This is a genomic window from Parabacteroides sp. AF17-28 (genome assembly GCF_003479205.1).
Classification (GTDB): domain Bacteria; phylum Bacteroidota; class Bacteroidia; order Bacteroidales; family Tannerellaceae; genus Parabacteroides; species Parabacteroides acidifaciens.
The window spans coordinates 1-57671 of sequence record NZ_QUGV01000029.1; the positions used below are offsets into that span (position 1 = coordinate 1).

Genomic DNA, 57671 nt, shown 5'->3' on the forward strand with positions numbered 1-57671 from the left:
TTACAACACTTACTTCGATTTGCTTGACGGCTATGGCGTCAAGCGCGGGGACAGGGATGTTTTAACACAATCTCATTGAATAATGTGCTTTACGACATACTTAACTAATTTTTGCATACATCCTGCCTTCATTTCTCCGCACTCTTTTATATTTGATTCAAATCTGAAACAATATTTCAAATATGAAAAGCAGTATTCCAAATATGGAAAAACCGGAAGAGAACTACAAGGTGCCCAATCTCGAAAAAGGGATTGCCGTACTGGAGTATCTGTCGCTTCACACGCAAGGCGGCACGCTTCAGGAAATCAAGTCTGATCTCGACATTTCCCAGACTACGGCCTATCGTATTCTGAATACGCTTGTACGCTTGGATTATTTGATATATAATGAGGATACAAAACGATACAAGTTGTCCCGCAAATTACTAACTTTGGGATTCAGATCGCTAAACGAACACAATCTGCTGGAAACTGTTTTACCGCGTCTGCGTGACTTGCGCGACCAGGTGAAAGAGACAGCATGCTTCGGCGTGTTAGGGGATAAGAAAGGCATTTTCATCGAGCAGGCGCAGGGACATCATACGTTCCGCTTCATCCTGTCTCCGGGAAAATCTTTCGATTTGCATTGTTCGGCTCCGGGAAAAGCTATAATGGCTTATTTGCCGAATACTGTCCGGGACCGTTATTTGTCATACATGGAATTTACACGCTACAACGCCCGGACGATTACTACACGCGATGCTTATTTAGAGGAATTGGAGAAAGTCCGGAAATTGGGCTATGCCATGGACAACGAGGAAGAACTGAACGGTGTGATTTGCATCGGTGCTCCTATCTTTAATTTCACGGGTTATCCTTGCGGGGCCATCTGGATTTCAGGCCCGAAGGACCGCTTGTCGAAAGAGGTGGTACGGACATCCGTAGACTGCATAAAGAATGTGGCACAGGCTATCTCTCTTGAATTAGGATACAGTAAAGCAAGAAAAATATAATACATAATAATCTTACCATGAACACACGAAAATACATGCTAAAAAACTCATTGGTGGCTTGTTTTGCCTGCTGTTGCATCTCCATTGCTTCAGCAGGCAACCCACCGTTCTTTCCGACGGACATTGCCGTGAACGGGAAAGGTGAGTTGTTGATGACAGATAAAGGAGTAAAGCGAGTGGATGTCTTTTCGCCTGACGGTACGGCATTACTGCGCTCTTTCCCGATGGATGAAGCGCCTACCGGCATCCTGATGGATGGAGATAAAGCGTATGTGACTACTTTCGGAACGACAGGCCATTTGCAGGTGCTGTTGTTGGAGTCGGGCAGGATAGAGGCTTCCATTCCGACCGGTTCGGGAGCTTGCCATCCGATGTTCGGTCCTGACAGGAAACATATATATGTATGTAACCAGTTCCAGAATACAGTCTCCGAGATCGATCCGGCATCGCGCAAGGTGGTACGCACCGTGAAAGTGCTGCGCGAACCGAAATCGGCTGTGTTCAGCAAGGATGGCAAATATATGTTTGTCACCAACTTCTTGCCGGCCCAGCGGGCTGACCTCGATTACGTGGCCGCCTGCGTCTCGGTTATCGAGATGGACGGCTTCACAAAGGTGAAAGACATTCAGCTGGCCAACGGCAGCAACGCACTTCGGGGCATCTGCATCACTCCCGACGGCAAATATATTTACGTCTCGCACAACCTGGGACGCTTCACGGTTCCGACTTCACAGTTACAGCAGGGCTGGATGAACACCAGCGCTTTCAGCGTGATCGACGTGGACAAGCAGGAATTCTTAGGTGCCGTTGTGGTTGACGAACCGGAACGGGGCGCAGCCGGTATCTGGAGCATCGCCTGTAATGACGAATCAGTCTTTATCTCACATTCCGGTACACATGAAGTCAGCGTGATCGACCATAAAGCCATGCTCGACAAGTTCCTGAACTATCCGAACAAGGCGGTGCTTGATTATGACCTGACATTCCTCTATGGCTTGCGCGAACGTATCCAGTTACAAGGAAACGGTCCCCGCAATATGCTTTTAGTCGACGACAAACTGATCATCCCGACCTATTTTGCCGACGTATTGAACATCATGGATATCCAGACCAACGAGGTAAAGGCGACCGAGCTGAATCCTGGCCGCGAAGAAAGCGATGAAAACAAAGGAGAACGCTACTTCAACGACGCCTCCCACTGCTTCCAGAACTGGCAAAGCTGCAACGGCTGTCATCCGGGTGATGCCCGCACGGACGGCATGAACTGGGACTTGATGAACGACGGTGTCGGCAACTCCAAGAACTGCAAGAGCCTGCTCTTTAGCCATGTGACGCCTCCCAATATGATTTCAGGAATCCGCGCATCGGCGGAAGTGGCTGTTCGTGCAGGATACAACTTTATCCAGTTTTTTGATATTACCGAAGAAGACGCCCTTTGTGTGGATGCTTACCTGAAAGCGCTTCGTCCCGTCGCCAGCCCTTATCTGGTCAACGGCGAACTGTCCGAACTGGCAAAAGAAGGTCAGAAGGTCTTCGAGAAGTTGAAATGCGGCGAATGCCACAGCGGCGTTTACTACACAGACATGAAAATGCACCGTATCGGTGAAGACATAGAGTTCGAGAAAGGATGGGACACCCCGACCTTGCGTGAGGTATGGCGCACGGCTCCTTATCTGTTTAACGGACGGGCTGCCACGATGAAAGAGGTGTTCAGCGTCTATAAACACGGTATCGAGAAGAAAGTATCAGAGAAAGACATCGAAGCACTAACCGAATACGTAAACTCTTTATGAACTACTGCGATAAAATACATTATAACATTTATACAACCGGGGTCGCTGCCTTCAGTGAAATGGTCGACGCTTTGTTGGCGCAATTGCCGCAGGACGAACAGATTCTCCGCCTGGCCTTCTTCGGCATGCCGTCCGACAACGAGCAATATGTCTCGCGCCGTATCATACTGCGCGAGAAGATCCGCAAGTTCTACGGTAATCACGAGCCGGTGCTGAGCTATGTCTCCCAGCCGCCTCTGAATGCCGGATTGATCCTGGAAGTTCACAGCTACAAGACTGGCGAAGGCGATCATGTCACATTCCGTCATTACGGCGGTTTCCCGTATGTCGTATTGGAGAATGCAGACGGACGTTTCCTCTTTGCCGGAGGTTTCCACGGAGACGTGATCAATTTCGGTATCCAGCAGCAGTCGACGGAAGTATTCCATATGATAGGCGAAGTAATGCGCCGGGAAGGTTTCCTGATAAACAGCATCATCCGCCAATGGAACTACATCGAGCAGATTACGCGTTTCGACGGCCCGGACCAACATTACCAGATGTTTAATAACGCCCGTGCCGATTTTTACGGGAAGACAGACTGGAATAATGGCTATCCGGCTGCAACCGGTATCGGGGCTAATCTGGGCGGAATCCTGGTAGATCTGGATGCGGCTGTTTTTGCCCGTCCCGAATGTTATGCCACACCGATCGACAATAAGTTGCAGGTCGCTGCACACGCTTATTCGGACCAGGTCCTGGAAGCTGCCCAGCAGAAGAAGGCGACTCCGAAGTTCGAACGCGCCAAAAGCATGACCTTCGATGGCAGGCGGATCGTTTATATTTCCGGCACGGCTGCTATCCGGGGAGAAGAAAGCTTGGTGGGAGTGGGCCTCGGACGACAGCTCCATATCACAATGGAGAATATCGACCAGTTGATCGGAAATGCTAAGTTGAAGATGTTGCGCGTCTACCTGAAAGAAAAATCTTTCTACGAAGAAGCACGCGAATTGTTGGAAGGCTATCGGTTGGATATACCGATTTCCTATATGTGGGCGGATGTTTGCCGGGATGAGTTACTGATCGAGATAGAAGGGATCGCCATCGAATAGGAGTTTCATAGGCATGGAACAAAAGTTTCATGGGCATGGAACAAAAGTTTCATGGGCATGAAACAAAAGTTTCGTCGGCATGAAACAAAAGTTTCGTCGGCATGAAACTAAAATTACCTAAGGAGGAAAGAACGAATATTACTAACTAAATAAACAAAAGAAAGAAATGAAAAAGAATCTGATGAAATTAACGGCTATGGGAGCACTCTTGCTTTCTATGGCAGCATGTACCGGCAAAACATCTACTGGCGAAGCTACTTGTTGCGCAGCAGCGGGTAAAGGGCAATGCACCGAACAGTGCGGAAGTGATTGTGAGAATGAATGTGGAAACAATGCTAACTGTAAAAATAAGAAAGAAATGAAGTATTCAAAGAAGTACACAAACGCCGACTTTTACAAAGACGGCAAGTTCCAACAGGATGTTGCCACAGAGGCAATGAAAGACATGTTTGCTTTCTACGGTGTTCCTTACACCGAGTTGATGGCTAAAGACATGTGGGTAACAGATTTCGGTCTGGGTGATTTTGAAAACGTAGGTATGGGCGGTATCTTCTGGGTGAACGACGCAGACTATGGTTACTTTGCTCATGCAATCTATCTGCTTCCGGGACAGATGATCCCCGAGCACGCTCATGTGAAAACTAAATTCCCGGCTAAACACGAGTCTTGGATGGTAGAAAAAGGATGGGTGTATAACTTCTCTGAAATAGGAGACGAAACGCCTAACGCTCCGGCTATTCCTGCCACTCACGGCGCTATCAAGAGCAAGAACTTCGTGGTTCAGAATGTCGGTGATGTTCTTCGCCTGAAAAAACTGGAAACATTCCACTTTATGATGGCTGGTCCTGAAGGTGCTATTGTTGATGAATGGGCATGCTATCACGATAACGACGGCTTGTGCTTCACTCATCCGAAAGCTTCGTTATAATATAAGTAATACCACCTTATAATTTATTACATGAACAAATACTATTTATTAGTATCACTCTTTCTGTCCTCTTCTGCCCTGGTATCCGCAGGACCCAAGCAGAAGAAGGCGGAAACGTGGATTGATGCTTCAGTCAAAGCTAAGACGGAATTGCAGGCAAAGCTGAAGAAATCCGGAATGCCGATCATCTCTACCTGGATGAAACATAAGGCGAAAGCCGAACCTTTCGTGGTAGATTTGAAAGGACTGGATAAGCTGGTGCTTGTGACTGCCGGAGGTCCCGACGGTACGGATTACGACCAGGCTGTATGGGCAAACGCCCGTCTGATAAAAGCCGATGGTACAGCCGTATGGTTGGACGAAGTTCCTTATGAATATGGTGTTGCCGGTTGGGCGGCGCCTAAGATGAACACAAATGCTTACGATCATGAGATTTTCATTGCCGGAAAAGAATATAAACACGGCGTCTTCTGTCATGCAAACGGCACATTGGTCTATCCGATCAATGGTGAATATGTCCGTTTTGAAGCTGAAGTCGGTATCGATGATACATCGAGCGGCGGAAGCGTCTTCTTCCAGGCGTTGAACACTGTTCCGGCTTTCGTGGCAGAAGAGTTGAATGCCAAATACCCGAAGGAAATCGGTATGTTAGGCGCTGTATTGGACGGCTTGGATACCTGGCTGATTACTCCGGATGCTTCTGTCGAGAAACAGGCTGCGGAGAATGCAATCGCCCGGTTGAAAGACGGCGCTTATTTTACCAATGTCGCGAAACAGATTGCCGGTGAGAAAGACCTCTATACACAGATACACCAGTATCTTGCATTGGTCGAAAAAGTACAGGAAGTCTATAACCTGCAGAACGAACTGGAATGGTTGAACGTGGAAGCTGTCAAGCTGGCCTTTGGCGATATGAAAAAGCAAAAGGGTTATGACGCTGCCAAATACGAACCGATGCTGAACGAATTGGTACAGCTCGAAAAGAAAGGTTTCAAAGGTATTTATAATGATGACGCGCAGACGATAGCCGATGCTAAGAAAGCGCTGGAATGTAAACGTGCCATCTTGTTGGCCAACCCGTTGCTGGATGCCGATAAGATTGTGGCCGCCCGCTTTAAAGTAGGGGCCAAGGCACATCAGATCATGACTCCTTCATTAGGAACGCAGGCTAATAACTGGAGTAACCAGGAATCGGCCGGTCGTGAAGGTTTCGATGCTGAAATTGTCGAACTCTCCAATCTGCGCGGCGACGTACAGATGCGTCAGGTCTACAAGCCGACGAACGGTTCTTCCATTGCCGACCTGAAGTTGCACTGGGACGGTGACCGTGTGATGTTCACACAGACACAGGACGACAAGCGTTGGAACATCTACGAAGTGAAGTTGGATGGAACCGGCTTCAAGCCATTGGTGGAAAATGACGAACCGGACTTGGAGTTCTATGATGGAACTTACCTGCCTGACGGCCGTGTGATTGCGATCTCCAATATCGGTTACCAGGGTGTTCCTTGTGTGAACGGTTCCGATGCAGTAGGTAATATGGTGCTGTATAATCCGAAGGATAAGAGCATGCGCCGTCTGACGTTCGACCAGGATGCCAACTGGAATCCGGTCATCATGAACAACGGACGCGTGATGTACACCCGTTGGGAATATACCGACCTGACTCACTATTATTCCCGTATTGTCATGCACATGAACCCGGACGGAACGGAGAACAAGGCTCTCTATGGCAGCGGCGCGATGTTCCCGAACAGTACGTTCGACGTGCAGCCTTTGCCCGGTCATGGTTCTGCCTTTGTCGGCATCATCTCCGGCCACCACGGCGTAGCCCGTTCAGGTCGTATGATTATCTTCGATCCGACAAAAGGACGTAAGAGCACACTCGGTATGGTACAGGAAATTCCTCACCGTAACCGTCCGGTCAAAGAAGAAATCAAAGACCAGTTGGTAAACGGCGTATGGCCGCAGTTTATCAAACCGACTCCGCTGAACGACAAATATTTCCTGGTAGCAGCCAAGTTGGACCCGCATGCACTGTGGGGACTTTATCTGGTGGACATTTACGACAACGTGACTTGCTTGATGCAGGCCGAAGGTGAAGGATATATCAGCCCGATCCTGGTGCGCAACACCAAGACTCCTCCGTCTATTCCTGACCGTGTGAAGCTGAATGAAAAGGAAGCAACTTTCTTTATCCAGGATATCTATGAAGGTGAAGGCTTGAGAGGCATTCCTCGCGGTACGGTTAAGTCTCTCCGCCTGCATGCTTACGAATATGCGTATGTGAAAACTCGCTCCGATCATAACTGGCATGGTATTCAGTCCGGTTGGGATATTAAGCGTATGTTGGGTACGGTTCCTGTCGAAGAAGACGGTTCCGTGATCTTCAAAGCTCCGGCCAATACTCCTATTTCTATCCAGCCGTTGGATAAGGATGGCGTTGCTATCCAGTGGATGCGTAGCTGGGTGACAGGCCAGCCGGGTGAAGTGGTTTCCTGTATCGGTTGCCACGAAGACCAGAATCAGATTCCTATTCCGAAGCGTGTGATCGCATCGCAGAAGGCTCCGTCGGTTTTGACTTTGCCGGAAGGCGGTACGCGTTCCTTTACGTTCGACCTGGAAGTTCAGCCGATTCTTGACCGTGCATGTATCGCTTGTCACAATGGCAATGGTAAAGCATTCGACCTGCGTGGTGGCGTGAAAGACGAGTTAGGTTACGGTACGTCTTATCTGAACTTGCATCCTTATGTACATCGCCAAGGTGGTGAAGGCGATATGGTTGTCCTGCAGCCGTACGAATATCATCCGAACACCAGTGAACTGGTCCGCCTGTTGAAGAAAGGTCATCATAACGTGAAACTGACGGATAAGGAATGGAAGACGCTTTATAACTGGATCGACTATAATGCTCCGGACAAGGGCTATTTCAACGCAAACGTCCTGGATATGCTTCCTTACAAGGGATTCGACCAGATCAAACGCCGTAAGGATTTGACCGACAAGTATGCAAATGGTGCCGGTGTGGACTGGAAGAAAGAAATCGCCGACTATGCCGACTATCTGAAGAAACAAGGCCCGATCACTCCGGAAATGCCGGAAAAAGCTGCTCCTGTCAAGGAAAAGCAGGTGAAAGTGAAGGGCTGGCCTTTCGGTGCAGACCGTATCAAGGAAATGCTGGCAAAGGAAACAGAAACCCGTAAAACGGTGGAAATCGCTCCGGGCGTGAAGATCAACTTCGTACGTGTTCCTGCCGGTGAATTTGTGATGGGTAGCTATCGTGGTGAACCGGATACTTATCCGACAGCAAAGGTGAAAATCGATAAAGGCTTCTGGATGGCGGAACTGGAAACAACCAACGAACAGTTCAACGTAGTCTTCCCGGATCACGACAGCCGTTTCGTAGACCAGCAGTGGAAAGACCACGTGAACCAGGGTTATCCGGCTAACAAACCGGAACAGCCGGTTATCCGTGTCAGCTACAACGATGCCATGGAGTATTGCAAGAAACTGAGCGAAAAGACCGGTCTCAACATTACGCTTCCGACAGAAGCGCAGTGGGAGTGGGCTTGCCGCGCCGGTAGCGATCAGGACTTCTGGTATGGCGATATGCACACCGACTTCGGTAAGAAAGACAACTTGGCCGACAAGACAACGCTGTTGCTTGCCGTTTCCGGTATAGACCCGCAGCCGATGGCAAAGACCAATCCGTGGTACAAATACTACACCTTCCTTCCGAAAGAAGAGAGTGTGGATGACGGTAATCTTGTCCAGGTAGGCGGTAAGGCATATGAAGCCAATCCGTTCGGTCTGTATAGCATGCACGGGAACGTAGCCGAATGGACCCGTTCGGATTATGTATCTTATCCGTATAATGAAAAGACGAAAGAGACATCTGAATATAAGGTGGCACGCGGCGGTTCCTATATTGACCGTCCGAAATATGCCGCATCTTATACCCGTAAGGCTTATTACCCGTATCAGCGCGTGTTTAATGTCGGCTTCCGTATGATCATTGAAGATTGATAATTAAGATGTATAAATGACATCTATCAACTAATAGAGCACACAGATGTGGCGGATTGCCACGGATTATTTCATTGCACGATTAATCTGCGTACATTTGCTGCATCTGTGAACTCTAATTATAATGTAAATGAAAACAAGTCTCGAAAGATTTTTCTCCTCTTTTGTAACGACGATTGTCCTGTTACTGATTTATGCCTTTGGCCTGGCCGTTGCCACTTTCATTGAAAAGTATCACGGTACAGCTGCAGCCAAAGCAATGGTTTATTATTCCCCTCTATTCTTCCTTCTCCAATTTCTTTTAGTTGTCAATTTCCTGGCGGCAGTCGTCAAACACCAATACCTGAAACGTGGCAAATGGGGACTGATACTGACCCATTTCGCTTTTATCATCATCCTATTAGGAGCTCTCACCTCTTTCCTTTTCGGTGAGGAAGGCATCCTGCATTTGCGTGAAGGGGAGACAAGCAACCGGATTGCTGTCCGTACTTCCGATAACACAACCTATCATACCCTGCCTTTTTCCGTTGAACTGAAGAAATTCACCTTAACCCGTTATCCCGGTTCCGCCAGCCCTTCGTCTTACGAGAGCGAAGTAATTGTTCATGTGGACGGACAGGATCGTGAAGAACGGATTTATATGAATAATATTTTGGATGTAAAAGGTTACCGCTTCTTCCAGGCTTCCTATGACCAGGACGAACACGGAACCATCCTTTCCGTCAACCGTGATGTGGCCGGACGGAATATAACTTATACCGGTTACTTGATATTATTGGTTGGTTTGATTCTCAGCCTGGTAGGTAAAGATTCCCGTTTTATGCGTCAGAGCCGCCGGTTGAAAGAACTGCGCCGGGCGACGGATGTAGCGGTTGTGTTGCTTGCCTTACTGGCTTTCTCCATGCAGGCGGAAGCAAAAGGTGATGCTTCTCCCATGCTGGATGCCGTACAGAAATACCAGGTGAGCTCTGCCCATGCCGAACTGTTCGGCACTTTGCCGATCCAGTCGGCTAACGGGCGTATGATGCCGGTCAATACGTTCTCTTCCGAAGTGCTTCGTAAACTCCATAAATCGGATAAGATCGGCAAACTGAATTCCGACCAGTTCCTGTTGAGCCTTCTGGCCATGCCGGATATGTGGATGCGGGTTCCTTTTATCGCCCTGTCCAATCCGGAGCTGGCAAACTACTATGATCTGACGGACGGCGAATGTGCTTATATCCAGGTTTTCGACAGTAACGGTAATTATAAGTTACAGGATAAGTTGGAAGAGGCTTATAATAAAATGCCTGCCCAGCGTACCCGTTTCGATAAGGATTTGATGAAACTGGACGAACAGATGAACATCGTCCATCAGTTGATGAACCACCAGATGTTGAACCTCTTCCCGAAGGAGAACGATCCGAATCATAAATGGTATGCGCCGGGGGATGACCTTTCGGCCTTTGCCGGTAAGGACTCCATGTTTGTATCCCGCATCCTCGAATGGTATTTAGGCGAAGTGCAGGAGGCGTTGAAGAGCGGCGACTGGGCGAAAGCCGATGAAGTGATAGGGATGATCAGCACGTATCAGCAGGCAAAGAACAAAACACTCGATATCAGTCCTAAACGGATGGAGGCAGAGTTGAAATACAATAAGATGGATGTCTTCCGCTATTGCAAGATCGGCTATCTGATCCTGGGTGGGCTGTTGCTGGTCCTCTCTTTTGGTATGCTGTTCCGTCAGAGCCGTTGGATGAAGATGACTGCCTGGCTATTAGGTATTGGTGTGTTAGTCGTATTTCATTACCATATGTTCGGTATGGGCATGCGTTGGTATATCGGAGGCTATGCTCCTTGGAGCAATTCATACGAGACGATGGTCTATGTCGGATGGGCGACTGTCCTGGCCGGTCTGTTGTTCGTGCGGCGCAGTACGATCACCTTTGCGTTGGCTACCCTGTTTGGTGGTATCATTCTTTTTGTGTCCAGTTTGAATTGGATGGATCCGGAGATCAATCCGCTTGTTCCTGTTTTGAAATCTCCCTGGTTGATGTTTCATGTTGCGGTTATCGTAGCTGCTTACGGTTTCTTCGGTATCAGTTGCTTGATCGGGTTGACCAATATGGTGATGATGTCTATCCTGGGAAAGAAGAACGGGGAGATGCTGAAGGCACGCATTACGGAACTGAGTATTGTGAACGAGATGGCGCTTTGGGTAGGACTTGCCTTGATGACTGTCGGAACGTTCCTCGGAGCTGTCTGGGCTAACGAATCATGGGGCCGTTACTGGGGATGGGATCCGAAGGAGACTTGGGCGCTGATTACGATGGTTGTTTATGCCGTGGTTGCCCATCTTCACTTGGTAAAACGTTGGAATAACCCCTGGTTGTTCAACTTAACGTCCGTCGTTGCGTTTGCCTCTGTACTGATGACTTTCTTCGGTGTCAATTATTTCCTGAGCGGGATGCATTCATACGGGCAGAATGATAATGTGAATGGAATATTCGCCTATCTATATATGGCATTGGGAGTCGTCGTCGTTCTGGCTTTCCTTTCATATAAGAGATGGAAGAGGGCAGAGTAGATTAGAAGAATAGAATAAACAACGAATAATAAATATTACGAACACTTAAAATTAATTAGTCATGAGAACATTTAATCACGTCGGTATCGTAACGACAGAAAAAGTAGAAGGGGCTATGTTTAACGAAGGCCTGAGCGTATGGTTGACGGACTACAGCAAGAGCCCGAACCGTATCGAGTTCCTGAAATTTGAAGCAGGAAGCTGTCTGCCCGAGTTGGTGCAGAAACAGGGACATATCGCTTACACTGTTCCTTCCTTGGAAGAAGAGCTGAAAGGTAAAAAGGTCATTTTTGGTCCGGCTGTATGTGACGAACATCTTACGATCGCTTTCATCGAAGAAGAAGGCATTGCTATTGAAATCATGGAGATTAAATAATAATATAAATAACTTAAATAGGAGGAAAATACCATGTCAGACATTAAGACAAAATTCATAAATGATCCTGAACAGATAACACCCGAATTGCTGGAAGGCTATGTATTGGCATATCCCGACCAGGTTAAATTGGGAGGTGAAAACATTGTAGTACGTGCCAACCCGAAGAGTGAAGATAAGGTTGCTATCGTTACTTTGGGCGGTTCCGGCCATGAACCTGCATTGAGCGGATTCGTTGGCGAAGGTATGCTGGACTGCTCCGTAGTCGGTGACGTGTTTGCCGCTCCCGGTGCACAGCGTTTGTTTCAGGCTTTGCAACTGATGAAACGCGAAGCCGGTATCTTGCTGGTTGTCCTGAACCATTCGGGCGACGTGATGAGTGCAAACATGGCTTGCCAGTTAGCAGAACGTGTAGGTATCAAGGTTAAACAGGTGCTGACTCACGATGATATCAGTGCCGGTATCGGTGCCAACACAGACGACCGTCGTGGTCTGGCCGGATGCGTGCCTTTGTACAAGATACTGGGTGCTGCCGCCGAAGAAGGCAAATCACTGGACGAGCTGGCTGAAATAGCAGAACGTTATAATAAGAATGTAGCAACTCTGGCTGTCGCTATGCGCTCTTGTACACATCCGCAGAATGGCGGTACGATCACAGACCTGCCTGCCGGTATCATGGAGATTGGTATGGGACAGCATGGTGAAGGCGGCGGCGGACAGAAACCGTTGGTATCAGCCGACGATACGGCAGCCGAAATGGTGGACCTGCTCTGCCAGCAGCTTCAGCCGAAAGCGGGTGACAAGATGATGCTTATCATCAACGGTGTAGGAGCCACTACACACATGGAACTGAACATTATCTTCCGTAAAGCCTACAAGGAACTGGAAGCCCGTGGCTTCCAGGTTGTCGTAAGCCGCATCCAGGAAATCCTGACCGTACAGGAACAGGCCGGTTTCCAGATGATCATGGCTATCCTCGACGAAGACCATATCGACTATCTGAAGAATAAACGTGCTGATGCACCTTACTGGACAACAATCGGTAAATAAACGAGATATGAAACAATTGACTATCGAGAACTTCAAGGCGATGCTGGACACCGCCTTGAAGAACATCAAAGAACGCGAAGACGAATTCTCTAAACTGGACGCCGTTATCGGTGACGGTGACCACGGACAGGCAATCGTAACGGCTATGTCCGCTATTGTTGCTACGGCTCAGAAAGGAACAGAGTTTAAATCCATGTTGAACGATATGGGTTTCGACGTCATGTTGCAGGTGAGCGGCTCTACCAGTACCCTGCTGGGTGCCTTTTTCTTAGGTATGAGTGACCATGCTGCCGGGACGGAACTGGATGCAGCCGGAGTGAAAGCGATGTTTGCCGGTGGCCTTGCCAACGTGCAGAAACAGACAAAAGCTCAGAAAGGTGACAAGACCATGATGGACGCACTGATCCCTGCTGTGGATGCTATTCAGGCATGCCCTTCCGACGACATCAAGGAAATACTGGAAGCCGGAGCAAAAGCCGCTCTTGCCGGTGCTGCTTCGACTGTCGATATGAAAGCTAACTTCGGTCGTGCCCGTAACTACGGTGAACGTTCCATCGGTTATGCCGACAGTGGTGCTACTTCCTGGAGCTGTATGTTTGCTTCATTCGCCCAGGCATTATAACACACTCCTCGTAGGGACGGTTCGCGAACCGCCCCTACGGCAGATTTTATTAATTGTATAACAAATAAAGAAAGGAATAACACTATGCCAGATATGGATGGTTTCAGAGAAGCAAACAACTATGGTTTCGGACAGACTTCTCAATTTGATAATTTTCATGTAAAAGGTGCGTCTAACTTACCCTGGGGAATGAAAGACCGTCTTTCCCGTATCTTCAACCCGAAAACAGGTCGTGCTGTCATGTTGGCATTCGACCATGGATTTATTATGGGGCCGACTTCAGGTTTGGAACGTATCGACCTGAACATCGTTCCCCTCGTACAGTATGCCGACTGTATCATGTGTACACGCGGTATCCTGCAAACTTCGATCCCTGCTAATATCAATAAACCTGTCTGCTTGCGTTCGGATGCCGGTTCTACGATCCTCACGGAACTGAACCGCAATGTCCTGATCGACATCGAAGATGCAATCCGTTGCAATGCTTCCGCCCTGGCAGTCATGTTCTCAGCCGGTGACGGCGATCAGGAAGCGATCACGGCTGCCAACCTGGTTGAAGCCGTGGATATGGGTAACCGCTACGGTATCCCTGTGATGGGCGTTACGGCTGTCGGCAAACAGATGGCACGCGACTCCCGTTATTTCGCACTGGCTTCCCGCGTATGTGCTGAAAACGGAGCTTCTATCGTGAAGACTTACTATTGCGACGGTTTTGAAAAGGTTGCTGCTTCCTGTCCGGTTCCCGTAGTGATTGCCGGCGGTAAGAAACTCCCTGAGAAAGAAGCGCTCGAACTCTGCTATAACGCCGTTAACGATGGGGCTGCCGGTGTCGATATGGGACGTAATGTCTTCCAGAGCGAAAACCCTGCTGCCATGATCCAGGCTGTACATGCTGTTGTACACGAAGGTTTGACGCCGGAACAAGGCTTTGAAATGTTCAAGGATTTGTCAAAATAATAAGCCATGCGTAAATTATTTACATATCTCTGTTCTGCATTGTTGCTGGTGACTGCCACTTCCTGCGAGAAGAAAACAGAGAAATTACTGTTAGGCGGCTCCGGCTGGAATAAGATCGTGATCATCGATAAGAACACCAAGCAGGTGGAATGGGAACATCCTCTTGAAAAAGGATGGGAATGTAATTCCGCTGTTGCCACTCCGGATGGTAACATCCTCTTTGCCTATGCCAGAGGAGCAAAGCTAATCGACCGCAATCACCAGGAGATCTGGAATATTGCAGCTCCAGATACTTGCGAGATGCAGACAGCCCGCGTATTGCCCGACGGCAACTATTTGTTAGGTTGGGTAGGCCATCCGGCTGTTATCATGGAAGTAAGCCCGAAAGGCGATATTCTGTCGCGTACCGAGTACGAAACAGGTATCGAACATCCGCACGCCCAGTTCCGCCAGCTGAACAAGAACGAACGTGGTAACTACCTGATGCCTCTTTTCGCTACTTCACAGGTTCGCGAGATATCTCCGGCTGGTGAAGTCGTGAAGATTACAACGCTTGAAGGAACTCCTTTTACTACGTTAGCTTTGGCTAACGGTAACTATTGGGTTGCCTGTGGCGATGGTCATTCTCTGATGGAAGTGAATCTCGATAACGGCCAGGTAGCCCGTCGTTTCGGCGAGAATGATATCAAAGGTGCCCGTCTCTTCTTTGTTGCCGGTCTGCTTCCCGCAAAGGATGGCGGTCTGTATGTCTGTAACTGGCAGGGCCACGACAAGAATGCCGTAGAAGCCAACAGCCCGCAGGTATTCGAGATCAACGAGAAAGGCGAAATACTTTGGAGCCTGAATGATAATGAAAAGTTCGGTATGATTTCTACGATCAGTGCGATCGAATAATCGCGATACTGTATAATCTTTCTACCCTATAGCCTTTTGCGAGACAGGCTATAGGGTATTTTTTTAATTAGAAGGTTGTATATAAGTTTTATTTATCATCCCATAGATAAAACTTATCCCGGTTCTGAGTAGCGCTTGATTTTTCTATGCTACCTTTGTGCTTAACAAATCTAAATAAACCAATATTTATGCTTAACACTATTCTTAGTAAGAGGACGGCATTACCTGTAGGGCTGCTTGCACTGGCTCTGGTATTGCCTTCGTGTGGTTCTTCCGAATACAAGAAGTATGCGGATAACCAGGCAAAACAGGTTGCTTCCATTCTTCGGGAGAACGGATGCATGGAATGTCACTCGGCTACGGCACCGCTTCCTTTCTATGGCAAACTTCCCCTGATCGGCCCGACGGTAAAGGCTGATATGCGGGAGGGTACACGCTATCTGGATCTGACGGCTATGCTGGATGCGCTCGACAATGGCAAACTCGTTTCCGAATCCGACCTGGCAAAGGTGGAGGATGCCGCTCTTTCCGGCTCCATGCCTCCCGCCAAGTATTCCCATATGCCGATGCATTGGGGTACTACGCTTGACAGCAGTGAAAAGGCTGTACTGCTCTCATGGGCTAAAGATGTACGTAAAAAGAATTACTCGACACCGACTGTCGCCGAAGATTTTGCTAACGAACCAGTACAGCCACTGCCTGTATCGATTCCGACCGATCCGGCAAAGGTGGCGTTGGGCTTCGATCTCTATCACGACACACGCCTTTCGGGTGATAATACGATTTCCTGTGCAACTTGTCACGGATTGGCTACCGCAGGTGTGGACCGTAAACAATATTCCGAAGGTATTGACGGGCAGTTTGGTGGCGTGAATGCTCCGACGGTCTATAACTCAGCTCTGAATATCCTCCAGTTCTGGGACGGACGTGCTGCCGACCTGAAAGAACAGGCTGCCGGTCCTCCTCTGAATCCGGTGGAAATGGGTAGCCTTTCGTTCGACGATATCTCGGCTAAGCTGGCTGAAGATAAAGAGTTGAGCAAACGTTTTCTGGAAGTCTATCCGGAAGGTTTCAACCAGTCGACTATAACCGATGCAATTGCCGAATTTGAAAAGACGTTGCTCACTCCGAGCCGTTTCGACAAATATCTGATGGGTGATAAAACAGCTTTGACTGCCGAAGAAATTGCCGGTTACGAATTGTTCAAGGAAAACAAATGTGCAACTTGCCATACCGGTGCTAATCTTGGCGGACAGTCGTTTGAATACATGGGTATCAAGGACAACTACTTCGATTATCGCGGTACGGGGCTGACCGATGGAGACAACGGACGCTATGCCGTGACTAAGAACGAACAGGATCGTCACCGTTTCAAGACTCCGACATTGCGTAACGTGATGCTTACGCCTCCGTATATGCATGACGGTTCGATTGCCACAGTGGAAGACGCTATCCGCATCATGCACCAGTTCCAGATCGGTAAGAACATTTCTTCTGACGATACCAAGAGTATTGTGGCATTCCTGAATACGCTAACCGGAGAGTATAACGGCGAGTTGTTACAATAAAATCAGGCTTTTTGCGTTATTGCTAAGTAATACAAACAATAACGTGCATGCCCTTCCGTCTGGTACATATCATTCTTCTGCTGGTCGCTCTCACGAGTGTCGGTGAAGCGTGGGGCCAGGAGGAAGGGCTTGCTTCTTATTACCACAAGCGTTTTCATGGACGTAAGGCGGCCGATGGGAGTATCCATGATAACGACGAGCTGGTGGCTGCCCACCGGACCTATCCTTTCGGTACTTACCTCCGTGTCACGAACCTTTCCAATATGAAGCGGGTGATTGTCTGTGTTACTGATCGCGGTCCCTTCCGTAAAGGACGTATTATCGATGTTTCCGACGGCGCCGCCGAACTGTTAGGATTTAAGAAAAAAGGACTTGCCCGTGTCCGTATCGAAGTCGTTCCCGGAAAGATCGATCTTAGTTTCCTCGACTTCCTTTATCCCGAAATACCTTTCTTAAAGGTTGATCATCTTCGTCTGAAGCCTCCTTACAGGATGGAGATTAATAAATAAATCTAATGATTTTCTAATCTCACCTAAGAGTTTTCTAATCAGATATTCAGGCCGGTAAAACTACAGGTCTGTACATTTGCCAAAAAAGAAAAAGCAAATGTGCAAACCTGTTTTATTTATATTATTATTCTTTCGTATATGGACGGTTGCGGCGCAGGATAATACCGTTAAATTGTCTTTGGAAGAAGCGGTCGGGCGTTTTACCACGTGTAATCTTTCGTTGATAGCCGAGCGCTACAACATCGACATGGCCGAGGCCGAAGTCATTCAGGCAAAACTGTTCGATAACCCCGTAATCTCACTCGAACAGAATATCTATAACCGTAATAACGGCAAATATTTTGATGTAGGACGTGAAGGAGAAGCTGTTGTGGAGATCGAGCAGCTGATCTACATTGCCGGTCAGCGTAACAAGCGTGTCCGTCTGGAAAAGATCAATAAGGAAATGGCTGTCTACCAGTTTGAAGAAGTTCTCCGTACACTGCGGGGAGAACTGAAATCTAAGTTTATCGATCTTTATTATACGCAAAAGTCTGTATCGGTCTACGACCGTGAGATTGGTTATCTGTCGACATTGCTCAATGTCTATAAGGAGCAGAGTGCAAAGGGGAACGTCTCCCTGCTGGAGAAGTCGCGTGTACAGGCTCTCCTGCTTTCGTTGCAACAGGAGAGGAATGATCTTTCCAACGAATTGGTCACTTTGCAAGGCGATCTCCGGCTACTGTTAGGATTGAAAAGTAGTGAGCTTCTGGAACCGCTTTTCGATGAATCGGTATTAGAACATATCGACCTGGATAAGCTCCCGTTTGCCGAGTTGAGCGCCCGTCTTTCCGTCCGTCCGGATCAGAAGTTAGCTGAGGCGGGCATACGGGCGTCGGAAGCGGACGTGCGGCTGCAAAAATCACTTGCATTCCCGGAAGTGAGCCTGAAAGGTGCGTATGACAGGGCGGGGAACTTCTGTAATAATTATTTCGCAATCGGGCTAAGTGTATCGGTCCCGATTTTCAATCGCAATCAGGGGAATATTAAATCGGCGCGCCTCTCGGTGTTGCAGAACAATAGCAGGGCGGAGTTAGTCCGCCGGCAAGCGGATAACGAACTGTTTGCCTGCTATACCAAACTGGAAAAGGCTTTACAGTTATACCGTTCGTCAGACTATGAGCTGGAACGGGATTTCAATCGTATCATCGAAGGGGTGAATACAGGTTTCCAGAAGCGTAATATCAGCCTGTTGGAATTTATCGACTACTATCAGGCTTATAAGGAAACCTGTCTGCAGTTGTATAACATAAAGAAGAATGTGTTGCAAGCTGTGGAAGACTTGAATACGGTTGTAGGAGATTGATACGGATAAATAAAATAAACTCAAAAACATATGAATAAGAATAATTTATTAATAATTCTTTTGCTTCCCTTGTTCTCCTCTTGTGGTAAACAGGCGGCGGTACAGAAAGAAGCGGCTGACGGTCTGATGTTGACGGACAGTCTTCAGCAGGTCATCTCGATCGACACCGTCCGGAAAACCGCATTAAACAACGAACTGCTATTGAACGGACGCGTAACTTTTGATGCTGGCCAGGTAGCGCATGTCTATCCCATCTTCGGCGGAACCATTGCACAGGTAAACGTGGAGATTGGCGATTATATCCGCAAAGGCGATGTCCTTGCTGTTATCCGAAGCAGTGAAGTGGCTGATTTCGAAAAGCAACAGAAAGATGCCGAGCACCAGCTCGCATTGGCAAACCGCAACCTCGAGGCGACGCGCGATATGCTTGATAGCGGAACCGCTTCCGAACGCGATCTTCTGCAAGCCGAACAGGAGGCAGCTAATGCAAAGGCAGAGGTGAAAAGGCTTCGGGAAGTTTATGATATCTATCAAATCAATGCGAACTCGACTTATAATATTGTATCTCCCGTTTCCGGTTTTGTGGTGGAAAAGAATATCAGCAAGAATATGTTGATCCGTTCCGATCAGGGAGAAGAGTTATTTACCGTTTCCGGTCTTGACAACGTTTGGGTGATGGCTGATGTGTATGAAGGCGATATCCGGAAGGTAAACGAAGGTGCGGATGTCCGTATTACGACACTTGCTTATGGGAAGGATAAGGAGTTCACCGGGACGATCGATAAGGTTTATAACATATTGGATGATGAGAGCAAAACAATGAAAGTACGTATCAAATTGAATAATAAGGATTATATGCTTAAACCGGGAATGTTTACGAATGTGTATGTGCAATGTCGGGTGGAAGGGGAACTTATGCCCCGTATTCCGGCCCATGCCCTGATATTTGAAGGGGGCAAACAGTATGTCGTATGTGTTGGTCCGGATGGATACCTCCGCATGCAGGAGGTCGATGTCTATAAACAGACTGACAAGTATTGCTACCTGAATACCGGTTTGAAAGAGGGCGACCAGGTAGTGAACAAGAATGCGTTGTTAGTTTACAATGCGCTGAAATAATGATCCTTTAGAAGAGAAGACAAGATGCATACATTCATAGATAAGATTATCACCTTTTCCCTCAGGAACAAGTTTTTTATCTTTTTCCTGACCATGATAGCCATTATTGCCGGAGCTGTCAGTTTCCTGCATACCCCCGTCGATGCCTTTCCTGATGTGACGAATACGAAGGTGACCATCATCACCCAGTGGCCGGGACGAAGTGCAGAAGAGATCGAGAAGTTTATCACGATCCCGATCGAGATAGCCATGAATCCGGTACAGAAGAAGACGGATATCCGGAGTACGACCTTGTTTGGGCTGTCGGTGATCAATGTGATGTTTGATGATGATGTAGATGATTTCTATGCCCGCCAGCAAGTCTATAACCTGCTGAACGATGCCGACCTGCCGGAAGGCGTGACACCCGAGGTACAACCTTTGTACGGACCGACAGGGGAGATTTTTCGCTATACGCTGCGCAGTGACAAACGGACGGTGCGCGAGTTGAAGACGTTCCAGGACTGGGTGATCGAGCGGAAGCTGCGTGCGGTGCCCGGAGTGGCGGACATCGTCAGTTTTGGCGGCGAAGTCAAGACATTCGAAGTGAGCGTGAACCCGAACCAGTTGATTAACTATGGAGTGACGACGCTCGAACTGTATGATGCCATTGCCAAGAGTAATATCAATGTGGGCGGTGATGTGATTACACGCAGTTCGCAGGCGTATGTCGTCCGGGGTATCGGTCTAATCAATGATGTGAAGGAAATTGAGAACATCGTTGTCAAGAACATCAACGGAACGCCTATTTTGGTTAAAAACCTGGCGGATGTGCACGAGTCGTGCCTGCCGCGCCTCGGACAGGTAGGCCGGATGGAAGAGGACGACGTTGTGCAGGGAATCATCGTGATGCGGAAAGGGGAGAATCCCGGCGAAGTGATTGCCGCGCTGAAAGATAAGATTGCCGATATCCAGCAGAATGCGTTGCCGGAAGATGTGCGGATCGTACCGTTCTACGACCGGGAGGATTTAGTGAATCTCGCCGTGCGTACGGTTACGCATAACCTGATAGAAGGCATTTTACTGGTAACTTTCATTGTGTTGATTTTTATGGCGGACTGGCGTACAACGGTAGTGGTGTCTATCATCATACCGTTGGCGCTGCTCTTTGCCTTCATCTGCCTTCGGGTGATGGGAATGAGTGCCAACCTGTTGTCGATGGGGGCGATCGACTTCGGTATCATCATCGATGGGGCTGTCGTGATGGTGGAGGGGCTGTTTGTCGCGCTCGACAAGAAAGCGCGCGAGGTCGGGATGCCGGCCTTCAACGTGATGAGTAAGATGGGTATTATCCGGCATACGGCGAAAGACCGGGCGAAAGCCGTGTTCTTCTCCAAACTGATTATTATTACGGCTTTGGTTCCGATCTTCTCTTTCCAGAAAGTGGAAGGGAAGATGTTCAGTCCACTTGCTTACACGTTAGGGTTTGCCTTGTTAGGAGCGTTGATCTTTACATTGACGCTTGTCCCGGTTCTCTCGTCGATGCTGTTGAAAAAGAATGTGCGCGAGAAACATAACCCGTTTCTTGCCTGGGTGAATCGGGCCGCAACAGGGCTGTTTGACCGCTGTCATGCCCATAAACGGATGACGATAACCGTTACGACTTTAGTTGCAGCCGTAGGGTTATGGTGTTTCACACTTTTGGGGACGGAATTCCTGCCGCAGCTGAACGAAGGTTCTATCTATATCCGTGCGACGCTTCCGCAGAGTATCTCGTTGGATGAGTCTGTGAAATTGGCAAATCAGATGAGGCGTACGTTAGCTTCCTATCCGGAGGTCCGGCAAGTACTTTCGCAGACGGGACGCCCGAATGACGGGACGGATGCGACGGGTTTCTACAATATTGAGTTTCATGTGGACATCTATCCCGAGAAAGAATGGAAAAGCAAGTTGACAAAGGCGGAACTGATCGACCGGATGCAGGACCGGCTGGATGTTTATCCGGGTGTGGATTTCAACTTCTCGCAACCGATCAGCGATAATGTGGAAGAGGCTGCCAGCGGTGTGAAAGGCTCTATTGCGGTGAAGGTCTTCGGTAAAGATTTATATGAATCGGAGAAAAAAGCGGTCGAAGTTTATAAAGTATTACAGACCGTAGACGGCATAGAAGACTTGGGCGTAATCCGCAATATCGGGCAACCGGAACTCCGGATCGAACTGAATGAATCCCGTCTGGCACGCTATGGTGTTGCCAAAGAGGATGTGCAGTCGATCATCGAGATGGCGATAGGAGGCAAAAGTGCTTCATTGCTTTATGAGGATGAGCGGAAGTTCAATATCATGGTGCGTTACGACTCCACGTTCCGCCGTGGCGAAGAAGAGATCGGGAAGATATTGGTTCCGGCACGTGACGGGACGATGGTTCCGATTAAAGAGTTGGCTGATATCCGGACGATTACCGGACCGCTGATTATCTATCGTGACAATCATGCCCGTTTCTGTGCCGTTAAGTTCTCTGTCCGCGGACGTGATATGGGAACGGCTGTTGCCGAGGCGCAGCAGAAAGTACAAAAACAGGTGAACCTTCCTGAAGGCTATACCCTGAAATGGACCGGTGATTTTGAGAATCAGCAGCGTGCGACAAAGCGGTTGGCACAAGTCGTACCCGTCAGTATTGCGATTATCTTTATCATCCTTTTTGTTCTCTTCGGAAATGCCCGCGATGCAGGATTGGTTTTGTTGAATGTGCCCTATGCTGCCGTTGGAGGTATCCTCGCTTTGTTGATAACGCGGTTTAATTTTTCTATCTCGGCCGGTATCGGGTTTATCGCCCTTTTCGGTATCTGTATACAGAACGGGGTGATTATGATTTCGGATATCAAGAGTAACCTGAAAGCCCGTAGCCCGTTGGAGGTGGCGGTGAAACAAAGCGTCCGTTCGCGTGTGCGTTCCGTCCTGATGACTGCGTCGATGGCCGCAATAGGTTTGATGCCGGCAGCTTTGAGCCATGGTATCGGTTCGGAAAGCCAGCGTCCGTTGGCAATCGTTATTATCGGCGGTCTGATCGGCGCGACATTCTTCACTCTTTTCGTCTTTCCGTTGATGGTGGAGGCTTTCTATCGCCGGATGCTTTACGATAAGGATGGGAAATTGTTACAACGCAGGTTGTAACGGGGAGTCAGGAATAATTTAATATATTTGTAGTCTGATACACGATATAAACAATGGCAAAGATATTATTAGTAGAAGATGAAGTGAACATCGCCTCGTTCATCGAACGGGGGTTGCTGGAGTTCGGGCACGAGGTTCATGTAGCCTATGATGGCCAGGCCGGTTGGGAGTTGGTTCAGCAGGAAGATTTCGAATTGTTGATCCTCGATATTATCATGCCGAAAATGAACGGTCTGCAACTCTGTAAGCAATACCGCCAGACGTATGGCTATCAGTCGCCGGTCATTATGCTGACCGCTTTGGGAACGACGGAAGATATCGTCAGTGGTCTGGATGCCGGTGCCGATGATTATCTGGTGAAACCTTTCAGTTTCCAAGAACTGGAGGCGCGCATCAAAGCTCTCCTGCGGCGTACGGGAGCGGAGCCGGCCGTTCCGCTTCTGACCTGTGGCGAACTGACACTCGATCCGTCCAGCCACCGGGCTACGCGCGGCAAGGTTGTGATCGATCTTACTGTTAAGGAATATCGCTTGCTTGAATATCTGATCCAGAATCAGGGAATGGCACAGAGCCGCCTGACGCTCCTGAAGAACGTATGGGATAAGAATTTCGATACGAATACGAATGTGGTAGACGTCTACGTCAACTATCTCCGCAGTAAGATCGATAAGGATTTTGACCACAAAATGATCCGCACCGTGGTGGGAGTGGGCTATATGTTGGAAGCATGAAAACAGGAAATAAGATCGCTCTCTTTTATACGACTATCACCATCGGCATTATTGCAATGGTGACAGTTGTTTTTTATTTTGTGGCAACTAACTACATCAGCCGTCTTTATTATTCCTATCTGACCGAAAAGGCCTATGCTATTGCAGAGAAACATTGGGAGAAAGACGAGGTGAACGAGGAAGACTATGCCCGTATCCAGAAACACTATGAGGAGACGTTGCCGGTCGCTTCGGAAATATTGCTGAATGCGGACAGTCTTGCCGAAACACGAACTGTTTTATCCCGTTATCTGACGGACGATAAGATAAGTGATCTTTATAAAGGCAATGTTGTCCGGTTCCATAAAGACAAGGAATTAGGGGCGGCAGTCTATTATCCCGATAATGAGGGCAATTTTATCGTTGTGGTGATTTCGAGTAACCAGTATGGCGGTGATATACAGCAACGGATCGGGTGGTTGCTGCTGGCTATGTTGGTGGTCAGTGCAGTCTTGGTCTATTTCGTAGGACGTCTGTATGCAACCCGTATGGTGGACCGTATAGATGCGGCTTACCAGAGCGAGAAGTCTTTTATCAGTAATGCCTCCCATGAGCTGAACAATCCGCTTACGGCCATTCAGGGAGAATGTGAAATCAGCCTGCTGAAAGAGCGTACGCCAGCCGAATATCAGGCCGCTTTGGGGCGTATCGCGTCGGAGACAAAGCGAATTATCCAGTTGATGAAAAATCTGCTCTTCCTCTCTCATGGGGATAAGGAAATACTGAAGAATGAGCGCGAGACAGTCCTGTTGGCCGATTTCCTGATGCAGTTCGTCGGCAACCGGATTCGCTTTACAACCGATAACTTTGCTTTTGTCATTCAGGCGAATCCGTATCTGCTGAAGATAGCAATCAATAATATCCTGAATAACGCCTGTAAGTATTCCGGGGAAGCGCCTGTCGAAATGCGTTTGAAAGGCGCTACCTTAACTATTACCGATACGGGCATCGGCATCCCGGAAGAGGAAATCACCCGTGTGTACCAACCTTTCTATCGCGCCTCCAATACACGGGAATTTGCCGGACACGGCATCGGCCTCAGCCTTTCCATGCGTATCCTGCGGACCTACGGGGCGGAGGTGAACATCCTTTCGGAAGTGGGCAAGGGGACAACGGTGGCGATTGAATTTCCGTAAGATTCAGGCAGTAATGCTTGCTTGGTAATAAAGATTGATTATCTTTGCGATATTGTTTAACTAAATGTATTAGCTATGGAAATAAAAGAAAGAGTTGGAATCTTTGTCTTAGACATTTCAAAGTTGATTTTCGGAGGAGTAATCCTTAGTAGTATTGTATCGGAAAATATTAATCCGGCTGTTGTATATGGTTTGGGTTTCTTTTTCTTTATGTTTGGAATCGCAATAGGATTTGTTTTAATTGATAACACTGATAAGAAAGGAGATTGTATATGAATATGATGTGGTTTATGGGAATGTGCTTATTAGGGACAGTTGTTATAGGCGGTTATTTTATTCATTTGGATAATAAGCGTAAAGCCGCTGCAGAAAAAAGAGAGCAGTCTTCAAAGGAAGCTGAATAAGAAATATTATTTATCAATTATAGACTGGGTCCGGTTAAGTACTTCTTAGCCGGACCTCGTTTTTATGGCGGTTTGGCTGTAGCAACAATTAGCCTTCTTTGATTGTTAGATATAAAAACAAATAATATGGCATATAAGATTGCATTCTTTGGAGCTAAACCGTACGATATAGCTTCATTTGATAAGGTTAATGAAAAGTACAATTACGACATCCGTTACTACAAAGGACACCTGAACCCGAATAACGTAGTACTGACACAAGGTGTGGACGCTGTCTGCATCTTTGTAAACGACACCGCCGACGCTACCGTGATCGACGCGATGGTGGACAACGGTGTCAAGCTGCTGGCCCTTCGCTGCGCCGGTTTTAATAATGTGGATTTGAAAGCAGCCAAAGGCAAACTGCCGGTCGTGCGCGTTCCGGCCTATTCGCCCTATGCTGTAGCTGAATATTCGCTTGCCCTTATGTTGTCGCTCAACCGTAAGATTCATCGTGCCTACTGGCGTACGCGTGACGGCAATTTCTCATTGAACGGCTTGATGGGATTCGATATGCACGGCAAGACAATCGGTATTATCGGCACTGGAAAGATTGCCAAAATACTGATCCGGATGCTGAAAGGTTTCGGTATGCGTATTCTGGCTTATGACCTTTATCCGGACCTGAAGTTTGCCGAAGAAGAAGGCTTCTCTTATGTATCGCTGGACGAGCTGTATCGTGAGTCGGACATTATCTCTTTGCATTGTCCGCTGACCGACCAGACGAAATATATGATCAACAAAGACTCCATCGGAAAGATGAAGGACGGCGTAATGATTATCAACACCGGTCGCGGACAGCTGATCAACACCAACGATCTGATCGAAGGCTTGAAGGAAAAGAAGATTGCAGCCGCCGGTTTGGATGTGTACGAGGAGGAGGGAGAGTATTTCTATGAAGACAAGTCCGATAAGATTATCGACGATGATGTACTGGCCCGTCTGCTCTCTTTTAACAATGTAATAGTAACTTCGCACCAGGCTTTTTTTACAAGGGAAGCGCTGCATAATATAGCAGAAACTACCCTTCAAAACATCGATGATTTCCGTCATCACCGTCCGTTAGTAAACGAAGTTATTCTGTAAAAAGACTATGTTTATATCGCTGATTTATTATATTTTTGGGGCCATTGTCCGGTGTGAGCCAGGCAATGGCTTTTATTTTATAATAAAACAGATATGGAAATAGACAGTCATACAGGTTTGGTGTTGGAGGGCGGGGGAATGCGTGCCGTTTTTACCGTCGGCGTGTTGGATTGCTTTATGGAGCATAACCTTTGGTTCCCTTATACAATAGGTGTTTCCGCCGGGGCAAGCAATGGCATCTCTTATGCTTCCCGGCAGCCCGGGCGTTCCCGTTTCAGCAATATCGACCTGCTGGAAAAGTATAACTACATAGGTCTGCGGCATTTCCTGCGTGGGCGGGGGTATATCGATATGAAATATCTGTTTTATATCTATCCGGAGCAATATTACCCGCTCGATTTTGATACTTATTTCAAATCGCCGGACCGTTTCGTGATGGTCACCAGCAATTGCCTCACCGGTAAAGCTGAATATTTCGAGGAAAAGCATGATGCGAAACGCCTTGTCGATATCTGCTGCGCTTCGTGTACGCTCCCGGTGCTTTGTCCGGTGGCGTATGTAGACGGCGTACCGATGGTAGATGGCGGCGTTTGTGATGCAATCCCCATCCAGCGTGCCATCGATGACGGTTTCCGCAAGAATGTGATTATCCTGACACGCAATAAAGGCTACCGGAAAAAAGAAAAGGATTTCTGGTTGCCGGGATTTATCTACCGCCAATATCCGGCTATCCGCGAACAGTTGAAACTGCGCTACCGTCGTTATAACGAAGTGCTGGACTATATTGACGAGCTGGAAGCCAAAGGAGACGCAATCGTTATCCGTCCTGAAAAGAAAATAGAAGTGGGACGCACGACCAGCGACCGGAAGAAGCTGACCGCCCTTTATGAAGAAGGGTATGAGATTGGGCGGTCGATCGTATAGTTAAATATGTTAAAACTGACAATAACCCCCTTTCCGGGGTGTTTTTCTATTTCGTCCGAAAAGTTGATCGATTTTGAATTGACTCTTTTCATGGTTTTAACCTGTTCGACTGACAACAGAGGAGATGAGGTGCGCAGCTCGTTCCGGAAAGCGTGCAATTTGATTGCCGGAAACCGGAAACACCGGCAAAGTGATAAACCTTAACTCCCGGAGAATCGCCTGTAGCAAAACGAAGATGGGCGGCGTCCCAAATATTCAAAGGAAATTCCGGGGCCTTGTCGCCATGACGACCGTCTTCATCGCCGTCGCGACCGTCTTCATTTGAATGGCGACCGTCTTCATAGGGTATGACGACCGTCTTCAGGACGATAAAGTTCCGGATAAATGAAATAAAGGTTGACTTCCCGGCAATAGACTCCTGGGAAAGGGGAAAAAGCCCTTTTTTGACGGCTGAAAATCGGATTGACATTTATTGTGTCTCGGACTTCTTCCGAGGCTGAAAAATGCGTTTTATACAATAAGTCCCCCTCCGGTAAACCATATTTATGGTCCGCCAATCTTCCCGAAGTATAAAAAGAAGCCCTTATAATTCCGGTTATTCAAGGAAAATACTTATATTTGTATATTGACAATCTAAAAAAGAGACAAGTGATGATGAACAACTATGCAAACTACCTTTATATAGCAGTGCGTGCCGCCCTCGATGCTGGCAAAGCTATCATGGATATTTATACTGATCCGGAGTCTGATTTCGGTATCGAGCGAAAAGCCGATAACTCCCCCTTGACAAAGGCGGACAAGAAAGCACATAAGATTATATCGATGGCATTGTCCGTAACCCCGTTTCCCGTATTGAGTGAGGAAGGAAAGGAAATCCCTTTTGCCGAACGTTCGGCGTGGGATGAACTTTGGATTGTGGACCCACTGGATGGAACGAAAGAGTTTATCAAGAAGAATGGTGAATTTACAGTGAATATCGCGCTCGTGAAAGAAGGAGTGCCAGTGTTGGGCGTTATCTATGTCCCGGTACGGAAGGAATTGTATTTTGCCGTCGATTCGCAGGGGGCTTTTAAGCTTACCGGAGTGGATAGCAGTAACCAGCCGTCAATGGATGAGATGCTGGCGAATGCCGTGCGTCTGCCTTTGTCGATGGGGCATCAGGGAGTTGTCGTCGTGGCTTCCCGTTCGCACCAGACGGAAGATACGACCGCTTTTATAGAAAACCTGCGTAAACAGGGGCAGCCGGTTACGCTGATAAGCAGCGGCAGCAGTCTGAAAATCTGTTTAGTAGCAGACGGATCGGCCGATGTATATCCTCGTTTTGCCCCGACAATGGAGTGGGATACGGCAGCCGGACATGCAATTGCACGGGCAGCCGGATGTGAGGTTTTCCATATAGACGGAAAGACACCTTTAAAGTATAATAAGGAAGACCTTCACAATCCTTGGTTCATAGTCAAACCCCTCTGACGAACGTTTGTTCCGTTTGCTGAAACTTTTGGTCTGTAAGTAAGAAATCCCTAAAAATAGGTTATTGTAATGAGATTGGCTTTAATATTCTTATTACATTTGCACCTTATCTAAAAACTTATACTTACAGATTGGGTAGGCATGAACTTTGAAATAATATTTGTATTGCTGGCTTTGGTCGGCATGATAGCGGCGTTGATCTGGGATAAGTTGAGACCCGGGATGGTGTTACTCACGGTTGTAGTGCTGTTCTTGTGTGCCGGTATATTGACGCCGAAGGAAATGCTGGAAGGTTTTAGCAATAAAGGAATGATTACCGTAGGGATGCTTTTTCTGGTAAGCGAGGGTATCCGGCAGAGCGGTGCATTGGGACAGCTTATAAAGAAACTGTTGCCGGAAGGGAAAACGACTGTTTTCAAGGCTCAGTTCCGTATGTTGCCGCCTATCGCTTTTATCTCCGCTTTTCTGAATAATACTCCTGTTGTCGTTATCTTTGCTCCGATCATCAAACGGTGGGCGGAGTCGGTCAAGTTGCCGGCAACGAAATTCCTGATACCTCTTTCTTATGTGACGATCTTAGGCGGTATTTGTACCCTGATCGGGACGTCGACCAACCTGGTTGTGCATGGGATGATCCTGGAGGCAGGCTACGAAGGGTTTACGATGTTCGAACTTGGTAAGGTCGGCATTTTTATCGCTTTGGCCGGTATTATCTATCTGTTTATATTCTCCAATAAACTGTTGCCCGATTCACGGACGGATACCTACGAGGAAGAGGAGGAGGAGGGAACCCCCGGCAATCTGCACCGTGTGGAGGCTGTGTTGGGTTCGCGTTTTCCTGGTATCAATAAGACATTGGGCGAGTTTAACTTTACCCGTCACTATGGGGCGATCGTAAAAGAGGTCAAGAGCGGGGGACAACGGTTCACGCGGGATCTGGATAAAGTAGTCTTGCATGAAGGCGACACCCTGGTGCTTTGGGCGGATGAAACGTTCGTGCCGACATGGGGCGAATCGAGTGTCTTCCTTCTGCTTGCCAACGGAAGCGAGGGGACGGAACCTGTTTCCCGTAAGAAACGCTGGTTGGCACTGGGGCTGCTTATCTTTATGATTGTCGGTGCGACAGTCGGGGAGTTGCCTGTTGTGAGAAAAGCTTTTCCGGAAATCCGTCTGGATATGTTTTTCTTCGTTTGTATCACAACGATAATCATGGCTTGGACAAAGATATTTCCTCCGAAGAAGTACACGAAATATATCTCCTGGGATATCCTGATCACGATTGCCTGCGCTTTTGCGATCAGTAAGGCGATGGAAAATTCAGGCTTTGCCGCTTTGATTGCCCGCCATATTATCGATATGGCTCACAATATAGGCCCGTATGCTTTGCTGGCCATTCTTTTTATCATTACGAATATTTTTACGGAGTTGATTACCAATAATGCGGCTGCGGCGCTTAGCTTTCCGATCGCATTGTCGGTGGCAACGCAGTTGGGTGTGGACCCGACGCCTTTCTTTGTCGTGATCTGTATGGCGGCATCCGCCAGTTTCAGTACGCCGATCGGCTACCAGACGAACCTGATCGTACAAGGTATCGGCAGTTATAAGTTCACGGACTTTGTGAAAATCGGCTTGCCGTTGAATCTGATCACTTTTTTGATCTCGGTATTCATGATCCCGTTGATCTGGAAATTCTAAACAGTTGAAAATGGAAGAAAAACAAAATAATATCTATCCTATCTTCGATAAGATGATGACGAGGGAGGATAAGGAGCGCTTGTTGAAGCAGCGCAGTGTGATGGTCTGGTTTACCGGGCTGAGTGGTTCCGGTAAGAGTACGGTTGCTATTGCGCTTGAACGTGAGTTGCATAAATGCGGTCTGTTGTGCCGCATCCTGGATGGAGATAATATCCGTAGCGGGATCAATAACAACCTGGGCTTCTCTGCGGAAGACCGGGTGGAGAATATCCGCCGGATAGCCGAAGTAAGCAAACTTTTTATCGATACGGGTATTATAACCATAGCGGCTTTTATCAGCCCGAACAACGATCTGAGGGAAATGGCGGCATCCATCATCGGAAAAGAGAATTTCCTGGAGGTTTATATCAGCACGCCGATCGAAGAATGCGAACGGCGCGATGTCAAAGGCTTGTATGCAAAGGCACGCCGGGGTGAGATCAAAGACTTTACAGGTGTTTCCGCACCGTTCGAGGCTCCCGGGCATCCCGACCTGACGTTAGATACGTCCGTATTGAGTTTGCAGGACTCTGTCCGTAAGCTGATGGAATTGGTCATTCCGAAAGTAACAGTCGCAAGACAATCATAAATAAGAAATAAACAAAACAATCCTATAATTATGTCAGATTATAAGTTAAGCCATTTACAGGAGTTGGAGGCAGAATCCATCCACATCATCCGGGAGGTTGCTGCCGAGTTTGAGAATCCTGTTATGCTTTATTCTATCGGCAAAGACTCTTCCGTCATGGTTCGCCTGGCTGAAAAGGCTTTTTATCCGGGAAAGGTTCCTTTCCCATTGATGCACATCGATTCCAAATGGAAATTCAAGGAGATGATCCAGTTCCGTGACGACTATGCAAAGAAGTTCGGATGGAACCTGATCGTCGAATCCAATATGGAGGCCTTCCATGCAGGTGTAGGGCCTTTCACGCATGGCAGCAAGGTACATACGGACCTGATGAAGACGCAGGCCTTGTTGCATGCTCTTGATAAATACAAGTTTGATGCCGCTTTCGGCGGTGCCCGTCGTGATGAAGAAAAGAGCCGTGCGAAAGAACGTATCTATTCGTTCCGCGACAAGTTCCACCAGTGGGACCCGAAGAACCAGCGTCCGGAGTTGTGGGATATCTATAATGCACGTGTGCATAAAGGCGAGAGTATCCGTGTGTTCCCGTTGTCGAATTGGACGGAACTGGACATCTGGCAGTATATCCGTCTGGAAAACATACCGATCGTACCGTTGTATTTCGCCAAGGAACGCCCCTGCGTAGAGATCGACGGCAACCTGATCATGGCAGACGACGACCGCCTGCCGGAACAATATCGCGATCAGATCAGGATGCGGATGGTACGTTTCCGTACATTGGGTTGCTGGCCGCTGACCGGTGCTGTGGAAAGCAATGCCGACACGATCGAAAAGATTGTCGAAGAAATGATGACCACCACGAAGAGCGAACGTACGACCCGTGTGATCGACTTCGACCAGGATGCAAGTATGGAACAAAAGAAACGTGAAGGATATTTTTAATATGGCAACATTAAATATAAAGGAGTTTTTGGATAAGGATGAACAGAAAGACTTACTCCGCTTTCTGACTGCCGGATCGGTGGATGATGGGAAATCGACGCTGATCGGCCGTTTGCTGTTTGACAGTAAAAAGATTTACGAAGATCAGCTGGATGCCCTCGAACGCGATAGCAAGCGTATGGGCAATGCAGGTGATCATATCGATTATGCCTTGTTGCTGGACGGACTGAAAGCCGAACGCGAACAGGGAATTACCATTGACGTGGCATACCGCTATTTCAGTACGAACAACCGTAAGTTTATTATTGCCGACACCCCGGGACATGAACAATATACCCGTAACATGATTACCGGCGGTTCGACAGCCAACCTTGCCATTATCCTGGTGGACGCCCGTACGGGAGTGATCACGCAGACACGCCGCCATACCTATTTAGTTTCCCTGTTAGGCATCAAACATGTGGTGTTGGCGGTGAACAAGATGGACCTGGTTGATTTCGACAAACAGATTTTCGATAAGATCGTTTCCGACTATAAAGAGTTTGTCTCTTCCCTGAATATCCCGGATATCACTTATATTCCGCTTTCCGCCTTAGATGGCGATAATGTGGTGGATAAGAGCGAGCGCACACCCTGGTATGAAGGCCCGTCGTTGCTCGACTTCCTGGAGACGGTTCCTATCGACCAGGACCGTAACTTCGAGGACTTCCGCTATCCGGTGCAATACGTTTTGCGTCCGAACCTGGATTTCCGCGGTTTCTGCGGAAAGGTATCCAGCGGTGTCGTGCGCAAGGGCGATACGGTGATGGCTTTACCTTCGGGTAAGACTTCCAAAGTAAAAAGCATCGTTACGTATGACGGTGAACTGGAATATGCTTTCCCGCCCCAGTGCATAACGATTACACTGGAAGACGAGATCGACGTATCACGCGGGGAAATGCTGGTTCATCCGGACAATCAGCCCATCGCAGACCGTAACTTCGAAGCGATGCTGGTATGGATGGACGAGGAACCGATGGATGTCAACAAACAGTTCTATATCAAACATACAACCAACCTGACACGTGCCCGTGTGGACAACATCCGCTATAAAGTGAATGTCAATACGATGGAACAGCTGTCCATTGACAATGGACAATTGACAGTGGAGAATTTGCCAATGAAACTGAATGAGATCGGACGTGTAGTCTTTACGACCGGTAAAGAACTGTTCTTTGATCCGTATCAGAAGAATAAACAGACTGGTGCCTTCATCCTGATCGACCCGATCACGAACAACACATCGGCTGTCGGTATGATTATCGGCCGCATAGATGCACGGGATATGGTGACGGAGGATGCACTGGCCGTACTGAACCTGCCGGAATTGGGTATCGGGGCCGAGCACTACGAGGCTATCCGTGCTGTTTGCCAGGAACTCGAACGGCAAGGTGTTCCCGTGAAATACATAACAGAAAATAAATAAATTATGGGATTGGAATTTGACAAGCTACCGATCAATACATTGGTAGGGGCTGACTGGAAAACGTTTAAGGCTGTGACAGCCAATAGAACCATCGACAAAGGATTTCGTAAGAAGTATTTTCTGACTAAATCCGTTTGCCGCCTGCTTAGTCCGTTGCAACCGTTTGAAAATGCACGCTATCGTAAGATTGCCGACAAGCCGCTGGAAATGGACCCGGTATTTATCCTCGGGCATTGGCGCAGCGGGACGACATTCATGCACAATGTCTTTTCATGCGATAAGCATTTCGGTTATAACACGACGTATCAGACCGTATTCCCGAACCTGATGCTTTGGGGACAGCCTTTCTTTAAGAAGAATATGTCATTCATGATGCCGGATAAGCGTCCGACCGATAATATGGAACTAAAGGTGGATCTTCCCCAGGAAGAGGAGTTTGCTTTGGCCAACATGATGCCTTATTCGTATTATAACTTCTGGTTTTTCCCGAAACACATGTTGGAATATTGTGACCGCTACCTGCTGTTCAACAATATCAGCGAACATGAGCGGGAAATATTTAAGCAGACCTTCCTCAAACTGATCAAGATTTCACTCTGGAATACGCACGGAACCCAGTTTTTGAGCAAGAATCCGCCTCATACGGGACGTGTAAAGACATTGGTCGAGATGTTTCCCAATGCCAAATTTATTTACCTGAAACGGAATCCGTACACCGTATTCGAAAGCACACGCAGCTTCTTCACCAATACGATACAGCCGCTTCGTCTGCAGGATATTTCCAACGAACAGATCGAAAGCAACCTGATCGAAGTGTATCGCCGTTTGTTCTATAAATATGAAGAAGAAAAGCACTTGATACCTGAAGGAAATCTGGTAGAGGTGAAGTTCGAGGATTTCGAGCAGGATGCCTTTGCCATGACGGAGGATATTTACAAGAAATTAAACCTCCCCGGATTTGAAGAGTCTAAAGCAGATATCGAGAAATATCTCGGTAAGAAGAAAGGCTATAAAAAGAACCAATACAAGTATGACGACCGTACGGTACAGCTTGTAGAGGAAAACTGGGGAATGGCTCTCAAGGAATGGGGGTATTCTTTATAAGATGGATAGTTTGTGTAATAAAAGGAGAATGAGATTTGAATATTTGAAAATATTGGCGATAGGTTCCCTGTTGCTTGCCAATGGTCAGCTATCGCTTGTCAAAGGACAGGAGCATGTCGTCCCGTTTACTTACGGCGATATGGACCAGTGGGTGGTTCGTGAAATACATGAATCCGGTATTATCGGAGGAAACACGAAGCACCTTTATGAGCTGGGGCCGACAGATACGATCGTCGGCAATACGGCGTATAAGAACCGGGGCGGTTCTCCTTGGGCAAACTCCAACGTGATGGCTAAAGTAGCGGGCGTGGTTAAGACCAATACTTCCGTTTTCCCGGAGGAACGGGGTGACGGATGGTGCGCACGCCTGGAAACACGGATGGAGAGCGTAAAAGTATTCGGTTTGGTCGACATCGAAGTCGTGGCTGCCGGTTCTCTTTTCTTAGGATCAGTGCACGAACCGATCAAAGGGACCAAGAACCCGCAGGCGATGCTGAACAGCGGAGTTGCGTTTAGCAAGAAGCCGAAAGCCCTGCGTTTTGACTATAAGGTGAAGTTGGCTCCGGAAAAGGACCGTATTCGCAGTACCGGTTTCAGCCGTAAATCGACAGTGGCCGGGCAGGATTCGATCGCCGCCATCCTTTTCTTGCAGAAACGTTGGGAGGATAAGGAAGGGAATATATATGCCAAGCGTGTCGGGACAATGGTGCAGCGTTATACGGAGTCCACAGACGGCTGGACGAACGATGCTACTTATCCGATTCTTTATGGAGATATATCCCATCATCCGGAATATAAACCCTATATGCGGATTCAGGTGGAAGAACGGTATGCCCTGAACAGCCGGGGAGAAAGCGTCCCGATTCAGGAAATAGGTTGGGCGGAGGAAGACGAAATGCCGACTCATCTGATCCTGCAGTTTACTTCCAGCCATGGCGGTGCCTATATCGGTTCGCCGGGTAATACGATGTGGATCGATAATGTAGAACTGGTATACTAAAAAAGATGGAAGCAAAAGATAAAATAAAAGCACTTCGTGAGGCCTTGGAGCAGCATAATTATAATTATTATGTGCTTTCGGCGCCGACGATATCAGACCGCGAGTTTGATGAGATGATGAAGGAGTTGCAAACCCTTGAAGAGGCGCATCCCGAATATGCCGATCCTCATTCGCCTACGCAGCGGGTGGGAAGCGACCTCTCTAAAGAGTTTGAACAGGTAGTGCATAAATATCCGATGCTTTCTTTGGGCAACACTTATTCGGAAGAGGAAGTAAAGGACTTCTACGAGCGCATAGCCCGTGACCTGAACGAGCCTTTTGAGATTGTTGCCGAACTGAAATATGACGGAACTTCCATCTCGCTGATTTATGAGAACGGACGCTTGCTTCGCGCTGTAACCCGTGGCGACGGTACCCGTGGCGACGATGTGACGGCGAATGTGAAAACAATCCGTTCCATACCCTTGAAGCTGATGGGAGACGGATATCCGTCGGTGTTTGAGATACGCGGGGAGATATTGCTCCCCTGGGCTGAGTTCGATCGTTTGAACAAGGAACGCGAGGAGCAGGAAGAACCGCTGTTTGCGAATCCCCGTAATGCGGCTTCCGGCACTTTGAAACAGCAGAATCCTACTGTCGTGGCGTCACGTAAGCTGGATGCCTATTTTTATTACCTGTTAGGGGAAGAGTTACCGGCTGAGACGCATTATGACAATCTGGAGGCTGCCCGTTCATGGGGCTTTAAAATACCGGATGTGATCCGTAAATGTAACAGCCTGCAGGATATTTACGATTATATCGCCAATTGGGATACCGAACGTAAGAACTTGCCGGTGGCAACCGACGGGATCGTCCTGAAAGTAAATTCCCTGCGGCAACAAAAGAATTTAGGCTTTACAGCTAAAAGTCCGCGTTGGGCGATTGCCTATAAGTTCCAGGCAGAACGTGCCGTGACCCGTCTGAACTCTGTCTCTTTCCAGGTGGGGCGTACGGGAGCTGTCACTCCGGTGGCCAATCTGGAACCGGTTTTGCTGGCAGGTACGACTGTTAAGCGTGCATCCTTGCATAATGCGGATATTATCGAAGGCCTCGACCTGCATTTGGGAGATATGGTCTATGTGGAGAAAGGCGGGGAGATTATCCCTAAGATCGTAGGGGTGGACGTCGAAGCCCGTTCTTTACTGATAGGCGACAAGGTGCGTTTCATCCGTTCCTGCCCTGAATGCGGAACGCCGTTGGTACGTCCGGAAGGAGAAGCCGGGCATTATTGTCCGAACGAATCCGGTTGCCCTCCCCAGATTAAAGGAAGGATCGAGCATTTCGTTACCCGAAGGGCAATGAATATCAATATGGGGCCGGAAACAGTCGAAGATTTGTACGAGGCCGGTTATGTCAAGAACGCAGCTGATCTCTATACGCTGGAAATAGCCGATTTGCTTCGTCTGGAACGCTGGGCGGAGAAGAGCGCGAGCAATTTGATCGCCAGCCTTGAAGAGTCCAAGCAGGTGTCTTTCGAACGTGTCCTGTATGGATTGGGGATTCGCTATGTGGGGGAAACAGTTGCAAAACGTTTGGTTTCCGCTTTCCATTCGATGGAACAGCTGGAGCAAGCTTCTTTGGAAGAGCTGACGGCAGTGGATGAAATCGGGGGGCGTATCGCACAGAGCGTAATCGATTACTTTGCCGACGAACGTAACCGGGTGTTGGTGAACCGTTTGAAAGAGTATGGTCTTCAGATGTCCGTTGCCGAAGAGGTTTTGGCGAACCGTTCCGAGAAACTGAAGGGGTTGGTCATCGTGATCAGCGGGACGTTCTCGAAACATTCGCGTGACGAATACAAGGCGATGATCGAGCAGCATGGCGGTAAGAACAGCGGTTCCGTATCCGGTAAGACCGATTATATCCTGGCAGGCGAGAATATGGGACCGGCTAAACTTGAAAAGGCCGCCAAATTGGGCGTGAAGATTATAAACGAAGACGAATTTCTAAACATGATAGCGGAATGAGACTGACGAATTATTTTATTAAGAAGAAAGTGCAGTCTTTAGCTTCCGGAGCTGCAAACCGCAAACATGAGTTTTGCACATTGGAAGATGCCGGCCACATCCTGGTCTTGTACCAGGCGGACGACCATGAGTTTGTGGAGCCTTGTCTCGAAAAGTTGCGTAAGATGCGTAAAAAGGTAGAGGCCTGTGTCTATGTGTCCGGCAGTACGCTTCCGGAGATGAAAGCGTCATACACGGCAGTCCATGCCAAGAAGGATCTGGATACCTGGCAGACACCTTCGGATGCCATTGTCGAACAATTGAAGACGGTCAGGGCGGATATACTGATCGACCTTACACGTTCTGATTGTTATCCGATGCAATATATTATGTTACAGCATCCTTGCCGGTTTAAGGTGGGAGTGAAGCGTGCCGATATCGATTTGTACGACCTGTCTATATCCTTGACAGAGCGTGAAGATATCAAGCATTTGTTCGACCATATATTATTTTATTTGCAGGCGATACGCTCAAAATGATATAAATTCCTTATTTTTGCAAGGCTGATTGATAATTGTTGCTATTTTTCTTTCAATTATCAATTGTCAATTATCAATTGTCAATTAATAATCATGGCAGACATAAACTTAAAAGGAATGGGTGTGGCGTTGATCACTCCCTTTAAAGAAGATGAAAGTGTTGACTACGAAGCGTTAGGAAGGCTTGTAGACTATCAGTTGCAGAATGGAACCGATTATCTGGTTGTGCTTGGTACCACTGCGGAAACCCCTACACTTACAGAAGAAGAAAAGAAGAATATAGTTGATTTAGTAGTAACGAAGGTTAGCGGTCGCATCCCCATTGTGTTGGGACTGGGCGGAAACTGTACGCGGTCGATTGTCGAAAAACTGAAGAACGACAATTTCGACGGTATAGACGCGATCCTGTCTGTCGTACCTTATTATAATAAACCCTCCCAGGAAGGAATCTACCAGCACTATAAAGCGATTGCCGAAGCGACTACGCTGCCGATCGTGTTGTATAACGTCCCCGGACGTACGGGTGTGAACATGACGGCTGAAACGACCCTTCGCATTGCCCGCGAATTCAAGAATGTGATTGCAGTCAAGGAAGCCTCCGGCAATATTACCCAGATGGACGATATCATCAAGAACAAGCCGGCTAACTTCAGCGTGATTTCCGGTGACGACGGTATCACGTTCCCGCTTATCACATTGGGTGCTGTCGGCGTGATCTCCGTAATCGGGAATGCTTTCCCGCGTGAATTCAGCCGTATGGTACGCTTGGCATTGGCAGGTGACTACAACAGTGCCCGTACGATTCACCATAGTTTTACGGAGTTGTTCAACCTTTTGTTTGTAGACGGTAATCCGGCAGGGGCGAAGAGTATGCTGAATGCAATGGGCTTTATCGAAAACAAGTTGCGTTTGCCATTGGTTCCGACCCGTATTACGACATTTGAAAAGATCCGTGACGTATTAAACCAACTTAGTATAAAGTGCTAAAAGATGACATTGCCGGAAGATCCGATGATGCTGTTTAGCGTCATCAATATGAAACTGCGTGATGATTATTCTTCTCTTGATGAATTGTGCGACGATATGCATATCAAGAAAGAAACACTTGTTCAGAAATTGAAAAACGTTGGATTCGAATATAGCCGGGAGAATAATAAGTTCTGGTAATGAATAGTTGTGTAGTATATGGAAAAACGATGGCTGCATGGTCGGTTGGGATCGCCGTGTTGCTTTCTTCGTGTACTACCGGAGTTCGTACGGCGTTAAGTGAAAAAGAACGCTTGGGAAAACAAATCTTTTTCGACGAATCGCTTTCGGAACCGGCGGGACAATCTTGTGGAACCTGCCATGAACCGTTCAAAGGCTTTGCCGATAAATATGGGCGGATCACTTCGGAGGGGGCCGTGCGAGGTTTGTTCAGCAACCGGAATGCCATGACCTGTTCATATGTGGCGTATGTCCCCGCCTTACATTACGATGACGAGGATGAAACATACGTCGGCGGTTTGTTCTGGGACGGACGTGTGAACTCTTTGGAAGAACAGGCCGGCCAACCTTTTATCAACCCGTTGGAGATGGGTAATAAGGACAGCCGGATGGTTGTCGGGAAGTTTCGCCGTACAGCCTACTATCCTGATTTTGTCCGCCTCTATGGCGAGATAGCGTCTGATGATTCCCTTTTTACGAAAATATTGGATGTGTTGGCTGCCTACGAGCGTTCGGTGGAAGTCAATCCCTACACTTCGAAATATGATGCCTATCTGGAGGGTAAATGCAAACTTACCAAACAGGAGAAGAAAGGTTTGGCTTTGTTTAAGGAAAAAGGGATGTGTGCCGAATGCCATGTACTGGAGAAAGACGAACGTGCCGGACGCGTTTTGTTTACCGACCATACGTATGATAACTTAGGGATCCCTTCCAATCCGGACAACCCGTTCTTTCATGTTTCGCCTCCTTATAACACGGTAGGGCGGGATACGATGGACCTGGGGCTGGGTGCTTTCTTGGGTGACAGTGCGGAATTTGGTAAGTTTCGTGTTCCCACCCTGCGTAATATCGCTTTGACCGCCCCTTATGGGCATAACGGCTATTTTAAGACGCTCGAAGAGATTGTCCATTTTTATAACGTACGTGATGTGGAGGACTATCCGGCGCCCGAATATGCCGCGACGGTCAACCGGGAGGAATTGGGCAATCTGGGGCTTAGCCCGGAGGAAGAGGCTGCCATCGTTGCTTTCATGCAGACGCTGACCGATGGCTATTGTCGAGACTAATAAATAACTTAATAAATTGAAACCATGAAACTTAAATTCTCTTTTCTGACTGTTTTCGTACTGCTTGTCTTTTCAGTAAAAGGTGCTGTTGTCGATACGTTGGCTGTTTACAGCGATGCAATGAAAAAGAATGTCCAGGTAGTTGTCGTCTCTCCGGATGATAACCGGTCGCCTAAGCCTGTGATCTACTTGTTGCACGGATATGGCGGGAATGCGAAGACTTGGATCTCCATGAAACCGGAGTTGAAAGGTATTGCTGACCGGGACGGACTGATCTTTGTCTGCCCCGACGGTAAAAACAGTTGGTATTGGGATAGCCCGAAAGACCCTTCGTATCGTTATGAAACATTCGTCTCCGGGGAACTGGTCAAATATATCGATTCCAAATATCAGACAGTCAAGGACCGCAGCGGCCGTGCCATCACCGGTTTGAGCATGGGCGGACATGGAGCCATGTGGCTGGCTTTCCGCCATAAAGATGTGTTCGGGGCTGTTGGCAGTACCAGTGGAGGTGTCGACATCCGTCCGTTTCCGAACAACTGGGAGATGAGCAAGCAGCTGGGGAATGAGAGCGACAACCAGGATGTCTGGAACAGCCATACGGCAATCAACCAGATTGACCGTATCAAGAATGGCGAATTGGCTATTATCTTTGATTGTGGTTACAGTGATTTCTTTTTTGAAGTGAATAATGACTTTCACAAGAAGCTGCTGAAGTATAAGATCGACCATGATTTCCTGGTCCGTCCCGGTGCCCATAACGGTGAGTATTGGAAAAACTCGATCGATTATCAGATCATGTTCTTCAAGAAATTTTTCGACCGGAAATAAGAAATACTTATGTCTTGAAGTCGAAATACTTATGTTTTCACCGACAAACACTTATGTTTTTGAAACCAAACACTTATGTTTTTGAAACCAAACACTTATGTTTTTGAATCGCAACATAAGTGTTTGGTTTTATAGGATATAACGCTTTTCTTTTGGTCAGCTCAATCCTTCGATCACACCGTCAACGATGTCGATGCGTTTTGCCTGCGGGTCTTTGGGTAGTCCCGGCATACGCATGATCTCACCCATAATCACGACGATCATTTCAGCGCCGTTGTTGATGATGATATCGCGTACTTTCATCTCGAAGTTTTTAGCAACGCCGTAGGCTTTCGGATCGGATGAGAATGAATACTGCGTTTTTGCAATACAAATCGGATAGTGCGAGATTCCCAGGCTTTCGATCTGTTTGATCTTCTTGTCGGCTAATGTGGTGTAAACGACGGATGCAGCCCCGTAGATCTGTTCGGATACCTTCTTGATCTTAGTGCGGACCGGGTCATTGTCTTCATATATATATTGAAGCGGGGCGGATGGTTTCTTTTCAATGGTATCGACAACCAGTCTGGCCAGTTCGGCACCTCCTTCGCCACCAGCTGCAAATACGTTATTCATACAGAAGCCTACGCCTATCTCGCGGCAGTGTTCGGCTACCAGATTGATTTCCTCGTCTGTGTCGGATGCATATTTGTTGAAGGTGACGATTACTTCCTGCCCGAAACGTTTCATGTTCTCAACATGCTTGTCCAGGTTTTCAAAACCGTTCTTCAGTCCTTCGATATTCGGTTCTTTGATCTTGTCTTCCGGTACGCCGCCATGCAGTTTCAGGCTTTGTGCCGTTGCGACGATAACGGTCAGTTTCGGGGCCAGTCCTGCTTTTCTGCATTTGATATCGAAAAATTTTTCTGCTCCCAGGTCTGCACCGAAGCCGGCCTCTGTCACGACATAGTCACCATATGTGAGTGCCATTTTTGTAGCCAGGATCGAGTTGCAACCGTGTGCAATGTTAGCGAACGGGCCTCCGTGTACAAATGCAGCTGTATTCTCGGTCGTCTGCACCAGGTTGGGCAGGAGGGCGTCTTTCAGTAAAACAGTGATGGCGCCTGCTACTCCCAGGTCGTTTACGGTAAACGGGTTTCCGTCGTATGTATATCCCAACAGGATATTGCCGACACGGCGTTTCAAGTCTTCGATGTCCGTTGCCAGACAAAGGATCGCCATGATTTCCGAAGCGGGGGTGATGTCGAAACCTGTCTCTGTCGGGACGCCGTTGGCGGAGCCTCCCAGACCGGAAACGATATTGCGCAGGCTGCGGTCGTTTACGTCCAGTACGCGCTTCCATTTGATCTCTTTCAGGCCCTCGCAGGTGTTGCGGGTCTGGTAGATGTAGTTATCCAGCAGAGCCGTGATCATATTGTGTGCGGAGGTAACCGCATGAAAGTCTCCTGTGAAGTGGAGGTTGATGTTTTCCATCGGCAGCACTTGCGAGTAACCTCCTCCGGCAGCCCCGCCTTTCATACCGAAGCACGGCCCCAGTGAAGGCTCACGAAGGGCGACAACCGCTTTTTTCCCTATCTTGTTCAGTCCCAATGTCAGGCCGATCGAGACGGTAGTCTTACCGATACCGGCCTTGGTCGGGGTGATGGCTGTGACCAGAATCAGGTTATGCTCCTTGATTTTCTTATCGTCGATCAGGTGAAGGGGTATTTTGGCTATATACCTGCCGTAATTTTGAACTTCTTCACGTGGGATACCCAGCCCACTTGCGACTTCCTTTATTTTATGTAGGGAAACCTCTCTTGCAATTTCTATGTCCGATTTCATGCTTGATGTAAGTTTAAGTGAGAAACAAATGTAATTATATTTTTATATAATAACAAAATGAAAGGGAGGATAGTTGTTGAAAGCCAAGTCTTCCGTAAAATAGATGTCAGTTTGATAATTGATAATAAAAGTGGGGATAGATTGGCATTATGTAATGTATATATATTGTTTTATTGTTATTTTGTAAACTTGAGTTGGCAGAATATGGGCTTTTGGTTATCTTTTGTCTTAAAGAATTATAAAATCTGGAAAGACTCATGTTGTACGTGATAATTTGATTACATTTGCAATGTCACAATGATAAAATGAAAGAAACATAGGATTAAATGTGATAAAAAGTAAATAGTATAACAAATAAGAAAACTACGGTTTATGTAATTTAAGGAGATTTGATTATGGCAACAATGAGATTAAGTTTGATGGAAGTAGCGTTAAGGGAAACAAGTTCATGGATAAAGACTATTGCAGATAGTCTTGGTTTTCAGGCATTTTCTAAGATAAATCCTTCCGGTGGTATGAATAATGTAGGTTGGGATGTGACTAAACAGAAAGAAATCCAGGATCTCCATCATTATGCAGTCCGCGACTTGATCCCAAAGGCAGGTGTCTATCAAATGAAGTTGCTCGAATCATTGGCCCAATCGGCTTCCATCTATTCTCCGGAAGATTTGGAGTCTCTTTACAGTGACACGAATAAAAGGATTGAAAAGATCGGCAGCCATATTTCGGGAGTGTTGGTGAGTGCACGTGAACTCTGCAAGTCCGGCCATCAGAACTGGGAATCCGTTCAATCCCTTCGCTATCACATCATCCAATTGAGCAATCTTTTGGAATCCGAATAGATTCTACTATTTATATGATAAACTACTGTATGATCATCAGTGAGAAATAAGGAAACGGTTTTTCACTGATGATTTTTTTATCGGATGTATAATACTCTTTATCTGTCCCGACGTTCTCGAAGTAATGAAACCTGGCTTGCGGGTGCTTGCTGATGCATTCATGGACGGCATCCACGCATTGGGACAGTTTCATAATGACGATTACGTAGCCGGCTTTGATCTTTTCCGACAGTTCTTCCGCTGTCAGTATTCCGGGAATGACGATGATCTGTTCTTCTTGTTTGACGATATGCAAGCCGGCAAGGGCTCCGGCCGCGATAAAGGCGGGGATTCCGGCGGTACGCTCCACCTCGATATTATTAGCCTTAAATTTATCGTATATATATTGGATGGAAGAGTAGAAGCCTGCATCCCCTTCAGCTACAATGACAGTCTTTTTCCCTTCCAGCCGGGCGGATACAGCCTTTTCGTATAGTCTGTCGTAAGCTTTCCATGCTTCGGTACGGTCCTTGCTCATCGGGAGTGTGAACAGCTGGATTGTCGAATCTTCAATATTGAGTTCCTTTACGATATTGGCTGCGCGTGAGAGGGATTGGCCACTCTTGTCTAAGGTTGCAGGGCAATAGATGACATCGGCCTGTTGGAGCTTTTTCAAACCTTTCAGGGTAATCAATTCCGGCTCTCCCGGACCGAGTGATACGAAGCAAATGGGATATGGCATATACTTTTGTTGTTTAATGATTATTTTGTTTCATACAGATTTCTCCGTCTTTCATGTGAAAGCGGCTGTCGTGTTCCACCAGGAAACGGATGACGGTTATGCTTTTCTCTGCCGGGAAAGGCAGGGATTCCGTTATGGCATTGACCGGGAGCGGCTGTTCCCCGGATAAGCGTTTCAGGAGCTTGTCGCGTATCATGTTGAAGTCCCTGTTGCTTAATCCTGAACTGTTCTTGGAGAGGCAGACATCACAGCATCCGCAGTCTTCCGTGTCCTTCTCTCCAAAGTAAGAGATTAGCAGGTGACTGCGGCAGATGCGTTCTGTTTCGAGGTACTCTACGACTTTAGTGACGCGTTTCCCGGCTCTTTCCCGTCGCTCCTCATAGACGGAGGGAGGAATGATAAGGGAGTTTCCCTTTATCCCCGGATGGGTGCGAGTGACTTGTGGAGCTACCTCATTAAAGGCTTCATCCTGCTGTTCGATGTATTCGATATATCCGGACAGTTCCAATAGCTTCAGGGCATGATGGACCTGCAACGGGGGAAGTTGATTGGTTGAACAGAAATCTGCTAACGAGAAGTCATGCGCCAGGTCGTAGCTGTCCAAGGCTTCATATATCTGTTTGATGAGTTTCTTATCTGGAAATTCATCTTCTATCCGCTTTTTCAGTATGAGGCTGTCCGTCTCAGAACAGAGGGCTACGGCATAGGCTTTCTTGTTATCACGTCCGGCGCGTCCTGCTTCCTGGTAGTATTCCTCCAACGAACCGGGCATATCCAGGTGTACGACCAGACGTACATCCGGTTTGTCGATCCCCATGCCGAAAGCATTGGTGGCAACCATTACCCTGCATTCGTTGTTCTTCCAGCGGTTTTGCCGTATCTCCTTCTCTTCTCGGCTCAGTCCGGCATGGAAGTAATCGGCGGATATGCCGGCTTGTTGCAGGAGAATGGCAACCTCTTTTGTCTGTTTCCGGTTTCGTACATAGACGATGGCTGTACCCGGGACTTTACTGAGTATATAGACAAGTGTACCCGGCTTGTCTTCCGTGCGGCGTACAATATACGCTAAGTTCGGACGGACAAAGCTTTTCCTGAAAACATTTTTCTCTTTGAAAAGCAACCGTTCCTGTATGTCGTCCACCACTTCCGGAGTAGCCGTTGCTGTAAGCGCTAATACCGGTACACCGGGCAACTGTTTGCGGACATCGGCTATATGAAGGTAGGAGGGACGGAAATCATAACCCCATTGCGAGATACAATGGCTCTCGTCTACAACCAGCAGGCAGACGCTCATGGCTTGCAGCTTCTCCCGGAATTGTTCCATGGCGAGACGTTCGGGCGAGATGTATAGGAATTTACAATTTCCGGAAATGCACCTTTCCAGTTCTGTGGCAATCTCCTGTCGGCTCATGCCTGAGTAGACAGCCGTAGCGTTGATTCCTACCCGGCGTAGATTATCCACCTGGTCGCGCATCAACGCTATCAATGGGGTGACGACGATGCATATCCCCTCCATTATCAGTGCCGGAACCTGGAAGGTGATGGATTTACCACCTCCCGTAGGCATCAGTCCGAGTGTATCTTTTCCTTCGCAGACAGCATGAATGATTTCTTCCTGCAAAGGACGGAAAGCAGGGTATCCCCAGTACTTCCCTAATATCTTATGGTAGACGTCCACCGCATCCCTTCACATATCGTTCTCCTTGATATCTTTCACCATAAGTTGTAGAGAGGTGTTGCCGTTATAGGTGTTCTCTTCGATGGTGTAACAGATATTGAAAGGCTTCATGTTTTTGATATGGGTATTGTGCTGGTGCATGCCGAAAGCAATGCCATGTATCGGCGTATTCGATTTGTCGTCAATCAGTTCCAGTTTGATATGCTCCAGCTCTTTACCCACCAGCTTGCTGGTTCCGTAATCCTTTACGCCGAAAGAACAGAACACCGGCTTCTGGTTGTCCGGGCCGAAGGGATTCATTTTCTTCAGCTCGCTCATGAATTTGGGATTGATATCCTGCAAGTCCAATACGGCGTCGACGTCGAGTTGGGGTATCATCTGTTCGGGGATAATCTCGTCGGCAGCCAGCTTGAGGAACCGTTCGGTGAAAGCTTCCAGATTCTCTTCTCGCAGGGAGAGCCCGGCTGCATAAGTATGTCCGCCGAAGTTTTCCAACAAGTCACGGCAGTTCTCGATTGCCTTATAGATATCGAATCCTGTAACCGAGCGTGCGGAGCCCGTGATCAGTTCGGAAGATTTGGTCAGTACGACAGCCGGACGGTAATACTTTTCCGTCAGGCGGGATGCAACGATACCGATCACACCCTTGTGCCAGCCCGGGTTATAGACAATGATCGCCTTCCGGTCTTCCATGTTCTGAAACTCGTCGATGATGGCATTCGCTTCGTCCGTGATCTTTTTGTCCAGTTCGCGTCGTTCTTCGTTGTACTGGTTGATGCTTTCGCTTTTCTCCCTTGCGCTGTCCACATCTTTTGCCAACAAGAGTTCGACAGCTTCCTTTCCGTTCATCATACGTCCGGAGGCATTGATACGCGGTCCGATCTTGAAAACAATGTCGCTGATGGTGATCTCTTTTCCGGACAGACCGCAGATGTCGATGATTCCCTTCAGTCCGAGGCTCGGGTTACTGTTGAGTTGCTTCAGACCGTAATAGGCCAGTATGCGGTTCTCCCCTGTGATGGGAACGATGTCCGATGCAATGCTGACTGCCGTCAGTTCCAGCAGCTTCTCCAGGTCGGCAAACGGGAAGTTATTGCTCTTGGCAAACGCTTGCATGAACTTGAAACCAACTCCGCATCCCGACAGATGTTCATACGGGTAGATCGAATCCACCCGCTTGGCATCCAACACCGCTACAGCATCCGGCAATGTGTCGTCTGGCATATGGTGGTCACAGATAATAAAGTCGATACCCAATTCCTTGGCATACTCGATCTTCTCAATCGCTTTGATGCCGCAGTCAAGCGAGATGATAAGCGTAATCCCATTCTCCTTGGCATAATTGATCCCCTTGTACGAGATCCCGTACCCTTCGTCATACCGATCCGGGATATAGTAATCCAATGATGACGAATAGGGACGTAAAAACTTGTAGACCAGAGAAACAGCGGTCGTGCCGTCTACATCATAGTCACCGTAAACCAAAATCTTTTCTTTATTGCCCAGAGCCTTGTTCAGACGCTTGACAGCCTTTTCCATATCCGGCATAAGGAATGGATCGTGCAGGTCGCTCAAGCTGGGTTTAAAGAATTTCTTCACCTCTTCAACAGTGGTCAGTCCTCGTTGAACGAGCAAAAGACATACGACCGGACTGAGGCCCAGTTCGGTTGCCAGCTTGTCTCTTTTATGTAACTCTTCTTCTGTTGGGGTTTGAAAGTTCCATTTTGTAATCATTATATATTGTTTTTTTCTTTTTTATCGTCCCAGATATATTGGATATAGAAGCTGATAGCAACAAAATCTCCAATATATTTCAATCCGTAAAGTTAGACAATATAAATGGATATTTCTGTTCAGGCGCATACATTTTTATTAAAATACATTTTCTCTACTTTTTATAATAAAGTCCGCGAATGATTTGTACATTTGTGACATTATTTAAAAAACAATGACAGACGATATTCAAAAAGCCTGTGAAATCATGCAGGCAGGAGGGATAATACTCTATCCCACAGATACTATTTGGGGGATTGGTTGTGATGCAACCAACGAGAAAGCCGTGCAAAGAGTGTACGAGCTGAAGAGAAGAATTGACAATAAGGCTATGTTGGTCCTGACTGACAGTACGGCGAAACTGAGCATGTACGTGTCGGAAATTCCCGATATAGCCTGGGACCTGATCGAGGTAGCCGACAAGCCGTTGACGGTTATTTATCCGCATGCGAAGAATATTGCCGGTAACCTGTTGGGCGAAGACGGCAGCGTCGGAATCCGGATCACAAACGAAGAGTTCTCACGTAAGCTGTGCGAACGTTTCCGGAGGCCGTTGGTTTCCACATCTGCAAATGTAAGCGGAGAACCTTCTCCGACTAATTTTAGTGAAGTGTCGGATGTGATTAAGAACGGTGTCGATTATATAGTGAAGTATCGCCAGGATGATATGAGTAAGGCAAAACCTTCCAATATCATTAAATTAGGAGATGGTGGCGTTATTCAGGTAATCAGATAAAAATGAAGAAGAGCAAGCAGGCAGGGAAATATATATTATCGGATTATCTATCGGCTTCCGTTGCATGGTTGTTGTTCAATATCCTTCGTTACGAGGTGTTTGCCATCGACGAAGGGGCAAGCAGTCTGCTCGACTATCTGCAATATCCGGGTGTGCTTACCGGCCAGGCAATCATCCCTTTTTTCTGGCTGGTTCTTTATTATTTCTCCGGGTATTATAATAAACCGTTTGGAAAATCCCGTCTGACCGAATTGTTTTCGACGTTTATCACGGTGTTGATCGGTACGCTTGTCGTATTCTTTGCCTTGATGCTCGACGATATTCCCCATTCGTTCAAGATATATTACAAGCTGTTTTTCGGCCTGTTCGGCTTACAGTTTATCGTGACTTATATCCCGCGCCTGCTGATCACGCAGGACGGTGTCCGTAAGATCAAGAGCCGGAAATGGGCGATGAACGTACTTGTGGTCGGCGCCGGAGGTAAGGCTGTCCGTATCGCCCGCGACCTGTACCGCTTGGGATATAATATTTACGGTTTCGTATCGGAGAACGGGAATATCCCTGTCAAGGCCGACCGTGCCCATGTCTTAGGGACGGTGGAGGATATCCCGGCCCTGATGGATATAGGGAATGTCGACGAGTTCGTCCTGGCTGTCGAGTCGAAAAGCAACAAGGAGCTGTTGGGTATCCTTTATTCGCTCTACCGTTATAAACGTCCGATAAAGGTGTTGGCAGACCGTCTCAATATGTTGTCCAAGATCCAGATCCGGACCATTCGGGGAATTCCCCTGGTCGACGTGACGGATAACAATTTCTCGCCTGCCGCACAGAATATTAAGCTTTTTCTGGATAAAGTTTGTTCTGTTGTCGCATTGGTACTCCTTTCGCCGTTGTTCGCCTATATCGCTTGGCGGGTGAAGAAAGACTCTCCGGGCCCCATCTTCTTCCGTCAGGAACGGATCGGCTATCTCGGCGAGCCGTTTATGATGTATAAGTTCCGGACCATGTATGTAAATGCAGAGGAAAACGGACCGTTGCTTGCCTCGGAGGACGATTGCCGCATTACGCCGTTCGGGCGGATCATGCGGAAGTATCGGTTGGATGAGCTGCCCCAGTTCTGGAATGTGCTGAAAGGGGATATGTCGCTCGTCGGGCCCCGTCCCGAACGAAAATATTTTATTGACGAGATTGTGAAGAAGGCTCCCTATTATTACCTGCTGCACAACGTCCGTCCGGGTATTACCTCGTTAGGGATGGTGAAGTATGGCTATGCCGAGAATGTGGATAAAATGATAGAGCGTATGGAATACGATATATTATATTACGAAAACATGTCACTGACACTGGATCTGACAATTCTGATCTATACAGTTAAAACAGTAATTACAGGTAAAGGTATTTAAGATGGTAAACGAAGGATTATTCTATCGGTTCCTGCTATGGCGGGACAAGCATATAAAAGAGAAAAATTTTATCTTGATCGTCAGTCTTTTGGTCGGGATTTGCACGGCTGCCGCCGCTATTATCTTGAAATGGATTATTCATCATATCCAACATATGTTGACCGGAAACTTTAACCAGGACGGGGCTAACTACCTCTACCTGCTCTATCCGGTGATTGGTATCCTGCTTGCCGGTTTGTTCGTCAAGTATATCGTGCGAGACGACATCAGCCACGGGGTGACGAAAATCCTGTATGCCATTTCCCAGCGTAAGAGCCGTATCAAACCCCATAACACCTGGACCTCCATTGTGGCCAGTTCCGTCACCATCGGTTTTGGTGGATCGGTCGGGGCGGAGGCGCCTATCGTGCTGACGGGAGCGGCGATCGGTTCCAATCTGGGACGCCTGTTCAGGATGGAGCAAAAGACGTTGATGCTGCTTGTCGGCTGTGGGGCGGCAGGCGCCATCTCAGGTATCTTTAAGGCTCCGATAACCGGGGTGGTCTTCGTGGTGGAAGTGCTGTTGCTTGACCTGACGATGACGTCGGTGTTGCCTCTGCTTATCACTTCAGTGACAGCTGCGACTGTCTCCTATATCTTTACAGGGACGGAAGCGATGTTCCCCTTCTCACAGACCGAAGTGTTTGTGATCGAACGCATACCCTATGTTCTTCTGCTCGGCGTGTTCTGTGGCCTGGTATCCCTCTATTTTACGAAGGTGATGAACAGGGTGGAGGGAATGTACCGGAAACTCGGTAAGTATTGGAAGAAATTTCTCGTCGGAGGCATCATGCTGAGCGTATTGATTTTTGTATTCCCCCCGCTTTACGGTGAAGGTTACGACACGATCTCGTCCCTGCTCAACGGCCAGTTCTCCCATATCATGGACAAGAGTATGTTCTACAGCCTGAATGATACTTACTGGGGCTTGCAACTCTTCCTGACGCTGATCTTGCTCTTCAAAGTCTTTGCTTCGAGTGCGACGAACGCCGGAGGCGGATGCGGTGGTATTTTTGCTCCCAGCTTGTATTTGGGCTGTATTGCCGGTTTTGTGTTTGCCCATGCGTCCAACTTTTTCCCCTTTACGATGTATCTCTCGGAGAAGAATTTCGCCCTCTTGGGGATGGCAGGCATCATGTCCGGTGTCATGCATGCACCGCTGACGGGTGTCTTCCTTATTGCCGAGCTGACAGGTGGCTACGAGCTTTTCCTTCCGCTGATGATTGTCTCGGTCAGCTCCTATATCACGATCAAGATGTTCCTGCCCCACAGTATCTACTCGATGCGTCTGGCCCAGAAAGGCGAGTTGCTGACCCATCATAAGGACCGTGCCGTCCTGACGCTCCTCAATACAGACAGTGTGATCGAACGCGATTTCCTCACCGTCTCTCCCGAAATGTCGTTAGGCGATATGGTGAAGGTGATCGCCAAGAGCGGACGAAACACCTTCCCGGTCATTGACGAGCGGGGAATCCTGTTAGGGCTCGTCCTGCTGGACAATATTCGGAACATTATGTTCCGTCCGGAGTTATATAACCGGTTCCATGTCTCTAAGTTCATGGTGTCGGCTCCCGCCAAGATACAGGTTGGGACGCCAATGGAGCAGATTATGCGTATCTTTGACGATACGAAAGCCTGGAACCTTCCTGTAGTGGACGAGGAAGGACGATACATAGGCTTTATGTCCAAGTCGAAAATATTTAACTCATACCGCGAAGTGCTGGTAGAAAACTTTTCAGGAGATTAAGAAGATGAAGAAAGAAGATTTGCGAATCGTATATATGGGCACTCCCGACTTTGCCGTGGAGAGCCTGCGTGCCTTGGTTGAAGGCGGATATAATGTAGTAGGCGTGATCACGATGCCGGACAAACCCGTAGGCCGTCATGGTAGTGTTTTGCAGGCAAGCCCCGTCAAGCAATATGCCGTCTCGAAAGGTCTGCCTGTGCTTCAGCCGGTAAAGCTCAAAGACGAAGCTTTCCTCGCCGAACTCCGTGCGTTGGAGGCTGACTTGCAGATTGTCGTGGCCTTCCGTATGTTGCCGGAGGTGGTCTGGAACATGCCGCGTCTGGGAACGTTTAACCTCCATGCCTCTCTCTTGCCCCAGTACCGGGGAGCAGCCCCGATCAACTGGGCGGTCATCAATGGAGATACGGAAACCGGCGTGACGACCTTCTTCCTGACACACGAGATCGACACCGGCAAGATCATCCGCCAGAAACACCTCCCTATAGCCGATACGGACGATGTCGGCACTGTGCACGACTCCCTGATGGCGATGGGTGCCGGCCTGGTATTGGAGACCGTCGACCTACTGTTGGAAGGCAAGACTGACGCCATACCCCAGGAAGAGTTCTATCAAGACTCAGCCGAACTCCGTCCCGCCCCGAAGATTTTCAAAGAAACCTGTCGTATTGACTGGAATCAGCCTCTGAAAAAGATATACGATTTCATCCGTGGCTTGTCACCTTATCCCGCTGCCTGGACGGAGATCATCTCGCCCGAAGGCGTCCCGACCGCCTTAAAGGTCTACCAGGCGGAAAAACATCCCGCCACCCATAACCTTCCCGTCGGCACCATCTGCACAGACAAGAAAAGCTATGTCGACATCGCCGTAGAGGGCGGTTATCTCCGTCTGCTCTCCCTACAGCTCGCCGGAAAGAAACGCCTGTCTATTACGGAGTTTTTGAATGGGTTTAAGCAGATTGGGGAATATACGGTAAAATAGATTACTGTTTTTATTCTTCTTTGATTTTGCGCAGTATTATTCTCTCCTTATATAATAATGTATATATATCTACAAGAGTTTTTGTTTCTGGTTATTCGTTAGCTGGAAACAAAAATTCTTTGTGCTTTTAGCAGGTAGTCCGACTTTTGCCGGATTGTCTTCAAAATGTACTTTTGGGGATTATCATTTAGTTTCTGAAATCAGCAAAATTGTAATAAAAAGAAAGTTTTTATATAGCTGTACTAAAATAAATGGCTGTATTTTGCTGTTACGCGCTTGAATATGAATGTTTAGGAAATGACTAAAAAAAACGTTCCTTTTTTTTAGTCATTGCAAAAGTAGATATTATATTTTGAACGACCAAAATAAAATAACAATATATTACTTGTAGATCAATGAATAAAGAAATATAAGGCTTGATGCAATTTTTTTGGATATATCAGCTAAAAAAATGACTAAAAAAAAGGAACGTTTTTTTTAGTCATTTTAGTTAGTACACCCTTTGTGACTGACGAACTTTGTCATGTTCACTTAAAACTTAATTGATATGTCTTATTTATTGATACTGTTATGTTTATCTGTTTCGATAGCACTATCCTTTATCATAATTCCGCGCATTTTGGTGATATCCTACCGAAAGAAATTATTCGACATCCCGGACGAAAGAAAGGTCCATAATCAGGCAATTCCCCGTTTAGGCGGTTTTTCCTTCCTTCCGACGATTTTATTCTCCCTCTTCTTTTCTGTTGGTATTAGGTACTTGGTTGGTTTACAATTACCTGTGAAATCATTGGGCTTTATAGTGCCTGAATTCTTTTTTCTTATATGCGGGCTAATTCTATTATATTTAGCAGGAATAAAAGATGATTTAATAGGGCTTCGCTATCGGTCTAAATTTGTGATACAGATCGTAGCTGTCAGTATGTTACCTCTATCCGGCTTGTGGATTAACAATTTGTACGGCTTGTTGGGTATCCACGAGTTATCACCCTGGCTCGGTATCCCGTTTACCATTCTGGCTACAGTCTTTATTATTAATGCGATCAATCTGATCGACGGTCTGGACGGTCTGGCTTCCGGTATAAGTGGAATCTCCCTGATAATAATGGGCAGCCTTTTCTTTTATCACGATATGTTGATTTATGCCATGTTGGCCTTTACCGTGTTAGGAACTCTGATTCCTTTCTTCTATTATAATGTATTCGGACGGGCCGAACACTGTAGAAAGATCTTTATGGGAGATACCGGCAGTTTGACCTTAGGCTATCTGTTGGCCTTTTTGATCATCCGCTATTCTTCCTGTCATCCGGAACTGATGCCCTGCTCCGGGAAAACTTTTACAGTTGCTTTTACAACATTGCTGATTCCCATATTTGATGTGTTCCGGGTGATGCTGCTGCGTACCCGCCTGCATAAACCTCTTTTTATAGCAGATAAGAATCACATTCATCATAAACTGTTGTCGATCGATTTCTCTCCCCGTCGCTCGATGTTGACTATTCTTTTTATGTCTGGCGCTTTTTGTGTCTTAAATATGACGTTGGTCTCCTATATCAATTGTAATGTATTGCTCCTGGTCGATATCGTTCTCTATACCGGTATAAACCTATGGATCGATAAGGTACGGGATGCCCATCCGTCATCAGTGTTGAGTCTAAATAAAAAAATATGAATATAGCGATTGTAGGAACCGGCTATGTCGGTTTGGTGACAGGTACATGCTTCTCTGAAATGGGAGTCGATGTCACTTGCGTAGATATTAATGAAGCTAAAATAAAAGCTTTACAAGCAGGTGTCATGCCGATTTATGAGCCCGGTTTGGAAAGCTTGGTACAAAAGAATGTACAGGCCGGCCGTTTGCACTTTACAACAGACTTGGTTTCTTGTCTGGATAAGGTATCGGTTGTCTTTAGTGCCGTCGGGACTCCTCCGGACGAAGATGGCAGTGCCGATTTGAAATATGTATTGGAAGTTGCCCGTACGGTAGGACGCCATATGAACCGGTATATTGTGTTGGTCACCAAAAGCACGGTTCCGGTAGGAACTGCCGCAAAAGTCAAAGCCGTTATCAGCGAAGAGTTGGATAAACGGGGCGTACAAATCCCTTTCGATGTCGCTTCCAATCCTGAATTTCTGAAAGAAGGAGCTGCCGTCAAAGACTTTCTGGCTCCGGACCGTGTCGTGGTCGGTGTGGAGAGTGAAGAAGCCCGTAAGCTGTTGGAACGTCTGTACCGTCCTTTCCTGCTGAATGGTTATCCTATCATATTTATGGATATCCGGTCCGCCGAGATGACAAAATATGCCGCTAATGCCATGCTTGCCACCCGTATCAGTTTCATGAATGACATTGCCAACCTCTGCGAGATTGTCGGTGCAGATGTTGAGTCTGTCCGTAAAGGGATGGGATCGGACAGCCGTATCGGCAACCGTTTCCTGTATGCCGGTTGCGGCTATGGAGGCAGTTGCTTCCCGAAAGATGTGAAAGCGCTTATCCACACCGGAAAAGAGAACGGCTACAATATGCGCGTGATAGAAGCGGTAGAGGAAGTGAATGAAAATCAGAAAAGCATAGTCTTCGATAAGATAAACAAACTGTTCGGTGGAGAGCTGAAAGGCAAGATCATCACCTTGTGGGGCCTTTCCTTCAAACCCGAAACCGACGATATGCGCGAAGCCCCGGCCCTGGTCGTTATCGACAAACTATTAAAAACCGGTGCAACCGTCAAAGTCTACGATCCTGTGGCGATGGACGAATGTAAGCGTCGGATCGGTTCGGTAGTCGAATATTGCAAGGATATGTACGAGGCTGTGATCGATGCAGACGCCCTGTTGCTGATCACCGAATGGAAACAATTCCGCCTGCCCAGTTGGAAATGTATCAAACGCCTGATGCGTGGAAATGTGATTGTCGATGGTCGTAACATATATGATGCGAAAGAGTTGGAAGAAGAATATTTTGTTTACTCACGAATAGGGAAAAAATGAAACGGATTTTAGTAACGGGAGGCGCCGGCTTTATCGGTTCCCATCTCTGTGCGCGTCTTGTCAGAGAGGGCAACGACGTGATTTGTCTGGATAACTATTTTACCGGTAGCAAGGATAATATCCGCCAACTATTGGACTGTCATAACTTCGAGCTGGTCCGTCACGACGTGACCACTCCCTATTATGCCGAGGTCGATGAAGTCTACAACCTGGCCTGTCCGGCTTCCCCTCCCCATTACCAATATAACCCTATCAAGACGATGAAGACATCCATCTACGGAGCGATGAATATGTTAGGGTTGGCGAAGCGCGCGAATGCGAAGATCCTCCAAGCATCCACCAGCGAAGTCTATGGCGACCCCGCTGTCCATCCGCAGGTAGAGAGCTATTGGGGGCATGTCAATCCGATCGGCATTCGTAGCTGCTACGACGAAGGCAAACGCTCCGCCGAGACACTCTTCATGGACTACCACCGTCAGAATGGCGTACGGATTAAAATCATCCGCATCTTCAACACCTACGGTCCGAATATGAACCCGAACGACGGTCGTGTCGTCTCTAACTTCATCATGCAGGCTTTACGAAGCGAAGATCTTACGATTTACGGCAACGGCCTTCAAACTCGTAGCTTCCAATATGTGGACGACCTGGTTGAAGGCATGGTCCGTATGATGGCTACCGCTGACGGCTTCATCGGTCCGGTCAATATCGGTAACCCCGGCGAGTTCACAATGCTGGAACTGGCTGAAAAGATAATCGAGCTCACCGGCTCCAAATCCAAAATCGTACATTGCCCCTTACCGGGCGATGACCCGAAACAACGTAAACCGGATATTGCTTTGGCAAAAGAAATGCTTAATGGTTGGGAACCGAAGGTTAGGCTGGAAGAGGGGCTGAGGAGGACGATTGAGTATTTTAAGGACTTAGAATAATAATGTCTCAGACAATAAAGGTCAGTCGACAAGATATTATTTGGGGCTATTTTGCTCAGTTCTTCTCTATTGCATCCGGGATTATTATATTGCCAATGGTGTTAAGAATGCTTTCTGCTGAAGAGGTCGGGATGAACTATTTGATGCTTTCGGTGGGGCAGTTGGTTACTTTGGTTGACTTTGGTTTTTCTCCCCAATTCGGACGGAATGTAACGTATGTCTATAGCGGTGCACAACGATTGTTGAAGAATGGAATAGAAACACTGGACAGTTCGGTAAAGGTTGAAATAAATTATTCTCTTTTAGCCGCACTGATCCAGACAGCCCGTTGGATATACCGTCTGATGGGAGGTGTTGTCTTATTACTTATGCTAACAGCCGGCACCGGATACGTTTATCAAGTGACAGCCGGTTTCAGTAATCTCCCGAACAGTCTTCTTATTTGGTTGATCTATTCAGCAGGTGTGTTCTTTCAAATTTATTACTCCTACTATAGCGCATTATTGACTGGTTCAGGTAAAATCAAAGAAAGTAAAAAGGCGATGGTCTATTCCAATGTCTTGAAGATTGTGCTTACTTATGTTTTGTTATATGCCGGATATGGTTTGTTAGGGGTGGTGATAGCTAATTTTATTTATCCATTCTTGACCCGATACTTGTCATATCGCTACTATTTTACAGCAGGACTAAGACAAACTTTATCGTCTTATAAAGTATCAGTCACAGAAAAGATAGCGT

The 57671-nt window shown here is 47.6% G+C and carries 49 protein-coding genes (1 of these 49 running past the window's edge); 44 read left to right on the forward strand and 5 right to left on the reverse strand.

Features of this window, described 5'->3' with window-relative positions:
* Window positions 1–182 precede the first annotated feature (182 nt).
* The 22 genes from DWW90_RS17265 to DWW90_RS17365 all read left to right on the forward strand — a co-directional run bounded on the left by DWW90_RS17265 (window position 183) and on the right by DWW90_RS17365 (window position 27345).
* Window positions 183–992, forward strand: a complete 810-nt coding sequence (locus tag DWW90_RS17265; protein ID WP_115498834.1) for an IclR family transcriptional regulator — start codon at window positions 183–185, stop codon at window positions 990–992.
* Window positions 993–1009: 17 nt separating this feature from the next.
* Complete coding sequence (locus DWW90_RS17270; protein WP_122345869.1) at window positions 1010–2785, forward strand: YncE family protein; 1776 nt, start codon at window positions 1010–1012, stop codon at window positions 2783–2785.
* On the forward strand, window positions 2782–3876 hold the full coding sequence (locus tag DWW90_RS17275; RefSeq protein WP_122345870.1) for an endoribonuclease L-PSP: 1095 nt from the start codon (window positions 2782–2784) through the stop codon (window positions 3874–3876). The genes DWW90_RS17270 and DWW90_RS17275 overlap by 4 nt, the downstream gene beginning before the upstream one ends.
* 166 nt (window positions 3877–4042) lie before the next feature.
* The gene (locus DWW90_RS17280) at window positions 4043–4804 is read left to right on the forward strand and encodes a hypothetical protein (RefSeq protein ID WP_122345871.1); all 762 of its coding nucleotides are present in this window, start codon (window positions 4043–4045) and stop codon (window positions 4802–4804) included.
* A gap of 30 nt (window positions 4805–4834) precedes the next feature.
* Window positions 4835–8830 carry an SUMF1/EgtB/PvdO family nonheme iron enzyme gene (locus DWW90_RS17285; protein WP_122345872.1) on the forward strand — a complete coding sequence of 1332 codons (3996 nt, stop codon included), beginning with the start codon at window positions 4835–4837 and terminating at the stop codon, window positions 8828–8830.
* A gap of 130 nt (window positions 8831–8960) precedes the next feature.
* Window positions 8961–11396: a cytochrome c biogenesis protein CcsA gene (gene ccsA, locus DWW90_RS17290; protein WP_122345873.1), complete on the forward strand. Its 2436-nt coding sequence runs from the start codon at window positions 8961–8963 to the stop codon at window positions 11394–11396.
* 61 nt (window positions 11397–11457) lie between these two features.
* Window positions 11458–11772: a hypothetical protein gene (locus DWW90_RS17295; RefSeq protein WP_115498828.1), complete on the forward strand. Its 315-nt coding sequence runs from the start codon at window positions 11458–11460 to the stop codon at window positions 11770–11772.
* Window positions 11773–11805: 33 nt separating this feature from the next.
* Window positions 11806–12822 (forward strand): dihydroxyacetone kinase subunit DhaK, encoded by a 1017-nt coding sequence (locus DWW90_RS17300; protein WP_122345874.1) that lies wholly within the window; start codon window positions 11806–11808, stop codon window positions 12820–12822.
* 7 nt (window positions 12823–12829) lie between these two features.
* Window positions 12830–13444, forward strand: coding sequence for a DAK2 domain-containing protein (locus DWW90_RS17305; RefSeq protein ID WP_122345875.1), 615 nt, complete (start codon window positions 12830–12832; stop codon window positions 13442–13444).
* Window positions 13445–13528: 84 nt separating this feature from the next.
* Complete coding sequence (lsrF, locus tag DWW90_RS17310; RefSeq protein WP_122345876.1) at window positions 13529–14401, forward strand: 3-hydroxy-5-phosphonooxypentane-2,4-dione thiolase; 873 nt, start codon at window positions 13529–13531, stop codon at window positions 14399–14401.
* Between the two features lie 6 nt (window positions 14402–14407).
* Window positions 14408–15295: a hypothetical protein gene (locus tag DWW90_RS17315; RefSeq protein WP_122345877.1), complete on the forward strand. Its 888-nt coding sequence runs from the start codon at window positions 14408–14410 to the stop codon at window positions 15293–15295.
* Window positions 15296–15483: 188 nt separating this feature from the next.
* The gene (locus DWW90_RS17320; protein ID WP_122345878.1) at window positions 15484–16863 is read left to right on the forward strand and encodes a cytochrome c peroxidase; all 1380 of its coding nucleotides are present in this window, start codon (window positions 15484–15486) and stop codon (window positions 16861–16863) included.
* A 47-nt stretch (window positions 16864–16910) separates the two neighbouring features.
* Complete coding sequence (locus tag DWW90_RS17325) at window positions 16911–17372, forward strand: septal ring lytic transglycosylase RlpA family protein (RefSeq protein ID WP_122345879.1); 462 nt, start codon at window positions 16911–16913, stop codon at window positions 17370–17372.
* 97 nt (window positions 17373–17469) lie between these two features.
* Window positions 17470–18717: a TolC family protein gene (locus DWW90_RS17330; RefSeq protein WP_122345880.1), complete on the forward strand. Its 1248-nt coding sequence runs from the start codon at window positions 17470–17472 to the stop codon at window positions 18715–18717.
* A gap of 30 nt (window positions 18718–18747) precedes the next feature.
* Window positions 18748–19836: an efflux RND transporter periplasmic adaptor subunit gene (locus tag DWW90_RS17335; RefSeq protein WP_122345881.1), complete on the forward strand. Its 1089-nt coding sequence runs from the start codon at window positions 18748–18750 to the stop codon at window positions 19834–19836.
* A gap of 24 nt (window positions 19837–19860) precedes the next feature.
* Window positions 19861–22986, forward strand: coding sequence for an efflux RND transporter permease subunit (locus DWW90_RS17340; protein WP_122345882.1), 3126 nt, complete (start codon window positions 19861–19863; stop codon window positions 22984–22986).
* A 53-nt stretch (window positions 22987–23039) separates the two neighbouring features.
* Window positions 23040–23717, forward strand: a complete 678-nt coding sequence (locus DWW90_RS17345) for a response regulator transcription factor (protein ID WP_122345883.1) — start codon at window positions 23040–23042, stop codon at window positions 23715–23717.
* Complete coding sequence (locus DWW90_RS17350; RefSeq protein ID WP_122345884.1) at window positions 23714–24892, forward strand: HAMP domain-containing sensor histidine kinase; 1179 nt, start codon at window positions 23714–23716, stop codon at window positions 24890–24892. The genes DWW90_RS17345 and DWW90_RS17350 overlap by 4 nt, the downstream gene beginning before the upstream one ends.
* A gap of 75 nt (window positions 24893–24967) precedes the next feature.
* Window positions 24968–25168: a DUF6722 family protein gene (locus DWW90_RS17355; protein WP_115498816.1), complete on the forward strand. Its 201-nt coding sequence runs from the start codon at window positions 24968–24970 to the stop codon at window positions 25166–25168.
* The gene (locus DWW90_RS20965) at window positions 25165–25296 is read left to right on the forward strand and encodes a hypothetical protein (RefSeq protein WP_255418887.1); all 132 of its coding nucleotides are present in this window, start codon (window positions 25165–25167) and stop codon (window positions 25294–25296) included. The genes DWW90_RS17355 and DWW90_RS20965 overlap by 4 nt, the downstream gene beginning before the upstream one ends.
* A gap of 126 nt (window positions 25297–25422) precedes the next feature.
* Window positions 25423–26421, forward strand: a complete 999-nt coding sequence (locus tag DWW90_RS17360; protein WP_122345885.1) for a 2-hydroxyacid dehydrogenase — start codon at window positions 25423–25425, stop codon at window positions 26419–26421.
* Window positions 26422–26514: 93 nt separating this feature from the next.
* Window positions 26515–27345 (forward strand): patatin family protein, encoded by an 831-nt coding sequence (locus tag DWW90_RS17365; protein WP_122345886.1) that lies wholly within the window; start codon window positions 26515–26517, stop codon window positions 27343–27345.
* Window positions 27346–27433: 88 nt separating this feature from the next.
* On the opposite strand, the gene DWW90_RS17370 is transcribed toward DWW90_RS17365, so the two are convergent.
* A complete protein-coding gene (locus DWW90_RS17370; RefSeq protein ID WP_122345887.1) occupies window positions 27434–27814 on the reverse strand; it encodes a hypothetical protein in 381 nt (126 codons plus the stop codon).
* 185 nt (window positions 27815–27999) lie between these two features.
* Between DWW90_RS17370 and cysQ the strand changes: the two genes are divergently transcribed.
* From cysQ to DWW90_RS17435, 13 genes are all read left to right on the forward strand, one after another.
* Window positions 28000–28815: a 3'(2'),5'-bisphosphate nucleotidase CysQ gene (gene cysQ, locus DWW90_RS17375; RefSeq protein WP_122345919.1), complete on the forward strand. Its 816-nt coding sequence runs from the start codon at window positions 28000–28002 to the stop codon at window positions 28813–28815.
* Window positions 28816–28956: 141 nt separating this feature from the next.
* A complete protein-coding gene (locus DWW90_RS17380; protein WP_122345888.1) occupies window positions 28957–30510 on the forward strand; it encodes an SLC13 family permease in 1554 nt (517 codons plus the stop codon).
* Window positions 30511–30520: 10 nt separating this feature from the next.
* Complete coding sequence (gene cysC, locus DWW90_RS17385) at window positions 30521–31138, forward strand: adenylyl-sulfate kinase (protein ID WP_115498811.1); 618 nt, start codon at window positions 30521–30523, stop codon at window positions 31136–31138.
* Window positions 31139–31165: 27 nt separating this feature from the next.
* A complete protein-coding gene (cysD, locus tag DWW90_RS17390; protein ID WP_199659147.1) occupies window positions 31166–32077 on the forward strand; it encodes a sulfate adenylyltransferase subunit CysD in 912 nt (303 codons plus the stop codon).
* A gap of 1 nt (window position 32078) precedes the next feature.
* On the forward strand, window positions 32079–33542 hold the full coding sequence (gene cysN / locus DWW90_RS17395; RefSeq protein ID WP_122345889.1) for a sulfate adenylyltransferase subunit CysN: 1464 nt from the start codon (window positions 32079–32081) through the stop codon (window positions 33540–33542).
* A 3-nt stretch (window positions 33543–33545) separates the two neighbouring features.
* Entirely contained in the window at window positions 33546–34646 is a 1101-nt protein-coding gene (locus tag DWW90_RS17400; protein ID WP_115498808.1) for a sulfotransferase, read from the forward strand.
* Between the two features lie 28 nt (window positions 34647–34674).
* Complete coding sequence (locus DWW90_RS17405) at window positions 34675–35646, forward strand: PCMD domain-containing protein (protein WP_122345890.1); 972 nt, start codon at window positions 34675–34677, stop codon at window positions 35644–35646.
* Window positions 35647–35651: 5 nt separating this feature from the next.
* A complete protein-coding gene (gene ligA, locus DWW90_RS17410; protein WP_122345891.1) occupies window positions 35652–37652 on the forward strand; it encodes an NAD-dependent DNA ligase LigA in 2001 nt (666 codons plus the stop codon).
* A complete protein-coding gene (locus DWW90_RS17415) occupies window positions 37649–38170 on the forward strand; it encodes a hypothetical protein (RefSeq protein ID WP_115498805.1) in 522 nt (173 codons plus the stop codon). The genes ligA and DWW90_RS17415 overlap by 4 nt, the downstream gene beginning before the upstream one ends.
* A 93-nt stretch (window positions 38171–38263) precedes the next feature.
* Window positions 38264–39157: a 4-hydroxy-tetrahydrodipicolinate synthase gene (gene dapA, locus DWW90_RS17420; protein WP_115498804.1), complete on the forward strand. Its 894-nt coding sequence runs from the start codon at window positions 38264–38266 to the stop codon at window positions 39155–39157.
* A 3-nt stretch (window positions 39158–39160) separates the two neighbouring features.
* Window positions 39161–39337 carry a DUF4250 domain-containing protein gene (locus tag DWW90_RS17425; RefSeq protein ID WP_115498803.1) on the forward strand — a complete coding sequence of 59 codons (177 nt, stop codon included), beginning with the start codon at window positions 39161–39163 and terminating at the stop codon, window positions 39335–39337.
* Complete coding sequence (locus tag DWW90_RS17430; RefSeq protein WP_122345892.1) at window positions 39337–40443, forward strand: cytochrome-c peroxidase; 1107 nt, start codon at window positions 39337–39339, stop codon at window positions 40441–40443. Before DWW90_RS17425 ends, DWW90_RS17430 begins: the two co-directional genes overlap by 1 nt.
* A gap of 24 nt (window positions 40444–40467) precedes the next feature.
* On the forward strand, window positions 40468–41274 hold the full coding sequence (locus DWW90_RS17435) for an alpha/beta hydrolase family protein (protein WP_122345893.1): 807 nt from the start codon (window positions 40468–40470) through the stop codon (window positions 41272–41274).
* A gap of 156 nt (window positions 41275–41430) precedes the next feature.
* Here the strand turns inward: DWW90_RS17435 and DWW90_RS17440 are convergent, their stop codons facing one another.
* Window positions 41431–43098, reverse strand: coding sequence for a formate--tetrahydrofolate ligase (locus DWW90_RS17440; RefSeq protein WP_122345894.1), 1668 nt, complete (start codon window positions 43096–43098; stop codon window positions 41431–41433).
* 395 nt (window positions 43099–43493) lie between these two features.
* On the opposite strand from DWW90_RS17440, the gene DWW90_RS17445 reads away from it, so the two are divergent.
* Window positions 43494–43940 carry a hypothetical protein gene (locus tag DWW90_RS17445; protein WP_122345895.1) on the forward strand — a complete coding sequence of 149 codons (447 nt, stop codon included), beginning with the start codon at window positions 43494–43496 and terminating at the stop codon, window positions 43938–43940.
* Between the two features lie 22 nt (window positions 43941–43962).
* Here DWW90_RS17445 and DWW90_RS17450 read toward each other — a convergent pair whose 3' ends face one another.
* The 3 genes from DWW90_RS17450 to recJ are packed head-to-tail and all read right to left on the reverse strand — an operon-like array spanning window position 43963 to window position 48073.
* Window positions 43963–44661: a precorrin-2 C(20)-methyltransferase gene (locus DWW90_RS17450; RefSeq protein WP_122345896.1), complete on the reverse strand. Its 699-nt coding sequence runs from the start codon at window positions 44659–44661 to the stop codon at window positions 43963–43965.
* A gap of 13 nt (window positions 44662–44674) precedes the next feature.
* Window positions 44675–46339: an ATP-dependent DNA helicase RecQ gene (locus tag DWW90_RS17455; protein WP_122345897.1), complete on the reverse strand. Its 1665-nt coding sequence runs from the start codon at window positions 46337–46339 to the stop codon at window positions 44675–44677.
* A 9-nt stretch (window positions 46340–46348) separates the two neighbouring features.
* Window positions 46349–48073, reverse strand: coding sequence for a single-stranded-DNA-specific exonuclease RecJ (recJ, locus tag DWW90_RS17460; protein WP_115498796.1), 1725 nt, complete (start codon window positions 48071–48073; stop codon window positions 46349–46351).
* A gap of 214 nt (window positions 48074–48287) precedes the next feature.
* Between recJ and DWW90_RS17465 the strand changes: the two genes are divergently transcribed.
* From DWW90_RS17465 to wzx, 8 genes are all read left to right on the forward strand, one after another.
* Complete coding sequence (locus DWW90_RS17465) at window positions 48288–48848, forward strand: L-threonylcarbamoyladenylate synthase (protein WP_115498795.1); 561 nt, start codon at window positions 48288–48290, stop codon at window positions 48846–48848.
* 2 nt (window positions 48849–48850) lie between these two features.
* A complete protein-coding gene (locus DWW90_RS17470) occupies window positions 48851–50251 on the forward strand; it encodes a sugar transferase (protein ID WP_122345898.1) in 1401 nt (466 codons plus the stop codon).
* Window position 50252: 1 nt separating this feature from the next.
* Window positions 50253–52037, forward strand: a complete 1785-nt coding sequence (locus DWW90_RS17475; RefSeq protein WP_122345899.1) for a chloride channel protein — start codon at window positions 50253–50255, stop codon at window positions 52035–52037.
* Between the two features lie 4 nt (window positions 52038–52041).
* The gene (gene fmt / locus DWW90_RS17480) at window positions 52042–53016 is read left to right on the forward strand and encodes a methionyl-tRNA formyltransferase (RefSeq protein ID WP_122345900.1); all 975 of its coding nucleotides are present in this window, start codon (window positions 52042–52044) and stop codon (window positions 53014–53016) included.
* A gap of 547 nt (window positions 53017–53563) precedes the next feature.
* A complete protein-coding gene (locus DWW90_RS17485) occupies window positions 53564–54688 on the forward strand; it encodes an MraY family glycosyltransferase (RefSeq protein ID WP_122345901.1) in 1125 nt (374 codons plus the stop codon).
* Entirely contained in the window at window positions 54685–56001 is a 1317-nt protein-coding gene (locus DWW90_RS17490; protein ID WP_122345902.1) for a UDP-glucose/GDP-mannose dehydrogenase family protein, read from the forward strand. Before DWW90_RS17485 ends, DWW90_RS17490 begins: the two co-directional genes overlap by 4 nt.
* Window positions 55998–56933, forward strand: coding sequence for a UDP-glucuronic acid decarboxylase family protein (locus DWW90_RS17495; RefSeq protein ID WP_122345903.1), 936 nt, complete (start codon window positions 55998–56000; stop codon window positions 56931–56933). The genes DWW90_RS17490 and DWW90_RS17495 overlap by 4 nt, the downstream gene beginning before the upstream one ends.
* 2 nt (window positions 56934–56935) lie before the next feature.
* Window positions 56936–57671 carry the 5' portion of an O-unit flippase-like protein gene (wzx, locus tag DWW90_RS17500; RefSeq protein WP_122345904.1) on the forward strand. Its footprint extends 680 nt past the window's final position, so 736 of the gene's 1416 nt are visible here — the first part of the coding sequence; its start codon is at window positions 56936–56938; the stop codon falls past the right edge of the window.

Coding starts and splice junctions, on each gene's coding strand:
- DWW90_RS17265 (WP_115498834.1), top strand. CDS start 183: ATGAAAAGCAGTATTCCAAATATGGAAAAACCGGAAGAGAACTACAAG.
- DWW90_RS17270 (WP_122345869.1), top strand. CDS start 1,010: ATGAACACACGAAAATACATGCTAAAAAACTCATTGGTGGCTTGTTTT.
- DWW90_RS17275 (WP_122345870.1), top strand. CDS start 2,782: ATGAACTACTGCGATAAAATACATTATAACATTTATACAACCGGGGTC.
- DWW90_RS17280 (WP_122345871.1), top strand. CDS start 4,043: ATGAAAAAGAATCTGATGAAATTAACGGCTATGGGAGCACTCTTGCTT.
- DWW90_RS17285 (WP_122345872.1), top strand. CDS start 4,835: ATGAACAAATACTATTTATTAGTATCACTCTTTCTGTCCTCTTCTGCC.
- ccsA (WP_122345873.1), top strand. CDS start 8,961: ATGAAAACAAGTCTCGAAAGATTTTTCTCCTCTTTTGTAACGACGATT.
- DWW90_RS17295 (WP_115498828.1), top strand. CDS start 11,458: ATGAGAACATTTAATCACGTCGGTATCGTAACGACAGAAAAAGTAGAA.
- DWW90_RS17300 (WP_122345874.1), top strand. CDS start 11,806: ATGTCAGACATTAAGACAAAATTCATAAATGATCCTGAACAGATAACA.
- DWW90_RS17305 (WP_122345875.1), top strand. CDS start 12,830: ATGAAACAATTGACTATCGAGAACTTCAAGGCGATGCTGGACACCGCC.
- lsrF (WP_122345876.1), top strand. CDS start 13,529: ATGCCAGATATGGATGGTTTCAGAGAAGCAAACAACTATGGTTTCGGA.
- DWW90_RS17315 (WP_122345877.1), top strand. CDS start 14,408: ATGCGTAAATTATTTACATATCTCTGTTCTGCATTGTTGCTGGTGACT.
- DWW90_RS17320 (WP_122345878.1), top strand. CDS start 15,484: ATGCTTAACACTATTCTTAGTAAGAGGACGGCATTACCTGTAGGGCTG.
- DWW90_RS17325 (WP_122345879.1), top strand. CDS start 16,911: ATGCCCTTCCGTCTGGTACATATCATTCTTCTGCTGGTCGCTCTCACG.
- DWW90_RS17330 (WP_122345880.1), top strand. CDS start 17,470: ATGTGCAAACCTGTTTTATTTATATTATTATTCTTTCGTATATGGACG.
- DWW90_RS17335 (WP_122345881.1), top strand. CDS start 18,748: ATGAATAAGAATAATTTATTAATAATTCTTTTGCTTCCCTTGTTCTCC.
- DWW90_RS17340 (WP_122345882.1), top strand. CDS start 19,861: ATGCATACATTCATAGATAAGATTATCACCTTTTCCCTCAGGAACAAG.
- DWW90_RS17345 (WP_122345883.1), top strand. CDS start 23,040: ATGGCAAAGATATTATTAGTAGAAGATGAAGTGAACATCGCCTCGTTC.
- DWW90_RS17350 (WP_122345884.1), top strand. CDS start 23,714: ATGAAAACAGGAAATAAGATCGCTCTCTTTTATACGACTATCACCATC.
- DWW90_RS17355 (WP_115498816.1), top strand. CDS start 24,968: ATGGAAATAAAAGAAAGAGTTGGAATCTTTGTCTTAGACATTTCAAAG.
- DWW90_RS20965 (WP_255418887.1), top strand. CDS start 25,165: ATGAATATGATGTGGTTTATGGGAATGTGCTTATTAGGGACAGTTGTT.
- DWW90_RS17360 (WP_122345885.1), top strand. CDS start 25,423: ATGGCATATAAGATTGCATTCTTTGGAGCTAAACCGTACGATATAGCT.
- DWW90_RS17365 (WP_122345886.1), top strand. CDS start 26,515: ATGGAAATAGACAGTCATACAGGTTTGGTGTTGGAGGGCGGGGGAATG.
- DWW90_RS17370 (WP_122345887.1), bottom strand. CDS start 27,814: ATGTCAATCCGATTTTCAGCCGTCAAAAAAGGGCTTTTTCCCCTTTCC.
- cysQ (WP_122345919.1), top strand. CDS start 28,000: ATGAACAACTATGCAAACTACCTTTATATAGCAGTGCGTGCCGCCCTC.
- DWW90_RS17380 (WP_122345888.1), top strand. CDS start 28,957: ATGAACTTTGAAATAATATTTGTATTGCTGGCTTTGGTCGGCATGATA.
- cysC (WP_115498811.1), top strand. CDS start 30,521: ATGGAAGAAAAACAAAATAATATCTATCCTATCTTCGATAAGATGATG.
- cysN (WP_122345889.1), top strand. CDS start 32,079: ATGGCAACATTAAATATAAAGGAGTTTTTGGATAAGGATGAACAGAAA.
- DWW90_RS17400 (WP_115498808.1), top strand. CDS start 33,546: ATGGGATTGGAATTTGACAAGCTACCGATCAATACATTGGTAGGGGCT.
- DWW90_RS17405 (WP_122345890.1), top strand. CDS start 34,675: ATGAGATTTGAATATTTGAAAATATTGGCGATAGGTTCCCTGTTGCTT.
- ligA (WP_122345891.1), top strand. CDS start 35,652: ATGGAAGCAAAAGATAAAATAAAAGCACTTCGTGAGGCCTTGGAGCAG.
- DWW90_RS17415 (WP_115498805.1), top strand. CDS start 37,649: ATGAGACTGACGAATTATTTTATTAAGAAGAAAGTGCAGTCTTTAGCT.
- dapA (WP_115498804.1), top strand. CDS start 38,264: ATGGCAGACATAAACTTAAAAGGAATGGGTGTGGCGTTGATCACTCCC.
- DWW90_RS17425 (WP_115498803.1), top strand. CDS start 39,161: ATGACATTGCCGGAAGATCCGATGATGCTGTTTAGCGTCATCAATATG.
- DWW90_RS17430 (WP_122345892.1), top strand. CDS start 39,337: ATGAATAGTTGTGTAGTATATGGAAAAACGATGGCTGCATGGTCGGTT.
- DWW90_RS17435 (WP_122345893.1), top strand. CDS start 40,468: ATGAAACTTAAATTCTCTTTTCTGACTGTTTTCGTACTGCTTGTCTTT.
- DWW90_RS17440 (WP_122345894.1), bottom strand. CDS start 43,098: ATGAAATCGGACATAGAAATTGCAAGAGAGGTTTCCCTACATAAAATA.
- DWW90_RS17445 (WP_122345895.1), top strand. CDS start 43,494: ATGGCAACAATGAGATTAAGTTTGATGGAAGTAGCGTTAAGGGAAACA.
- DWW90_RS17450 (WP_122345896.1), bottom strand. CDS start 44,661: ATGCCATATCCCATTTGCTTCGTATCACTCGGTCCGGGAGAGCCGGAA.
- recJ (WP_115498796.1), bottom strand. CDS start 48,073: ATGATTACAAAATGGAACTTTCAAACCCCAACAGAAGAAGAGTTACAT.
- DWW90_RS17465 (WP_115498795.1), top strand. CDS start 48,288: ATGACAGACGATATTCAAAAAGCCTGTGAAATCATGCAGGCAGGAGGG.
- DWW90_RS17470 (WP_122345898.1), top strand. CDS start 48,851: ATGAAGAAGAGCAAGCAGGCAGGGAAATATATATTATCGGATTATCTA.
- DWW90_RS17475 (WP_122345899.1), top strand. CDS start 50,253: ATGGTAAACGAAGGATTATTCTATCGGTTCCTGCTATGGCGGGACAAG.
- fmt (WP_122345900.1), top strand. CDS start 52,042: ATGAAGAAAGAAGATTTGCGAATCGTATATATGGGCACTCCCGACTTT.
- DWW90_RS17485 (WP_122345901.1), top strand. CDS start 53,564: ATGTCTTATTTATTGATACTGTTATGTTTATCTGTTTCGATAGCACTA.
- DWW90_RS17490 (WP_122345902.1), top strand. CDS start 54,685: ATGAATATAGCGATTGTAGGAACCGGCTATGTCGGTTTGGTGACAGGT.
- DWW90_RS17495 (WP_122345903.1), top strand. CDS start 55,998: ATGAAACGGATTTTAGTAACGGGAGGCGCCGGCTTTATCGGTTCCCAT.